Genomic DNA, 57,671 nt, shown 5'->3' with positions numbered 1-57,671 from the left:
GAACACCAGAGTTGGCCACAGAAAACCTTTGATAGACGACATATCATTCACTAAAAGCCACCAACCATAGAGAAAGAAAATGAAGGGAATGTGACAACAGAACAGCTGAAACCATAAAAATACAAATTGATTCACTTGTCACCTCACATGAAGAGCACCAAGTGTGGCAAATAGCTTTGAAGGTTAGGATTTCGTTTCATTTGGCTGGTTGAATGTTTGATGGATTGAAGCGAGTAATACCTTCATTGTGACTTATCACCTCTTCGACTTAATTAGGTCGTTTCTGAAATAGCGAGTGTGGAAAGACTATTTTCAAGGAAAGGCATTAGAGCTTTGGGATCGTCAGATTCAAATAGAGTGATACTGTCTTCGTCATGTCCTATTTCGATATCCCATTCAGAAGCGCTGAAACGAGTAGCTGTGGCGGAAAATACAGTGTATCTATATAGCCTCTTCATAAGAGGTTAATTACCCATACTCTCAAGATATTCAACGAAAGGGGCGAAGTCGCCCTTATCAGCTTCTTTAAGACAAGAGATATAAGCACTGCGCTCATTGCTTATATTAGCAAGATCTCCTTTGGCCCATATTAGAGGTGACTCTATCCAATAGAAAAATACGAACGACGTCAGTAAAAATACGAGAATGCCTGCCATTGCCATTTGGAAACGGATGAATCCATACAAGCCTGTGCTGTATACGAGCGCAAAGCTCTAGATTTGAGTAGTGTTCATACTCTATCCAAAGCTTCGCATCTTCAAGAAAGTTGCCAAGATTTACTCGAACCTGGAGCGGATCACATCCAATGCTAAGCTCGCGAGTTCTTATGTTCCCAGCCCACTTCCAAACATCACCAAATAGATTTTGATGTAGATCCAGAACAAAGTCTGTAGAGAAGATGGAATCAAGGGTTAGATCTGTCCTATAGCTAGCCCACATCTGCCCTGCAAGAATGTTGGCTTGCTCAAGTTCATTAAGCTGGTCTCTTGTTGTGACGTGCGCGTGTTTCAACCCTTCCATATCATCAGGATCGAGCGGTGTAGCGCCATCTGGCTCATCAATAATCAAGCTTTCTCGTCCTTACTCTGCAACCATAACTTGCGGCCGCCTTCACGCATGATCTCTTCAGCCAGCTCGTCAATCAAATACTGCTCCTTGTCCTTGCTAATGGATTGAGCTTCCAAAAACATATTCTTAGAAGCCTTTCTAACTTCCGTTGAGGCAATTTTAAGGGCTCGATCGCTAATAGTCTCAGCCACTGCCTTCTTAGGCTTTAGTGTGTATGAGAACTCACAATCCAAAGCATCTGCTAATGCTTTTAGCTGGTTGAGTGTTATATCCCCTCCAGCTTCTCGCCTCTCAAGAACAGAGACTCTATTCCTGGTCATCCCTGCACGAACAGCGAGTTGGGCGCCTGACATATCAAGCGCTTTTCTAATCGTTCGAACCCACCCCTCTTTTGGTACTGTGGGGGTAAATATATTAATCACGCCATCGACAATTTCTCGATATTGTCTAAGAACGGTCTTCTTAACTGTGCCTTTTTGCTTTAATGACTTGGCTTGAAAAGAGTGCATAGCAACCTCACTTCCCATGGTTCATACAAAATTACGTAACCAAATTTAGCTACTAAATATGATGTTTGTATCAATTTAAGGAAGAACAACCAAGACACCCAGGATTGTCAGATGAAGATCCCTTGACTACGTTTAAGTAAGAGTTGTTGAGGAGGGGGTGTTATGCCAACACCAAGAAAAGCGTTAGTCAGTTTAGAGGACACACTCTATTATCACTGCGTATCTCGTTGTGTTAGAAAAGCATTTTTGTGCGGAGTCGATCATCATACTGGTCAATCTTATGAGCATAGACGGGGTTGGGTTGAAAGTCGGCTACTGGAGCTGGCATCTGTGTTTGCTATTGATATCTGTGCTTACGTAGTGATGAGTAATCATTTACATCTAGTGTTACGTATTGATGTCGAATTAGCTAAGCATTGGTCAGATGTAGAAGTGGTTACTCAATGGCAAAAGCTGTTTAAAGGCGATAGCCTTAACCATGATTTTGTTAAAGGTGAACCACTTGAGTCTTATCAACAAAACATTATCAATAAACGAGTAAAAGAGTACCGCTTAAGGCTGATGGATATCTCTTGGTTTATGCGGGCACTCAACGAACCTATCGCTCGTAGAGCCAATGCCGAGGACAAGTGTAAAGGCCGTTTCTGGGAGGGACGATTCAAGTCTCAGGCTTTACTTGATGAAGCTGCAGTACTTGCCTGTATGGCCTATGTCGATTTGAACCCTATCCGCGCTAAGATGGCTAAGACACCGGAAACCTCAGACTTCACTAGTATTCAAAAACGCATCCAAGCTGCCATGAAAGGTGAGCAGCCAACATCACTGCTGCCCTTTGTTGGTAATGAGAGTAAAGGCATGCATAAAGGGCTCATGTTCAGTGCTAAAGATTATCTGCAACTTGTTGATGATACTGGGCGAATAGTCAGAGCCGACAAGCGAGGCTCTATGAGTCAAGAGTCTGCTAATATTTTAAATAGACTTAATATCCCGCAAGAAAACTGGATAAAACTGACCACAGAGTTTACTAATATTTTCAAAGGGGCTGTGGGCAACACCCAAGAATTAACAGCGTATTGTGAACATCTTGAGCGCAAGCGCCGGCAAGGTGCAGCCAATTGCCATCGATGGCTAGATAGCGCTTAATCAAGAGTTAGAGATACCCATTTCAAATTATTGTATTTAAGCATTACCAAATGACTGTTTGGTTCTTCTGATGTCTTATTTTCAAGGAGGTAGTCGAAATTTCACTCATAACAGAATATTTGAGTATTGTCTGGACAAGCAAGTGGGTGGATTGATACCGCAATGAGTTTATCTGGAAATCAGGCTCTAGTCGGTACTGGCTATCTAACGGAGAATAATCTTGGGTGTCTTGGTTATATTTCTTTGCCAGTAATCAAGATGACCACAGTAAAAACTGGGCATTTTTGCAAGATGACTCGGGTCGCTGGAGTCCAGCACCGTTTTACGATACTACCTACAGCCCACATCCCTTTAATGAACACTCAACCTCATTTATTGGTCATGGGAAGCACCCCCCATTATCCACGGTTCAGAAGCTTGCCGAAACCGCAGGCTTTAACCGCTGGCAAGAGGCCAAGCAGCTTATAGAGGAGATCGTTGATATCACTTTTTGCTGAATTAGCAAAAGATATTGGCGTATCTAAACAGACAATTAAAGAGGTTGAAAGCACACTTTCACAGCGTAGAATCGAAAACAGCTCACTATTTTGAGTTAAAACTGGAGTTAACTTACTTGTCAGCTAACAAGTTTGGGTAATGGCTTTTTGGTTTCATTGGGCTTAATTATTATTTGGCGGATTGAAGGTAATCGGACCTTCATTGTTACTTATCACCTCCGGTGAGGTAGGTGCAGATGCTTCTGCGAGACGCTGTGAAGCCATCCCTGGCCGCTTTACGGTTTCATCCTTGAAACCGAAACTCGCAGCCGCATCTACACCTGTTGGTAAAGCAAAAACCTACCTCTCCGATTTAGCTTCTACAGCCCAAAGAGACACGCCACCTTCCAACTTTTACCCAGTCAGTTAAACGAATATCAACTGCCTCAAATCGGGATAAAACCGATTTGAGGCAATTAGAAAGGCTATTAGCCTCACCATGTGAGGCAATTAAGCTTGTTATTCGCCTCGCATAGTGAGTAGAATAACAGTGTTATTTGACTAATAGCTACTCATAGAGGTTCTATATGTGGATTTGGCAACAAGCTAACTGGCCTGACTTTCGCTGGGAAACTGATAATATAGCCTTATTATTACGTCAGGTTAGTTTCAACCAGGGCTTGCTGCTTGGTAAATTAGATAGTGAGCCATCAGCTCAAATGACACTTGATACCTTGCTGGCAAATATCATTCATTCCAGCGCAATTGAAGGCGAAAAACTCAATGCCTTCTCGGTACGCTCATCTTTGGCCAACAAGCTAGGTATCAGTGATGAGAAGCCCTATCCCACCACGGTTCAAACTGATGGCTTAGCTGAGATGACACTAGATGCACTACAAAACTGGCAAACAGAGTTAAGTTTACAGCGGATCATGGATTGGCATACATTACTCTTCCCCGAAGGTTATACCCTGTTTAATCCCGTTCAAGGTGGCGTGTTACGGGGTAGCGAGCCTATGCAAGTTATCTCGGGGCGTATAGATAAGCCAAAAGTCCATTTTGAAGCCCCACCTCGCTCTGGGCTCGAAGATGAACTCACAAGGTTTATAGATTGGTTCAACAGATCACAGCAAGATGTGGCAATGGATCCCTTGATCCGTGCAGCCATCACTCACCTGTGGTTTGTGACTCTACATCCACTCGATGATGGTAATGGCAGAATAACCCGCTTACTAACAGATTTAGCTCTCGCACAGGCAGAAAACCGCTCTATCCATTTTTATGCCATGTCAGTGAGTATCCTAGAGCGCAGACAAGCCTATTACGATATTTTGGAAAGCACTCAAAAAGGCGAGTTAGATATTACCTCCTGGTTAGTCTGGTTTTTAGATACGCTCAATAGCAGTTTGCAGAAATCACTCAATGATATCGCCCAAACAGTAGCGAAAACTAACTATTGGCAGCGTGTCGATCAGACGTTATTGAGCGGTGAACAAGTGAAAGTGCTTAATAGACTGCTGGATGGCGAATTTGAAATAGGTATAAGCAGTAGCCAATACCAGAAGGTCACTAAAGTAAGTCGTGCAACAGCGACTCGTCATCTGGCACAGCTTGTTGAGCAAAGCTTTTTAGTGAAAGCGGGAGCTGGTGGGCGAAGTACAAGATACTTGCTAGCTAGCAAGTAACGCAAATAGCTTTCTGGTTAGGTTTTCGTTTCATTTGGCGTTATTTTTATTTGGTGGGGTTTTAGTCGTTCATAACATTTATGATGCTAATCGCCTCCAACGGGGTATGTGCATACGCTTCTGCGAGGCGCCGTAGTCCCTACTTCCCTGTCATCGAAGCTCGCAGCCACATCAACTCCTATTGGTAAAGCAAAAGACTCCCTCTTAGATTTAAGTTGATTTAACACTTGTGACTTGCAAAAAATGACTTACCTGGCATAGTTCTTCTCAGTCAAATATTATTTGAGTTTTATAATGCAAACAGGTATTTATGAACAACTTATAACGAAAGTTATCAGTAATAAGTTGGATAAAGATAAATTCTTTATTTCAGAAAGAAATATGGATACAACTGAGCAAACTCTGTGGTTAACTCGTGCATTAGTTCGTGTTTTTCACCTTGCTATATCTGAATCAAAAAATATAAAAGACTCACCATTAGCCCAAATAGAGCTCGCTAATGAGCTTATTTATTGGCTTCAGGAAAGAATAGATAACCTCGATTTATCTGATTACACCATAGCCCAACCAGCAAAACTACTTACTGCTATTTTCGATAAACAAGATCCTGTTTCGGCTAAATTATCCGCACATATCGATAAAATAACGCCTCTTACAGGCCTCACACAAAGCGAGTTATTTTGCGGTAGTAATCAAGGTATTTCACTGGAGAGTGAAATTAAGCGTGAAATACTATCTTCCAATAAAATCTGTTGGATCATTTCATTTATTAAATGGACGGGTCTCAGAATTTTCATGGATGAACTTCGGACTTTCACGAGTAATAACAAGCATAAGCTTCAAATTATTACGACATCTTATATGGGGGCTACGGATCTTAAAGCCGTTCAATGGCTAGCCAAGCTACCTAACACCGAAGTTAAATTAAGCTATAACCATAACCAAGAACGTCTTCATGCCAAATCTTATCTATTCATGCGAGATTCAGGATTTCATACCGGCTATATAGGCTCATCAAACCTCTCTCGTTCAGCACTCACTAATGGATTAGAGTGGAACTTGAAGATAACCAATCAAGAAATCCCACACATCATAGACAAGACATTCAGTACATTCGAGACTTACTGGCAGCAACCTGAATTTGATTTTTTTGATGGTTCAGAGAAAGCGAGTAGTAAACTAAATCGTTCACTTAGCCTTGGTCGCGGTGATAAAAATCACACAAATACAGTGTTTTTTGATTTAGCACCACATCAGCATCAAATTGAGATATTAGAAAAATTAGATGCTGAACGTAATCTACATGGCCGCAACAGGAATCTAATCGTCGCCGCTACAGGGACAGGAAAAACTCTAATATCAGCTTTCGACTTCAAACGTTTCTATCAAGAAAACCCTACAGCAAAAATTCTATTTATAGCTCATAGAGAAGAGATATTAAAACAAGCAATCGAGAGTTTTAGAGCAGTACTAAAACAGCCAAACTTTGGCGAGTTATGGGTAGGCCAACATAAACCAGACTCATACGATCAACTTTTCGCATCAATTCAGAGCTTTAATAATCAGATAGATAACATAAACCTTAAGTCAGATTACTATGATTTTATTGTTATTGATGAAGTTCATCATGTATCAGCTGAAAGTTATAGAAAGTTCATCAGCCACTTTTCACCTAAAATATTACTAGGACTCACCGCTACACCCGAACGTCATGACGGTAAAAACATATTGGATGATTTTGGCGGTGTTATAGCTGCTGAACTTAGATTACCAGAGGCTATAAATCTAAGGTATTTATGCCCTTTTCAATATTTCGGCATAGATGATAATACCGATCTAAGACAGGTTAAATGGGAAAATGGCCGTTATAACCCGAGTGAGTTGACCCAAGTCTATACCCAAAATGATCAACGACTGCAGAAAATACTTCAAAATATAGAAGAGCTTGTAACTAATCCATTAGAAATGCGCGCATTAGCTTTTTGTGTCAACCAAGATCATGCTCAGTATATGGCTGAAAAGTTTTGCCTTAAAGGAATACCAAGTGCGGTACTTACCAGTAAAAACGCTTTTGAAAGACACTCTGTAAGGCAAGATTTGCAACTAGGAAATATTAATATTCTTTGTGTTGTCGATATATTCAATGAAGGTGTCGATATCCCAGAAATAGATACACTACTCTTCTTACGACCGACAGAGAGTTTAACCATATTTTTGCAGCAATTAGGGCGAGGTTTACGTCATAACGATGGCAAAGAGTGTGTCACTGTTTTGGATTTTGTCGGTAATGCTAGAACCGAATATGACTTCTCTCAAAAGTTCAGAGCATTGATAGGAAAAACTCATACAGCTATAAGTAAAGAAATTGAGCACGGTTTTCCGCACCTTCCTCTTGGCTGTCACATTGAACTGCAGAAAAAAACTAAAGAAATAATCTTAAACAACATTAAAAAAGCCATATTAAATCAGCAAAAGCTAAAATCACATATTCAAAATTTTCAACACCATACAGTTCAAAAGCTAACGTTGAGTAATTTTTTAAACTTCTACCCTAATATCCGACTAATTGATATTTATAAGAAAAAACCTAAAGAAGGTGGTGGATGGACTAGCTTATTAAGCGATCTACTGTTAATCCCTAGAGTAAACGAAACTACAATTGCCGAAAATTATCACAGAGCTATTTTTAATAGCTTAATTAAATGTGACGCTCGGACTTATCTAAAATTTATTCGCTCATTAGCAATAAATCACTTTAAGTGGGTGGATAATGGCGATGCAATAGAGCAAAGAATGGCTTTAATGTGTCACTATGACTTTTGGAATTGTTCAGGAGATAAGCTAGGTTTCAACTCTCTATCTGAAAGCTTAGCAGCACTTACTCATCCTGAATATCAAAATGAGTTAATACAAGTTATCAATTACTTACTGGATAATAACGATACTCAAGTTCAAAGACTTCAAACAGACTTTCCTTGCCCACTTCAACTCAATGCTCGCTATACACGAGAGCAAATTATCGCAGGATTAGGAGGGGCGAGTTTCGAAAAGCAAGCTATGAGCCGTGAAGGTTACTTCAACCTAAAAGAACTCAATGTAGAACTACTCTTTGTCACACTACAAAAATCAGATCAACACTTTTCACCTACGACGCTTTATCACGACTATGCAATGAGCCCTACTCACTTCCATTGGCAGACTCAGAATTCAGCAAGACCTGATAGCGGTAAGGGCTTAGCCTATATCCAGCATAAAGATATTGGTAAAAAACTTATGTTATGGGTGCGAGAATCCAATAAAGACGAAAATGGAAATACGATGGGATTTGTGAACTTAGGTTGGGTTAACTTGGCAGAAACTAGTGGCTCCCAACCTATGAATATAACTTGGGAATTACATGAGCCAATGCCCAGTTATCTCTGGAAAGATGCAGCAAAGCTAGCAAATAGTTAAATATACAAGTCTAGCTAATCGAAGAAACCATCTGCTTTTTAGAGACAAGGTGTAGGTAGGCAAGAGGGTCTCGAAAACAAGGATGTTTTCGCGAAGCGGCCAAGGCCAATTTTATTCCATACAAAATTTGGCATTTCCTCCGTCCGTGGAGGTCAGATTGCTTTATCGCGTCCCGAGAGCTTACCTACACATACCCCGCTGGAGGCGATTAACACAAGAAAGGCCATAGTTTCCCATAATCAATCAAACACCCACACCGCCCAATGAAACCAAAGCCTAACCAAAAAAGTTCCTTCAACCTTGTGAACCGACAAGAGTCCAAATTTGTTGCCCTACGCTATCACTACTCTTCCTAAAGTATACAAACTAGTTTAAACAGCACTTCTTGTATTTCTTGCCACTGCCACAAGGGCATGGGTCGTTGCGGCCGGCTTTAATCTCTGCGATGTGCGGCTCTTTTATTTCATAACTGTCCACATGAGCATCCAAATAAGAATCAAAGTCCATATCATCAAGCTTGTTGGGGGTATTCATCAAGTCATCGAAGATTTCCATTAATTCCGCATCGCTCATGTCACCTTCAGGACCGAATCCGGTCCACTGACTGAGGGCGTCTATAACATCATAATCCCCACTGATTAGGCCATTATCCCATTCCGAATAGCCAATACAGCTATTATTCCAATCGATGATGCTCTGGTTTTCGATTGGGCCTTCATCAATCACCTTATTTTTTACATACTCTAAAAACTGAGCATGATACTGATTAAACTCATGAGAAATTAATAGATTAACTAATTCAAATAGGGCTATTGATTGGTCATTAGCGACTAGGTTTTCGATAAAAGCAGGAATGCTTTGATTCAGTGTATCTCTATCGATTTGATCTGTGTGAAATTGAGCAAATAGGACCCCCAAGGCAGCCATTTTTACAATCTCACCGGCTTGGCCTGAGTTAACCAGGCGACAAAGTTGCTCAGGTTTTCCTTGAGCCAAAATATAATAAGCAGTCGAAAGGTCTGAACCAATAAAATCACCGAGTAGACGCTCTAATGGACTATCACAGTCTTCTTTATTGGTTAGGTTTATTAGAGAGTCAAAACAACTAAATTGCTTACGATCGATAATCAGACAGATGCCGAAGAAGAGGAGATTAGCTTCGGATTCGCTCAAGTCTTCTGTATCGATAAACTTTTGCATCAAATCATCTATCACAGGTAATAACTCCGACCACTGCTCTCTGGCACTCAGTAAAGCTGCAAGTGGAAGTTCTGTTAGGTCATCACTACTGAGAATGGAGATTATCTCTGCTAATTTCATTTTTAACTCAAACGGAAAGAGGTGAACTCGCATCATAGAATAGTAAAAGAGGAAGCTAAAGCCCCAAGTTATAATTGTGCACTTGTATATTGAACACAGCACAGATTAAGAGGGCGTAAAAAGAATATCTAGCTGGACTGATTAACTAGCAGATCACCGATATATTTATTATTAGACCGAACCAGTTTCCACTCTTGGCAGTGATTAAACCTGGCATATTCATTTATCGACAAGCCTAACGCTGCAACAAACTCTTCAAGCTCAGACTCATCGACTCTTGGTCTAGTACAGGATCTAGTGCTGGAGCTAATACAGAGCTTAGAGCTAGGAGAGAAAGCCTGCTCTTCAATCGTTAATTGCTGAAGTAACAGTAAACCCTGTTTACGCTCGGCTTTTACATCTAGCCTACCGACAAAGCGATCACGCCATAAGATAGGTAATGAGTAGTAACCATAGCGGCGCTTAACAGCGGGAACATATACCTCTATCTGATAATCAAACCCGAACCAATGCTTTAATCTCTGCCTTTGGATAACCAGATTGTCGAAGGGATTGAGTAACCAAACACGATCTGGCACTGGAATTAAGGGCTGCACCTCTGGAAAATAAAAGTACTCCTGTCCAGATTCAGAAAAGCGGGCTAGCTCTCCAGCGAGACACATCTCATTCAGAGTCTTAACTAAGATAGGTTTTATATTTTTACGCAGGTAGAAGATCTGTTGAATAGTGCCAAAACCATGAGCACTTAAATAGCGATGGATAAGGTAACGGGCGAACTCTGTTTCATCAGGCAGTTGATTGTCGACATGGGATGGCAACACACGTTCGGTTAAGTCATACACCTTTTGAAATTTATCCCTGTGAGCCACCATAAGCTCACCTTGCATAAATAATTGCTCCAGAGCCCTCTTAGCTGGCTTCCAATCCCACCACCCTGTGCTAGCGCCTGTCGAAGTAGAAGCAAAAGTAGAAGTATTGGCAAAATGGCTAGCCTTCAACGGCCCTTCGGCGGTGATCTTAGCTTTTACCTCCCGCATGACCTTATGCTCAGGTTCAAACCAATGCTTACCCCCCTGCTTTAGATGTGTTTTGTGGTACAGGCTGTAACGGTAGTCGGATATAGGCAAGTAAGCAGCTGCGTGAGACCAATACTCAAAGATCTCCTTGTTAGCCATCGCCAAATCCAGTTGAGATGCTTGATACTCAGGTATTCGATTATGAAGCACATGATGATGCGCCCGCTCCACCACGTTAATAGAATCTATCTGAATATAGCTCAGCTGCTGAATCGCTTCACTCACCGAGCTGACAGGTTTCAACAGTCCCTGCTGCTGCAGATTTAACTGCAACCACTCCTGAGCTGAATATGGACTCGTCATAACTGCCCACCACAGGCGGTGCTTTTCAAGATACTCTTCATCCCTTTTACTCATATGCCACTTTCAAATACACTGCCACCAATATGACCTACACAAGGCACAATTTCAAAATAGAATTAACCAAGGTTTATAAGAAGAAAAATAAAAAACGAAGAAGCACACTCGCAGTTTTAATATCAAGTGTAGATGCGGCTGCGAGCTTCCAAAACATGGAAGTTTTGGCAGAGCCTATAGGGACATATTCACGGCGACTCGCAGAAGTATCTGCACATTCAGCGAACCGCAGGTTATAAATTTAAATGAAGCTATGGTTTCCTATCAACAAACCAAATACCCAACCAGCCAAATGAAAAATGTTATTTCACTATTGTTAACTGACAATAGACTTACTCACTGCCACAATCTGAATTGCTATCACAGCTCAGCTCTTCGATTAAGTTGTAGCGCTTAACCTCATTCAACTGGCTGTCTAACTGATGCTCTTGGTTAGCCAGCAGAGATTCGCTTGGCACTGGCTCATCGAGATAAGAAGTAACATCTTGGTAAGTTAACCAAAATGCGTAGACGATTATGATTGATAAAATAAAACGTAACATAAGGACTCTTTATTCACTGATTTAGTGAAGTAGTTCGTGAACTTATTCATGAAACTATTCATAAAAGAATTCGTGAAATTTCTATACTAGTGTCATGGCTAAAAACAGACAGTAAACCTGATGCTTTAATAGCGGTGACGAGATAATACAAACTATTTTAGAGTGAATTTCATACACTAGATACTGTCAAGATGTTGTCTGTTTTAGCAGCATTTTTTGAAATTTGACTGGTCATTAGTTGCGTCAAACATCCTACTCTGTGTCATTTTATTGAACGCTTAATAAGTGATGGCTAAATGTGGATTTTTTGAAGGGATGAACCAATAGATGCCAGCTTGTGACTAGGCCAATAACCAGCGAGTATAAATTTTATTGCGGAACTCATAACAAGCAAAAAAAACAGAAAGACCAATATTTGATCAATTCAATTAGTCAGTTAGCTGTTACCCATAAATTTAGTCTAAAAAATATTATGCCATCGCGCTTGTTCGTTTGTTCACTTGTATCTAATCCAATCTGCTAGTAAACAAAGCGGTAAAAATCAAATTTACTAACCAGTAAAGCCTAGTTGTGAATTGAGCAACTTTTCTATTGGCACCAGGAAAACTGCAATATTTATAACTAAAAAATATAGTTAGTGAGTAAAACATTATAAAAAAACATCAGTCCTAACCTCATACAAGCCAGTGTTTAAGCCACTTTGACAATAATATGACGCTATTGCACTTAGGGTTTTACAAAAAACACCACTCTGTCTGAAACTTTACCCTAGTACAAATATCTCAGTATCCTAGTTTTTTTATAGCTAAGAGTTCTCAAAAACAATCGAGAAACTACTGCCGATAGACCGTGATAGAGGTAGAATGCCGCCGTCTGTTCCAACCTATGCATTTATGATGATCGATCTCGCTGTACTCCCACTGTATTTAACGACTGTTATCGCCCTTTTACTGATCCCTGGCCCGGACATGCTATTGATAGCAAGTTCTAGCTTAAGCTATGGCAAAAAAGTCGGTGTGTTTGCCAGCCTAGGCAATGCCACCTCAGGGCTAATACTGACACTATTGGCCGCCATGGGCGTGTCGGCATTAATCGCCATGAACCCTATGGCTTTGCAGGTGCTACGCATCTTAGGCGGAGCTTATCTCATGAAGATGGGTTGGGATTGTATGCGCAGTGGCGCTGCTGATGCCCCGGAAATTGAACAGCAATCGGGTCTGGCTAAAATGCTATATCGCCGCGCGGTATTCAGTAACCTGTTAAACCCTAAGGCCCTACTCTTCTTCGTGCTGTTCCTGCCTCAGTTTGTTTCGCCGCAATTAACGGCAACGTCAGGCGAGCAAATGCTGGCGCTTGGCCTGCTACTCAATGTGATGGGGTTACTGTTTAACTTATTGCTGGTGTTAATGGTGGGAACTTTGGGCAAGTCACTACTAAAAAATGACAAGTTCAGGGCTAATCAGAACAAGTTTATGGGGATGATATTCTTCGCCTTAGCTATCTGGTTACTGGGCTCTCAAGTTCAAGCCATGGGCTAGTAATACCATTCCATATAAGTATCTGGTCAGTTCAGAGACTCTCAGTTTTTTCAATTCAAGGCACATTGATGAGGAAATGGTTATTCCCTTTTAAGTCAATGAAACGCAGAAGTGGAAACACTGAGAGCCTCACGCAGTGCGGGTTTCAAAACCCTTTATGCTACGTTGAATGTTTTCGATATAGAATAACTATTAGCTTCAAACATTCGCCTTGCCTACAGTGCTTTGAATTCCCGCTGAATGGTCAGATACTTACTCGGAATGGTATAATACCTGACTTGCTAAAACCCAACAGATACCTGAGCGGGATGATAAGTTCTTTAATTAAAAAGAGTACGCCAATCCCGCCCAGCCGATTCTACTTATCGTTTTTGACCGTAATCTATGATGGTCTGACGGTAAAGAGACAACAGACGCTCATCTTCTACCGAAATCCCCACTCTTTGTGACTCATGACTTTGCCATTCATCGTGCATATAGTTACGTTTATCAAACTTTTGTATTGTCATGCCTTCTGCCGGACCATCGGTGACAACGCGCACGGGTCCTTCACGCAGAGTAAACAATGATGGGTCAATCACATAAGCGATAGCCGATGGATCATGCACATGACAACCTTCCAGCCCCACTTTCTCGGAATAGAACTTTAAATAGTAACGGCTAATGTCCCAGATAAACTGGCCAACCTCACCGGCATCATCCCTGAGTCGATCCAGATAATCCTTGGTGAAGAAGCTCTGTTCGGTCACATCCAGACCTATGATAACCACGGGCCAGGATGCACCAAACACTATATCGGCGGCGTGGGGATCGTCATGAATATTGGCCTCGGCATAGGGAGTCACATTGCCCCTGTGATCGTTGACGCCAAATGCACCCCCCATCACCACGACTTCTTTCACCAGAGTCACGATTTCGGGAGCCGCCTCTAATGCCAGAGCCAGATTGGTCAGCGGACCCACGGCCACCAGAGTAATTTCACCCGGATCGGCCCTGAGGGCATCGATAATGTATTGATAGGCTGGACGCGGATCGGCTTTAACGGATAATTCGGCTGGCGCCTGCACATCACCTAAACCTGACTCGCCATGTACCACAACCGTAGCCCCAACTGGCGGGCGAACGATAGGTTTAGCAGCCCCCTTAGCTACATCGGCCTGCAATCCGTATTTTTGCTTAAGAAAAAGTGCGTTATGAGTGCCATTTTCTATGGTGGCATTACCATAAACACAAGTAATGGCCTTAAGTTCTATCTCAGGGTGCGCCTCGGCAAAGATGATAGCCATGGCATCGTCGATGCCGGGATCTGTATCTAAAATTATTTTACTTGTCATAAATACTGCCACTTAAATTGAATAAATGCCTAATATACCCGCCTCTGGCAGGCATAAATGTGATGAAAATCTAACAGCATCTTATTTGTTTTGCCTGTTTTTTACCAAGCAGATTTCATAAAGCGGAGGCATTCTTACGAATTAACACATAGTCATGATAGAGAGTATCTTTATTGAAATGACGATTGCCGAAGGGATCGACACTCGGCTCAAACACGGCGTGCAGCCGGCCTTGTGGATCTAGCAGATAGATGGCAACCCCATGGCCCACCTGATAACTGTCTTCGCTCCCTATCTGAGTGCTTATTTTGACTTTTATTCCCAACTCTTGTTCGAACCGCTTGGACATGCCATCGAACACCCCAACCTCAACAGGCTTCAAGCCAATGATATCTTTACCGAAAAATGCCACGTATTCGGCCAATCTTTCAATCGAGTCCCTGCCTGGGTCTATGGTATAGAAGAGCAATTGAACATCTGTAAATTGATTATCTTTTTGCATACTATGCATCAGACTATTCAACAGCAGCAGAGTTGCCGGGCACACATCCGGGCAATTAAGGTATCCATAGGCCAACAAGTGCCACTGGCCGAGCAAGTCAGCTTGAGTAAAATCTTGGTTATGGTGATTAACTAAGGTGAAATTTGAGAGTGTGATCGGCTCTTGTAGCAGACTCGCACTTTGCAGCGGTAAATTAACCGAAGGGCTGGCCTTGACCAGAATAAATGAGATACTAATCAGCACTAAGGTGACTATGATAAGTATGCTGGCATCCAGCAAGAGTTTCGTCTTCACCTCGCGCAGCATGTTAGCGAGGCTCTTTCGCTAGCGGCTCATAAATCTCTGACTTATCTCTTTGCTTCCTTCTCACAGGCCTTAGCGCGTGGCGAAGGCTTTGCCTTAACCTAAGCCGAAGCATAACTTCATACCGAGATGAAGGATAATAAGCGATTAACAAAAGTGTAGTCTCCCTCTATGGCCATCAAGCTAATAAACACGACTATTGCCAAAGGCGGTAAGAACAACACCAGTTTTAATGCCATCCGTTCCCACCTGACATGCATAAAGATAGTGATGATAAGCCCGGCCTTCAATGACATAAATAACAAGATCAACGTCCATCTCAATATGCCCTGCACTTCGAAGAAATCCACCATATAGGACATGGTGCTGAGCACAAACAGTAGCCCCCATATTTTCAGGTAGAGACTGATGGGATGCACCTTAGGCTGCGCTTGTTCTTCCTCCGCTGGCACCGCATCTTTATTTGTAATCTGACTCATACACCACCTCAATACACTTATCACTTTTAACCTATTTTCTATATCGCTTACCAGAGATAACTCTTTACCAAAGATAGAAGATCACGAAGATAAACACCCAGACCAAGTCGACCATAATTGCGCCCAATAAAGCTCTTATTAATCACCACAAATAAAACAAAGCGAAAATAAACACCCAGACTAAGTCTACGAAGTGCCAATAAAGGCCTGTTATCTCGACTATGTGATAGCCTTTGCCTTCGTAGTGGCCTCTAGCGACCCGCCTTGCAATAACCAATAGAAAAATAACACCAGCGGTGACATGCAAACCGTGAAAGCCGGTGATCATGAAAAAGGTGGCACCAAATTGTGCCGAGCCCATGGGATTCCCCCAGGGACGCACCCCCTCCTCTACGATCAACTTAGTCCACTCGAACGCCTGCATACCGACGAAAGATGCTCCCAATAAAGCAGTTGCAGTCATAAACAGGACTGTCTTGCGTCTATCACCACGATAAGCAAAATTCACCGCCATCGCCATGGTGCCGCTACTGGTGATTAAGATGAAGGTCATGATGGCGATAAGCACTAACGGGATATGGTGCCCGGCTATGGTCAGCGCGAACACTTCACTGGTGAGAGGCCAACTGTCCATACTGGACATACGCACGTTCATGTAGCCGATCAAAAACACGCTGAAAACAAAGGTGTCGCTGAGCAGAAATAGCCACATCATCAACTTGCCCCAAGGCATATTGAAAACCTGCTTGTCGGCTCCCCAATCACTCACGGCACCCTGCCAATTGTCGGAGGCTATGGGCGCTGCTACTTTTTCTTGTTTATCATCTATGCTCATGTGTCTACTCCACTCCTAACACCAGCCTTAACACGAGTCCTACAAGCCACATCAGGCACTTTTTCCTGTTTATCATCTATGCTCATGTGTTGATTACTACAAACCTTACAATGACAAATCCTACAAACCACACCAGGCTGCGATGGTGTTATAGGTACTGGGTGAAGCCGTCAACAAGGCGAAGATAAACAACCAGAGCAACCAGAGGTAATGCCAATACCAGGCGCATAAGACTAAACTTCGCTGCAATATATCCAGCTTCACTTTGCGGCTAAAAATAACCAGCACCCGAGCCAAAGCAAATAAGCCCCCCAGCAAGTGCAGACCATGAATGGCGGTCAGCATGTAAAAGTAACTGTTGGCCGGATTAGAGTTGATAACAAAACCTTGCAGACTCAGCTGTTGCCATACACTCCACTGACCGAATATGAAGAATAGGGAGAAGATCACACTCAGTGTCAGCAGACCCAGTAACCTGTTGATCTTATCTTCGCTCACCTGGCCGACAGCAAAATGCAGACTCAGGCTAGCCATCAATAACCAGCCCGAATTCACCCATAACCAGATAGGTTGATACAGAGGTGACCAGGGCTCACCACCCAGAGCCTGAAAGTCGGCATATTGAGAACGCGACAGATAAGTCACGCTAAACAGGAAGAAGATGACGGTGACCACGGCGATGAAAAATTTCAGCCCCGTCTTGCCGGGAGAGCTAGGTTGATATTCGATTAAGCCTTGATCCAATGCTCCTGCAGGCTGGGCCAACCAAGGCTTCTCTGTAAGCTTGCTGAAAATGCTCATCAAGCGCCTCCCTTATCATCGTCCGGCTGTGCTTGTTTAATATGGGGAAAAATATCTAGCACAACCTCTTGCTTAACATCTGCTTTAATCTTGCTAGTGCCAGATGTCGGCTCATCCATCATCTCGACCTCTTCCGGAGAAACATTCTGCGGAATAAAATCGGCCTTCACACCAGGTACGCTGTAATCGTAGGCCCAACGATAAACCACAGGGATCTTTTCCCCCCAGTTACCGTGTCTTGGCGGCGTATATTCGGTTTGCCATTCCAAGGTGGTGGCATTCCAGGGATTAGGCCCAGATTTCTTGCCTTTAAAAGTGCTCCAGATGATATTGAACAGGAATATCAGCTGCACTACGCCGACAATCAGTGCAGATATGGTGATACTGGCATTGAGGGATTGAGCCGACTCGGGAATAAACTCGGTTGGCCCCATGGCGAAGTATCGCCGCGGTACCCCGAGAAAACCCAGATAATGCATAGGAAGATAGATAGAATATGTGCCGATGAAGGTCATCCAGAAATGAAACTTACCCAGACCCGTATGGAGGAAACGTCCAGTGACCTTAGGGAACCAATGATAGATGGCGGCGAACAGCACCATGATAGGTGAAACCCCCATCACCATATGAAAATGAGCCACCACAAAGTAGGTATCAGACAGAGGTAAGTCGACCACCACATTACCGAGAAATAGTCCGGTTAATCCGCCGTGAGTAAAGGTGAAGATGAAACCTATGGCGAACATCATCGGCACAGTCATATGTATGTTGCCCCGCCACAGAGTCAAGGACCAGTTATAGACCTTTAGCGCCGTGGGTATGGCGATAATCAAGGTAGTGGTGGCAAAGAAGAAACCAAAATAGGGATTCATGCCGCTGACATACATGTGGTGTGCCCAGACGACAAAACTTAGCCCGCCAATAGCGACGATGGCCCACACCATCATGCGATAACCGAAGATATTTTTTCTGGCATGGGTCGCTATCACATCGGACACCATGCCGAAGGCCGGCAGCGCCACAATATAGACTTCAGGATGACCGAAAAACCAAAATAGATGCTGAAACAAGACCGGACTACCGCCGGTGTAATTGAGAGGCTCACCCAATGACAAGATGGCGGGCATAAAAAAGCTGGTTCCCACTAGCTTATCTAACATCATCATGATGGCACTCACCAATAATGCCGGAAATGCCAACAAGCCTAAAATGGTGGCGGTGAAGATCCCCCAGATAGTTAGCGGCATACGCATCAGGGTCATGCCTCTGGCGCGAGCCTGCAATATGGTAGTGACGTAGTTGAGTCCGCCCATGGTGAAGGCAACAATAAATATCGCCAGAGACACCAACATCAAGATGATACCGCCATCATTTCCCGGTGTGCCGGGTAAGATAGTTTGCGGTGGATACAGGGTCCAGCCAGCGCCAGTCGGGCCTCCGGGAACGAAGAAGCTTGCTAACAGAACGATGACCGCCAGTAAATAGGTCCAGTAACTGAGCATATTAAGGTAGGGAAAAACCATGTCCCTGGCGCCCACCATCAAGGGGATCAAATAATTACCGAAGCCACCGAGAAGTAAGGCGGTGAGCAGATAGATCACCATGATCATGCCATGCATGGTGACAAACTGTAGGTAACTGCTGGGGTCAATAAAGGAGAAACTATCGGGAAAGCCTAGCTGCAAACGCATCATAGCCGACAATGCCAAGGCAACTAAGCCAACGAAGAGAGCCGTGATGGAATACTGAATGGCGATAACCTTATGATCTTGGCTCCAGATATACTTAGTCATAAAGCTGGTGGGATGATGGGACTTGTCGGCTTGATCGACAATGGCGGTATAATTCATCGGCTCACCTCCTGTGTGTTATGGCTCTGGTCTTTGATGATCCGGAATTCAATGCCTCTAACCGCCCTACTCGCCGATTGATGATAACCAGCATCAGAAGCTGGCTTTAATCTGGTGATATAGGCAATAACATCATCTATGGCTTGTTCGTTCTGCAGTAATCGCGACATCATAATCATCTGAGTGCCGTAGAGATCTTCTCGATGAGCACCGCGGATGCTGGCTCGATAATTTTGTAGCTGACGCTTGAGATACCAGGCATGTTGCCCCGCTAATCTGGGAGCATTAAGGGCAAACTTACCTTCAGCCTTGTCACCATGGCAGTATGCACAGTTAGTAAATAGCCGTTGACCGCTCTCTATGGATCGAGCCAGAGGACCGTTATTCACCGCGGCAGGAAAGATAGCCAGAGCAGGCAAGGATGCAATATAAGCCGTGACATCTTTTACCGCTTTAGCATCGACTAAGGTATTGGCCATAGCGGCCATCTGCTGACCATAAATATCCTGCTGGTGGCTGCCACGAACCTGACTCTTGTAATAGTTAAGCTGGCGCGTTAAATACCAGGCTGGCTGGCCCGCCAACATAGGTGCATTGAGCGTTTCATTACCCTGAGCCTTATTGCCATGACAGACGGCGCAGCTAGCATATAAATTTTGACCTAACTGCAGATCCCCCGCTGGGGCGTCGAGTGACTCTCTGAAGGTTAACTGTTTATCCAGCCAAGCTTGATAGTCTTGGGCCGTGTCCACCACAATCTGGCCTCGCATGGTGTAGTGAGCCATGCCGCATAACTCCTCACACAACATCTCGAAACGACCAAGCCGTGTAGGCGTAAACCAAAGGTAGGTCTCGATCCCGGGCACCAGATCCATCTTGACCCTAAATTGCGGCACAGCGAAGTTATGTAATACATCTTTAGATCGCATCAACACCTTGACCGGCTGATCCAGCAAGATATGCATCACATTGCTGGGGATCAAAATGTCATCTTGAGCATTAATATCATCGGGATTAAGACCGAAAGGGTTTTTCTCATCCATCAAGTCGACGGCGCTTTGGCCTAAGACACCATCTTTACCAGGTAATCGATAACTCCAATGCCACTGCTGACCCACGACCTCGAATGTCTCTGCATTGTCGGGAACCGTGACAAAATCCCCCCAGACGATCAATCCGGGAGCAAGCATGGCCGCCACTCCGATAGTCGTAAACACAGTGAGCCAAACTTCGAGTTTCTTATTCTCTGGTTCATAATCGGCACGTTTGTTTTTATCAAAACGAAAGCGGAAAACACAATAAGCGAGAAAGCCATTTACCGCGATAAAGACGATACCTGTGATCCAGAAGGTGATAGTGATGGTATCGTCGATGGCGGTCCAATTGGACGCGATCGGTGTAAACCACCAAGGGCTTGCGAAGTGAAATACCACAGATACGAGTACTAATAACAGGATAACAACCGCTATAGCCATGCCACCCATCCCTATAAAATCTAGCCTCACACGCCTACTAAGAGAAGATGTGTAGCGACCAGACTGAAAAACAACCAGATAATTCAGTTTTTCTGACTAAATATACTTATTAAGATAGACCATATTTTGCATTCTCTCCTGATCTCGGGCTAAACATCAGCAATAAAAAAAGCGCCTCAATGGCGCTTAATCGTGACAAACACAGTCATGCTTCGGCATGAAATATGGGCAAGCTTTAAGACTTAGATTTAGGGCATGGTCTTCATGAAACTGTGGAACTTATCTTGCCAGCGAACCACCCAATGTGGGGTCGCCGCTCCCAACCCCGCAGGCTCTAACTTTGGATGAGCATTAATAATCTTGGCAAAGACGGGCTCCTGATTAGGGTCGACATCGACAAATAGCACATGTTTGCCCTTATGAAGTAGCTCCTGAAATCGTTCGAAATGTACATTTGGTTTCTGTATACCGATAAAACCGCCTTCCCAGGTACAGAAACCCAGTATCACTATGGCTAGAAAGATAAACGGTAGCCAACCCGCCGCACTCTCGGTCCAGCCCATCTCATAAGCAAGCATCAAGGTCGCGGATGAGATAACAAAGCCTATCACGGCACCTATTTCAGTCGAATGAACCACATCCTGCTTTAACACAGGCTCAACTTCATGCAGATGATGATTTTCGACATCGGCATCTTGTTCACTCAATATATGTATCTGTGGTTCTGTTATCCCTTCGGCCTCGAGCTCCTGTTCTACCTTTTCTAGATCGTCGAGATCACTGGTAATAAAGTAATGTCTTAACATGCCCTTACCCTCACAATAGATCTTTTCATTCTTTAGGTGATACCTTGAACGGGTATCTCAAGTAATGAAATTGATACCTCAAGTATAGCAGTGATTCATTATTCGCTAATATGTGCAACAGAGCGGATAAGCAGCTGTGATAAGGAATAAATAGAATGAGGAAGACTTGGTATAATCATATTAATGACTAATTTTGAGCAAAATATATTGTGTTAGACAGAAGCAAATTAACTTGTAGTCACAGTACGGGCCTTGATACGGCTAAAGAAATCGCTAAGTTTGATCGCTTAGCCGAAGAGTGGCGCGATCCCAAGGGAAAATTCAAACAGGTATTGGCATTTAACCAGACACGGTTAATCGCCATCGAGAAGATGATAGCTCAGCACTTAGCCCGCGATCTTAATAATCCAGATCCTCTGGCAGGTCTAAGTTTACTGGATATAGGCTGTGGTGCAGGACTCCTATGTGAGCCTTTAGCCGAACTTGGCGCAGACGTCACAGGGATAGATGCCAGCGAAAACAACATATTAGTCGCTAGCCAACATGCTAAAAAAAATTATATATCTGTGAATTACATTCATTGTTTAGCCAGTGACCTTGAAGATAAAGCCGAAACTAATCGATACGACATAGTGCTTAATACCGAAGTCATAGAGCATGTCGCCGATCAACAAGGATTAATAGATACCTGCTGTAAGCTACTAAAACCCGGTGGTTTATTGGTAATGGCGACCCTAAATCGAACCATAACATCATATATAGTTGGTATCATTGGCGCCGAATATGTCATGAGGTACCTCCCCATAGGCACACATGAATGGCGCTATTTCGTAAAACCACAGGAGATATCGGCCATGCTCTCGAAACAAGGTCTCGAGACAATAAATGTAACAGGTATGACGTTTAACCCTTTCACTAAACACTGGTCTGTAAACCAGAATACTCGGGTTAACTACTTACTTTTCGCAGCAAAACCATCTGATATCTCATCCGTTTAGTTCAGGCTGCGAGTCATAATCAGCTAGATTCCAGATGTAAATCCCACTAACTAGCAAGATCCAAGCAGGCTTTTCACTTACTATTAAAGCCAATTGGGAAGCATCTCTGGTCACTTATAGAGTCAAACTTGGCCTGTTCAGCACTATATACCAACCCTATTAAACAGACATAGCAGTAAGAATAAGGAAACAAGATGGCAAAAATAGACATATTAGTAGGCACAACTCTGGGTAATGCTGAGTACGTTGCCGACGAATTCTCGGCAGTTTTAAGCGGATTAGGCCATGAAAATGTCATACATATGACCCCTAAATTCACCGATCTTAACCTAAAATCATTGTGGCTGATCGTCTCTTCTACACACGGTGCAGGGGATCTTCCGGACAATATAATGCCATTTTTAGAGGAGATCTTGTCTCAAAAACCCGATCTTAGCGGTACTAAATATGCGATTTGTGCGATCGGAGATTCGAGTTACGACACTTTCTGTCAGGGACCGGAAAAATTAGCTCAAGCATTGGAGAGTTGCGGTGCACAAGTCTATGTGGATAAGATCCAGATCGATGTGCAATACGATCATGTACCAGAAGATCCCGCACTGGCTTGGTTAGAGCAATGGCAAGATCGTCTTTAAGATCTTTTTAGAGGATAAGTTAAGGATCGGCTCACAGATTAGATCTAACTTATCCACATATTATGATCTAAAATGATAAATATGTGGATAACCTATTATTTTCTTCTGATTAAGCTCTGTATTATTCAAGGTCCGATCCGGTCAAGGATCCACCCTGTGGATAAGTGGTCGATCTACCCACAGGCTTATATTAGTTTGATCATAATAAGATCACAGGATCTGATCCTTGCTAACTCATGAATTATAAAGGAAAAAAGCGGTTACCCACAGAAGATCGCTCCCTTAATAGTAACAATAATAAAGGATCTATATAAAGATCTTAAGATCTATTAAGCAGATCCACTTGCGATCAAACGATCGAAAATGATCTTTCACCTTGGGTCCATCAGGTGCTAAAATATGCACCTCAAATTCACATTAGTTCTTTATCGACGTCAGTTTTAATTTAAGGTTTTGTAATGCATTTTCATGAACGGTTCGATGTAATTGTTGTTGGTGGTGGTCATGCCGGTACGGAAGCAGCCCTGGCCGCAGCAAGAATGGGATCAAACACCCTGTTGCTGACACATAACATCGATACCTTAGGACAGATGTCCTGTAATCCTGCGATTGGCGGGATCGGCAAAGGACACTTGGTAAAAGAGATTGATGCATTGGGCGGAGCTATGGCTGTAGCCACTGATTTTGCAGGCATTCAATTTCGAACCCTCAACTCAAGCAAGGGACCGGCGGTAAGAGCCACTCGAGCACAGGCTGATAGAACACTCTACCGAGCTAAGATCCAACAGATACTGCAAAACCAACCGAATTTAAGATTGTTTCAGCAAGGCGTCGATGACCTGATTGTTGAAAACGGCCGTGTCACCGGAGTAGTCACTCAGATAGGACTCGCCTTCGAAGCTCCTACCGTTGTCTTGACTGCAGGTACCTTCCTCAGTGGTAAGATCCACATAGGAATGCAAAACTACAGCGGCGGACGAGCCGGTGATCCACCATCGATCGCCCTCGCCGATCGTTTACGTGAACTACCGATCCGTATTGGTCGATTAAAGACGGGTACCCCACCAAGAATCGATGCCAATACCATAAATTTCGATCTTATGGCCGAGCAGAAAGGCGATACACCCTTGCCGGTTATGTCGTTTATCGGTGATGTAAAAGATCATCCTCGCCAAATCTCTTGTTATGTGACTCATACCAATGAGCGTACTCATGACATTATTCGCGGTGGTCTGGATCGTAGCCCTATGTATTCAGGGGTTATCGAAGGTATAGGTCCACGTTATTGCCCTTCTATTGAAGATAAGATTAATCGTTTCGCCGATAAGACATCTCATCAAATCTTTATCGAACCCGAAGGGCTCAATACCAATGAGATCTATCCAAATGGTATTTCAACCAGTCTGCCCTTCGATGTACAACTGGATCTGGTTAGATCAATCAAGGGAATGGAGAATGCACAGATCATTCGTCCTGGTTACGCTATCGAATATGATTATTTTGATCCCAGAGATCTGAAGAACTCTTTAGAGACTAAATCGATCGGCGGACTCTTCTTTGCAGGACAGATTAACGGTACAACAGGTTACGAAGAAGCTGCTGCTCAAGGGTTATTGGCTGGCATGAATGCATCTTTACAGGTTCAGGGTAAAGAATCTTGGGCTCCTCGTCGCGATCAGGCTTATTTAGGCGTTTTGGTTGACGATCTTTCGACTCTTGGCACCAAAGAGCCTTACCGTATGTTCACCAGCCGCGCCGAGTATCGCTTATTGCTTCGTGAAGACAATGCAGATCTGCGTCTGACCGAGAAAGGGCGGGAGTTTGGCTTGGTCGATGATAACCGCTGGAGTCAGTTTAGTGAGAAGCGTGAGTCTATCGAGTTGGAGTTGCAACGTTTAAGGGGCCTGTGGGTTCACCCTAATTCACCTCTGTTAGATGTGCTAAATCCTGAATTGAATACGCCAATTTCACGCGAAGCGTCTTTCGAAGATCTACTTCGTCGTCCTGAGATGGATTACCCTAAATTAATGAGTCTTGAAGGCTTTGGTCCTGGACTCGAAGATCAACGCGCCGCTGAGCAAGTACAAATCCAGATTAAATATTCTGGTTATATTCAGCGCCAGCAAGATGAAATAGACAAGGCACTTAAACATGAGACTACCGGACTGCCGTTAGATCTGGATTATCAAGAAGTGCCGGGATTGTCGAATGAAGTGATCGCTAAGATGAATGAACATAAGCCTGAAACCATAGGTCAGGCGTCGAGAATTTCGGGGATGACCCCGGCTGCTATCTCGATTTTATTAGTTCATCTGAAGAGACGTGGTTTACTTCGCAGAAAAGCTTCGTAAATTTTTACTCTTTTTCATGAATTGTTAGTAAGGGAAGCGCTAAAGGCTTCCCTTACTGTTTTGACGGCTTCATAATAGTCTGTTCATGCCGATTTAAGTTTGTTATTAAGGATTAATCCCGTGTTATCAGCCCTATTAGATGAATATCTAGCTGAAATGAATTTGACTGCCACCGAGCAGCAGAAAAAACAGCTGGTTGGATTTGTTGAGATGCTCAACAAATGGAATAAGGCGTATAACCTGACATCGGTTAGAGATCCTGAGCAGATGTTGATCAGGCATATCATGGATAGTCTGGCTGTGTCGGCACATCTGGTGGGTGAACGCTTCATCGATGTTGGCACCGGACCGGGTTTACCCGGGATCCCGTTGGCGATAATGAATCCAGATAAACATTTCGTTTTATTGGATAGCTTAGGCAAGCGAATTCGCTTCCAAAAACAGGTTCAGTTTGATCTGGGTATCGATAATATTAGCTCTGTAGAGAGTCGTGTCGAAGCCTATGAGCCTGAAGAAAAATTTGATGGCGTGCTCAGTCGAGCCTTCGCCTCTATCGAAGACATGTTGCACTGGTGTCATCATCTGCCGGCGGATAACGGCTGTTATTACGCACTTAAGGGTCAATTGGCCGAAGATGAAATGACAAAAATTCCTGAGGGTTACGAGCTCACTGATGTCATTGAGCTGAGTGTCCCCCGTCTGGATGAACAGAGACACTTGCTAAGAGTCGTTAAAAAGTAGTGTTTCAGTTGCTTTCTTATAGTGATTCAAGCAACTTGGTATTGGATTCAATTACGCGACATACAGGATGGTATTGTGGGTAAAGTGATTGCCGTGGCTAACCAGAAAGGTGGTGTCGGAAAAACAACAACTTGTGTCAACTTAGCAGCATCTTTGGCCGCCACAAAGCGCAAAGTGCTGTTAATTGATCTCGATCCCCAGGGGAATGCGACCATGGGAAGTGGTATCGACAAGTACAGTGTCGAGAATACCGCTTATGAGTTGTTAGTCGATGAAAAATCTTTCGATGAAGTTGTCTATAGAGATACGAGCGGAAAATATGATCTGATCGCGGGTAACGGTGATGTTACTGCGGCAGAGATCAAGTTAATGGAGTTCTTCGCCCGTGAAATTAGATTAAGAAATGCATTAGCACCGATTAAAGACGATTACGACTACATCTTTATTGATTGTCCTCCCTCACTGAACATGCTGACGGTGAATGCCATGTCGGCTGCAGATTCGGTTCTGGTTCCTATGCAGTGTGAATATTATGCACTCGAGGGCTTAACAGCTTTAATGGATACCATCAGTAAGATTGGCGCCATGGTTAATCCTGGTCTGCATATCGAAGGGATACTGCGTACCATGTACGACCCCAGAAACCGTCTGGCTAATGATGTATCCGATCAGCTTAAGCAGCATTTCGGCGAAAAAGTTTATCGTACCGTCATTCCAAGGAATGTCAGGCTGGCTGAGGCGCCGAGCTTTGGTGCTCCGGCCATGTATTACGACAAATCGAGTGCCGGCGCTAAGGCTTATTTAGCCCTGGCAGGCGAAATCATTCGCAGAGCGGAACAGCATCAAGAGCTAGAACAAGCTTAAATAAAGGCAGTGGAAATGACATTGAAAAAACGTGGACTGGGTAAAGGCCTGGATGCATTACTCAGTACTAGCCATGCGGCAAGTAAGAAACTTTATTCAGCTGAAGAAGCCGCTGAAGTGACGGCTAAAACAGATGACCTGTTAATGCTGGCCATAGATTTGATGCAGCCTGGTAAGTACCAACCGCGTAAAGATATGTCGACCGAGGCGCTCGAAGAGCTTGCCGAGTCGATAAAGGCTCAAGGCATCATTCAGCCGATTGTCGTGCGTAAAGTTTCTGCGACCATGTTTGAGATCATTGCCGGCGAACGTCGCTGGCGTGCGGCTCAAATAGCTAAGCTGGATAAGGTGCCTTGTATCGTCAAGCAGGTGCCTGATGAAGCCGCTGTCGCCATCTCACTAATCGAAAATATTCAGCGTGAAGACCTCAATGCAATGGAGGAAGCGATTGCATTAGATCGATTAATGCGCGAATTTGAGCTGACTCATCAACAAATTGCTACTGCTGTGGGAAAATCTCGCGCGACAGTGTCTAATTTACTGCGTCTCAATGGCCTCAATGAGCCTGTAAAACGCATGTTAGAATATGGTGACATCGACATGGGGCACGCCAGAGCATTACTCGCCATCGAGGGTGATGAGCAAACAAATATTGCCAGATTAGTCGCAGCTAAAGAATTAACCGTTCGAGAAACTGAACGTTTAGTCACCAAAACACTAAACCCACCAAAAATCACCGATAAACCCGTAAAAGATCACGATGTCACCCGCCTGGAAGGCCTGTTAGTCGAAAGATTAGGTGCTAAGGTCTCAATTACCCATAATAAAAAAGGTAAAGGCAAACTGGTAATTAATTATCAGGATCTAGCTGAATTAGACGGTATTATCAATAAAATCCACTAAAAATCCCAAGTTAACGTCATATTATGTAATTTTGTGACATGTGTTAAATTTACGGTTTTGCATATTTGGCGTTAGATCACGTTAAAAGAGTCGATTTTCCTCAGCTTAAACTTGCTTTGAAGGCCCGAAAAGGTATACTTTCGCAAGCTTTTTGTCCATCGTCATGTCTGGATTTATGTAGTCCGGTCATAGAAACAAAAAGTATTAATGCGGAGAAGATGAATTGAGTAAGATTTTAGCACGTCGTGGCCGGTGGTCTGCCTATAAATTGGTTTTGATGCAGGCGGCGGTGGCTGGGGGTGCTTCGGTTTTCTTTTTCGCTCTGTGGGGAGTTCAGTATGGCTTATCTGCTTTGGCAGGTGCTGCTATCGCTGTACTTCCTAATTTTGTATTCGCAACCCTAGCTTTCTCTCATACGGGAGCAAGTTCATCGGCAAAAGTTGTTAAAACTTTTTACTGGGGGGAAGCGGTAAAGTTGCTGTTAACCATAGCTATGTTTTCGTTCGTGTTTATCAATTGGAAAGTTGGGTTTATGCCACTTTTTGTTTGTTATACATTAGCGTTAATAGTGCATTGGACGGCTCCTTTATTTTTCAAGCAAAGTTAAGTGGGATGAATCATGGCTGCAACTGGTGAAGCGTTAACACCGCAGGGCTATATCCAGCACCACCTTACCAACTTAAGTGTTGGTGAAGGCTTCTGGACATGGCACATTGATTCGTTGTTCTTTTCGGTTGGGCTTGGTGTTCTGTTCTTATGGCTATTCCGTAGCGTTGGTAAGAAGGCAACTACTGGTGTTCCCGGCAAACTTCAATGTTTTGTCGAAATGATCATCGAGTTTGTCGACTCTAGCGTGAAAGAAACCTTCCATGGCCGCAATCCTGTTATTGCTCCGTTGGCACTGACTATTTTTGTTTGGGTATTCATGATGAACTTCATGGATATGGTTCCAGTTGACTGGATCCCATCACTGGCTGCTGCAGCTGGTATCCCTTACATGAAAGTCGTACCAACGACCGACTTAAACATTACCTTTAGCATGGCTATCGGCGTGTTTTTGCTGATTATTTACTACAGCATTAAAGTCAAAGGCGTATCAGGTTTTGTTAAAGAGCTGACTATGCAGCCTTTTAACCATTGGACAATGATACCCGTCAACTTCTTGTTAGAATCAGTTACTTTGATCGCTAAGCCAATCTCATTGGCACTGCGTCTGTTTGGTAACTTATATGCAGGTGAGTTGATATTCATCCTTATTGCGTTGATGTACGGTGGAAATATGGCGCTTTCAGCTCTAGGTGTAACTTTACAGCTAGGTTGGTTGATCTTCCATATTTTGGTTATTACCTTACAGGCGTTTATCTTCATGATGTTGACCATTGTTTACTTAAGCATGGCACATGAAGATCATTAGGGATTGCTGTAAAACTTTTTTTACTAAATCATAAACTAACTAGATTTAGAATATTTGGAGATAGAGATGGAAACTGTATTAGGCATGACAGCTATCGCTGTTGCTCTACTAATTGGTATGGGTGCTCTTGGTACCGCTATCGGTTTTGGCCTACTAGGTGGCAAGTTCTTGGAAGGCGCTGCGCGTCAACCAGAAATGGCTCCTATGCTGCAAGTTAAAATGTTCATTGTTGCGGGTCTTTTAGATGCGGTAACTATGATCGGTGTTGGTATCGCATTATTCATGCTTTTCACTAACCCTCTTGGTGCAATGCTGTAATAAACGCTTCTGTCTTTAAACTAAATAGGAGGCTGTTGTGAATATCAACGCTACCCTAATCGGTCAGACGGTTGCCTTTATTCTCTTCGTGTGGTTCTGCATGAAGTTTGTTTGGCCACCTTTGATGAATGCCATCGAAGAGCGCCAAAAAAGGATTGCCGACGGTTTAGCTGATGCTGACCGCGCCGTAAAAGACCTTGAGTTGGCACAGGCGAAAGCCACTGACCAGCTAAAAGAAGCTAAAGCTACTGCTAACGAGATCATTGAGCAAGCGAACAAACGCAAAGCTCAGATCGTCGATGAAGCAAAAGCCGAAGCAGATACTGAGCGTGCGAAAATCATCGCTCAGGGTCAAGCAGAAATTGAAGCTGAACGTAATCGCGTTAAAGAAGACTTGCGTAAGCAAGTTGCTGCTCTTGCCATTGCTGGCGCAGAGAAGATTCTTGAACGTTCGATTGATGAAGCCGCCCACAGTGACATAGTTAATAAACTAGTTGCTGAACTTTAAATAAGGAGTTTGAGTTATGGCTGAAATAACTACCATCGCTCGTCCTTACGCAAAGGCAGCTTTTGACTTTGCCATTGAACAAAATGCAGTAGACAGTTGGGCAGAAATGCTGAACTTCGCGGCTATGGTGAGTGAAAACGACACCATAAAGCCTCTGCTATCTGGCGCACTTTCCAGTGATAAACTGGGCGAACTCTTTATCGGAGTTTGTGGTGAGCAGATCAATGTGCAAGTTCAAAATCTGTTAAAGGTAATGGCTGAAAACGGTCGTTTAGTAACGCTACCTGCTGTATTTCAACTATTTGTTGAGATGAAACATGAATGGGCAAAAGAGATTGAAGCTAATGTAGTTTCAGCGATTGAGCTTACTTCAGTTCAGCAACAGGATATTAGTGTTTCTTTAGAGAAACGTCTAGCACGCAAAGTTAAGCTTAATTGCAGCATAGATGCCAGCCTTATAGCTGGTGTAATTATCACGGCAGGAGACCTAGTCATAGATGGCTCGGTTCGCGGAAAAATTTCGCGTCTGTCTGATTCGCTGCAATCGTAATTGGGAGTTTGAGCATGCAACTGAATTCCACTGAAATCAGCGATCTGATTAAACAGCGGATCGAGCAGTTCGAAGTCGTTAGTGAAGCTCGCAACGAAGGTACAATCGTTGCAGTAAGTGACGGCATCATTCGCATCCACGGCCTAGCCGACGTGATGCAGGGTGAGATGATCGAGCTGCCTGGTAACCGTTATGCAATCGCGTTGAACTTAGAACGTGATTCTGTCGGTGCCGTAGTAATGGGTCCTTATGCCACTTTGGCAGAAGGCGACAAAGTAAAAACAACTGGTCGTATTTTGGAAGTCCCAGTTGGCCGTGGTCTATTAGGCCGCGTAGTCAACACATTGGGTGAGCCAATCGACGGAAAAGGACCTGTCGATCACGATGGTTTCTCTCCTGTTGAAGTAATCGCACCAGGTGTTATTGAACGTAAGTCAGTATCTCAGCCAGTTCAAACTGGTTATAAAGCCGTTGACTCTATGATCCCAATCGGTCGTGGACAACGTGAATTGATCATTGGTGATCGCCAAATCGGTAAAACCGCTTTAGCAATCGATGCCATCATCAATCAAAAAGATACTGGTATCAAGTGTGTATACGTAGCTGTAGGGCAGAAAGCTTCTACTGTCGCTAACGTTGTACGTAAGCTTGAAGAGCACGGCGCATTAGCGAACACCATTGTTGTTGTTGCTACAGCTTCTGAAGCTGCTGCACTACAATACTTGGCTCCATACTCTGGCTGTTCAATGGGTGAGTACTTCCGCGACCGCGGTGAAGATTCACTGATTGTCTATGATGATCTTTCTAAGCAAGCAGTTGCTTACCGTCAGATCTCATTGTTGCTTAAGCGTCCACCAGGACGTGAAGCATACCCAGGTGATGTATTCTATCTTCACTCTCGTCTGTTAGAACGTGCTTCACGTGTTAACGTTGAGTATGTTGAGAAGTTCACTAAAGGTGAAGTTAAAGGCCAGACTGGTTCTTTAACTGCTCTACCAATTATTGAAACTCAAGCGGGTGATGTATCTGCATTCGTACCGACTAACGTAATTTCGATTACCGATGGTCAGATCTTCCTTGAAACTGATCTGTTTAACTCTGGACTACGTCCTGCTGTTAACCCAGGTATCTCGGTTTCTCGTGTTGGTGGTGCGGCTCAGACTAAGATCATCAAGAAACTGTCTGGCGGTATTCGTAGCGCACTAGCACAGTATCGTGAGCTTGCAGCGTTCTCACAATTTGCATCTGACTTAGATGATGCAACTCGTGCTCAACTTGAGCATGGTGAGCGTGTTACCGAACTTATGAAGCAAAAGCAATACGCACCTATGAGCGTTGCCGATCAAGCTGTGTCTATTTTCTCAGCTGAAAAAGGTTACCTCCAGAGCGTTGAGCTGAATAAAATCGGTGATTTCGAAGCATCTCTGCTCTCATATATGAACAGCGAGCATGCTGACCTGATGAAGACCATCAACGAGACTGGCGATTACAATGCCGACATCGAAGGTGAGTTGAAGGCTGGCCTCGATAAGTTCGTCGAAACCCAAACCTGGTAAATCGAAGAGGTGTCGTAAGGCACCTCAGGTCCAGATTGGAGAGTAAAGATGGCTAACGCTAAAGAGATTAAAACCAAGATCGCGAGTGTTCAAAACACTCAGAAGATCACGTCTGCAATGGAAATGGTTGCCGCGAGCAAAATGCGTAAAGCACAAGAGCGCATGGCAGCGAGTCGTCCATATGCAGAAAATATGCGTAAGGTGATCGGTCACGTGGCGCAAGGTTCTCTCGAATATAAGCATCCATATTTGGAAGTGAGAGAGGCTAAGCGTGTTGGTTACATAGTTGTGTCAACCGACCGTGGTCTTTGTGGTGGTCTGAACGTCAACCTTTTCAAGAAGGTTGTCGCAGACGTGAAGAAGCAACGTGCAGCCGGAGCAGAAGTTGAATTCTGCGCCATTGGTGCACGTAGCATACAATTCTTCAATAGCTTTGGCGGCCCAGTATCTGCTTCTGCATCGGCTTTAGGCGACGCTCCGTCGTTGAAAGATCTGATTGGAACAGTACGTGTCATGCTAGAAGCATACAACGAAGGCAAGCTGGATCGTCTGTACGTGGTATTTAACAAGTTCGTTAATACCATGAGCCAGACGCCTGTGATCGAGCAGCTGCTACCTTTGCCTAAGTCAGAAAGTGATGTGAAAACACATCGCTGGGATTACCTGTACGAGCCAGATCCAAAAGAACTTTTGGATACCTTACTGGTACGTTATGTGGAGTCTCAAGTTTACCAAGGTGTTGTCGAGAATATTGCATCTGAACAGGCGGCTCGTATGGTCGCCATGAAAGCTGCAACAGACAATGCTGGTGATCTTATCACTGACTTGGAGTTGGTCTATAACAAGGCTCGTCAGGCTGCGATTACGCAGGAACTGTCGGAAATTGTTTCAGGTGCCGCTGCCGTTTAGGCTAGGTAACGAATACAAGTTTTAGAGGATTAATCATGAGCACAGGTACTGTTGTCCAAGTTATTGGCGCGGTTGTGGACGTTGAGTTTCCACAAGATGCTGTACCTCAGATATATGACGCTCTAGAGATCAAAAGTGAAGGCTTGGTGCTGGAAGTTCAGCAGCAAATCGGTGGCGGTGTAGTTCGTACTATCGCCATGGGTTCTTCAGATGGTCTGCGTCGTGGTCTTGAGGTGACAAACACAGGTTCTCCAATTACTGTTCCGGTTGGGTCTGTGACCCTAGGCCGTATCATGAACGTATTGGGCGAGCCTATTGATGAAGCGGGTCCAATTGGTGGAACAGATCGCTATGTGATCCACCGTGAAGCTCCTACATTTGAAGACCAATCAAGCTCGACTGAACTTTTAGAGACTGGCATCAAGGTTATTGACCTTATCTGTCCGTTTGCTAAGGGTGGTAAAGTTGGACTGTTTGGTGGTGCTGGTGTTGGTAAGACCGTCAACATGATGGAACTTATTAACAACATCGCTAAAGCACACTCTGGTTTATCAGTATTTGCCGGTGTAGGTGAGCGTACTCGTGAGGGTAACGATTTCTACTACGAGATGGAAGATTCTGGTGTTCTCGATAAAGTGGCCATGGTTTATGGTCAAATGAACGAGCCTCCAGGAAACCGTCTACGTGTGGCACTTACCGGTCTGACTATGGCTGAGAAGTTCCGTGACGAAGGTAAAGATGTTCTTTTCTTCGTTGATAACATCTATCGTTACACCTTAGCGGGTACTGAAGTATCTGCACTGCTGGGCCGTATGCCTTCAGCGGTAGGTTACCAGCCAACTTTGGCTGAAGAGATGGGTGTACTTCAGGAACGTATTACATCGACTAAATCAGGGTCTATTACCTCTGTGCAAGCCGTATACGTACCTGCGGATGATTTAACGGATCCGTCACCAGCAACAACTTTCGCTCACTTAGATGCGACTATTGTATTGTCACGTAACATCGCTTCTATGGGTATTTACCCAGCGGTTGACCCATTGGATTCGACTTCACGTCAATTGGATCCTCTGGTTGTTGGTCAAGAGCACTATGATGTTGCTAACGGTGTACAAACCGTACTTCAGCGCTATAAAGAGCTGAAAGATATTATTGCGATTCTAGGTATGGATGAATTATCTGATGAAGATAAGACTACCGTAGCTCGTGCTCGTAAGATTGAAAAATATCTTTCACAGCCTTTCTTCGTAGCTGAAGTATTCACCGGTTCTCCAGGTAAGTACGTTTCTCTTAAAGACACAATCCGTGGCTTTAAGGGCATTCTAGAGGGTGAGTTCGATCATCTTCCTGAGCAAGCGTTCTACATGGTTGGTTCAATCGACGAAGCCGTTGAGAAAGCTAACAAAAAATAACTAGGTGCTCTGCAAATGCAGGGTACTAGTTTAAGGAGAACCGATGGCAGCCATGACAGTACAGCTTGATATTGTAAGTGCAGAAAGCAGCATCTACTCTGGTCTTGTAGCACACTTACAAGTTACCGGTGGAGAAGGCGACCTGGGTATTATGCCTGGTCATGCACCTCTGCTTACTCATATCAAACCTGGCATGGCGCGCATCGTCAAGCAAGACGGAAAAGAAGAGGTGTTCTACCTTTCGGGTGGTATCCTGGAAGTACAACCTTCTTCTGTTTCAGTATTGGCTGACGTCGTTATGCGTGCCGATGAAATTGACGAGCAAGCAGCTGTAGAAGCTAAACGCCACGCCGAAGCCTCTATGGCCGAAGCTGGTGCAGACTTCAACTATGCAGCTGCAGCAGTTGAGTTAGCCCAGGCTATCGCTCAGTTGCGCGTTGTCGATACCATCAAGAAGAACATTGCCAGATAAGGTTATTGTTTGATAAAAAAGGCGCCTAAGGGCGCCTTTTTTGTTACTTGCTGCGCAAGCTGAAATTATTTTATAAGAGATGCTTCATTTATCGTCTTTCCGGCGCAGGCCGGAATCCATGCTTTTAGCCAACTCGTTGGTATCTGCTAGCTTACTTGTAAGTATCGAGCAGGCGTAGCCGTCGTCTTAGCCTTTTTCCCCTATAACTTCTTATTTCTTGTTTTATTAGCGTGATCTATGCTGAAACCTAACAAAGGTTTGGGTGTTACCATTTAGTCACTAATTTATGGCAAGAGTATTCCTTCCTATGCAACAGGTTTTAATTATCGTCAACGACGCACCTTACGGCTCAGAGCGGTTATTTAATGCTTTGCGTTTAGCTATTCAGCTTAATGAGCAAGAGGGGTCACCCGCTAAGGTGAGTTTGTTTCTGCTGTCTGATGCGATTACTGCTGTTCTGCCAAAACAGCTACCGGCAGAGGGCTATAATATTCAGCAAATGCTGGAGATTCTTATTGCACAAAAAAGTGAAGTTAAGTTCTGTGGATCCTGTATGCATGCCCGTGGTTTGACTGACTTGAGTGTGATTGAAGGCTGTGAAGTGGCTACTATGGATGACTTGGCACTTTGGGTACTGGCAGCGGATAAAACGTTAACCTTTTAATTTAAAAAAGGACGCTGCGCTATAAGACGTTCGCTGTGAGCTCTGTAAGTAACAGAGTGGCTAAATTATGAGAGACTTTGTCATACTTCTCTTTCTCATCTTTCTGTCTTTCCGGTGTAGGCCGGAATCCATCTGTTGGCGTCTAACAGGCTTAACTGTCGTCTTAGCCCTTGTTATGACCTTCTTCTTAGCTTTTCCCCTGCTTTTCCGTTAAAATCAGCCCACAAAAATTTCTCTCTCATTTTCTTTATTATTTTTATAAGCATTAGCTCAAGGATTACTCCATGGCATTGAACGTAGTGATTTTGGCCGCAGGCAAGGGAACCCGCATGCGCTCAGATCTTCCTAAAGTCTTACACCCTATTGCACATAAGAGCATGGTGCAGCATGTGATCGATACCGCCCATAACGTGGGCAGCGATGCGATCCAGTTAGTGTATGGCTATGGTGCGGATAAGCTACAGAGTGTCTTAGGTGAGCAGCAACTTAACTGGGTGCTTCAAGCCGAGCAGTTGGGTACAGGTCATGCAGTGGCTCAGGCAAATGCAAATATCAAGGATGACGATACCGTGCTGATCCTCTATGGTGATGTGCCGCTTATTCAGGCTAAGACACTGGAAGCTCTGCTGGCTGCAAAATCTGATAATGGTTTGGCTGTGTTGACTGTGAACCTGCCTAACCCTACAGGCTATGGCCGCATCGTTCGTACTCCTTGTGAAGGTCAAGAACTGGGCAAGGTCGTGGGTATCGTCGAGCAGAAAGATGCTAATGCGGAGCAGTTACTGATCCAAGAGGTCAATACCGGCATCATGGCGGCTCCAGGTAAGCAACTTAAAGATTGGCTTGGGCAGTTATCATCAGATAATGCCCAAGGAGAGTACTACCTGACAGATATCGTTGCTATGGCTAATAGAGACGGCGTTGCTATCACAACGGCCCAGCCAGAGTCGGCAGTCGAAGTGGAAGGCGCCAACAACCGAGTACAGCTCGCTCAGCTGGAGCGTGCCTATCAGGCTCGTGAGGCGGAGACGTTGATGTTGGCCGGTGCTAACTTGCGCGATCCTGCCCGCATCGATATTCGTGGTGAGGTGACTGTTGGCATGGATGTGATGATAGATATTAATGTCATCATTCAGGGCAAAGTCACCATAGGCAATAACGTGACTATCGGTGCCGGCGCCATTCTGATCGATTGTGAGATTGGCGATAATGCCGAGATTAAGCCTTACTCTATCGTCGAGTGTGCCAAGGTAGGCATTAAAGCCAGTGTCGGACCATTCGCACGCCTGCGCCCCGGCACAGAACTAAAAACAGATGCTCATGTTGGTAACTTCGTTGAGATTAAGAAGGCTGTGTTAGGTGAGGGCTCCAAGGCGGGTCATTTGGCCTATATCGGCGATGCCCAGATAGGTGCCGGCGTGAATATAGGCGCAGGTACTATCACTTGTAACTATGATGGTGCTAACAAGCATCTCACTATTATCGAAGATAATGTATTTGTCGGTAGCGACACTCAGCTAATTGCTCCCGTGACTATTGGTAAAGGCGCGACCTTAGGTGCAGGCTCTACTATCACAAGTGACGTTGCCGAGAATGAGTTGGTGATCACTCGGGTTAAGCAACGTCATCTGAGTGGCTGGGTTAGACCGGTAAAGAAACCTAAATAAAGAACCTAAAACACGAGTATTAACAAGCGACCTAATACCATTCCATATAAGTATCTGGTCAGTTCAGAGACTCTCAGTTTTTTCAATTCAAGGCACATTGATGAGGAAATGGTTATTCCCTTTTAAGTCAATGTAACGCAGAAGTGGAAACACTGAGAGCACTCACGCAGTGCGGGTTTCAAAGCCCTTTATGCTACGTTGAATGTTTTCGATATAGAATAACTATTAGCTAGCTTCAAATATTCGCCTTGCCTACAGTGCTTTGAACTCCCGCTGAATTATCAGATACTTATACGGAATGGTATTTGGGTCGCTTTTTTGTTTTACGGCTATTTAATTTTAGTTAAATGACTTAGCTCATCGTGATACAAAGCGATGCTTTTGTTGTGTTTTTAATTTTTATATCTTTTGTTTCTCAATTGTTTGAGCTGCATCAAGTTGTAATGTAAATACGTGTAAAGAAACTTAAATAAAAACAATTCTCATTTATATTGCTGCCAACTTTGTTTGATATCCATTTTGAGGTTGGCCATGTCACTACTTTCTCGTTCTTTTAAAGTCTCACCTATTTGTGTAGCAGTTGTCTCTGCTCTAGCTCTTGCCCCAGCTGTTGCCGATGAGACCAAGACTGAAGCAGTCTCTAGCACAAATATAGAGCGTATCTCGGTGACGGGTCGTAGCTTCAATGACTACAAAGTTGGCAGCGCTTCCGGCGCCATGCGTGGCGACATAAGCCTTATGGACACCCCACAGTCTGTAGCGGTTATTCCTGATTTTATTACCGACGAACAGCTAGCTACAAACTTATCTGAAGTATTGGTAAACGATTCTAGTGTCACAGGCGGTTCTGAGAAGTGGAACCGTCAGGTGTTCAGTATTCGTGGTTTCGAACTTTCTTCAGGTTCAGGTTACTTGATTAATGGTCAGCAGCAGTGGTCTCACTATGTACAGCCTATCGAGACCCTGCAGCAGGTCGAAGTACTAAAAGGTCCATCTAGCATGCTTTATGGTCAGTCGGGTCCTGGTGGCTTGATTAATATGGTCACTAAGAAGCCTACCTATGACACTGTTTTCGACCTTGGTTTCGATACCGATGAGCATGGCTCAACCCGTTTTCAGCTAGATGCCGGTGGCGCAATTAATGAAGCTGAGACCATTCGTTATCGTACAGTATTGGTCAAGCAGGACTCTACCTATTGGAGAGAGTACCAAGATGGCACTAACCAGGAGCGTGATCGCTGGTTAGGATATCTGAACCTTGAATTTGATATTACCGACGATCTTTTGTTATCACTTAAATACGATCACACCCAAGATAAGACAGGTATCGACCGCGGTGGTTGGTTAGATAGCAGCGGTGATTTGATCGGCGGCGAAGATATCATTTGGGATCAGCCTTGGGCCTTTACCGATAACACCATCACTAATATGGGCGCGGATATCACTTACTTCATCAGTGATGATTGGAAAATTAAAGCGGGTTATAACGAGCAGCAGTTTAATCGCCAGCGTCTGGATTCCTCTCCATCATTAATGAGTGGTTCAGAAGATCCATTTACCGATGGTTATTATGTGAGCCCATTCGATCGTTACGATGATTGGCAGCACAAGACAGGTTACGTCGACTTTGTCGGTAATTTCTCTACTGGTGGGCTAGATCACCAATTCCTGATTGGCGCTAACATGTTGGATTACTATTATGGTCAGCTAAAAGATTCTGGTGCGAAGAAACAACTTGTTATGCCAGGGCAACCATTGCCTAAGCCGGATCTTGATTACAATAATGATGAGACTCTTTACGAGAGCGAATACAAGCATTATGGTTTCTATATTCAGGATTTGATCACCATTAATGATGAGTGGCAGGTATTGGCAGGTGTTCGCTATGACGAGCAGAAGAAAGAGGGGGCTGGTAACAATAGCTACGCCGTATCACCTAAGTTTGGTGTTATCTATTCGCCGGCGGCAAACGGCAGCATCTATGTCAATTACTCTAAGAGTTTCACCCCGCAGGGTATCGTTAACAACGATGAAGATGCTAGCAATGGTATGAATCTTGACCCTGAATACGGTGAACAGTATGAGATCGGTACTAAGTGGGAGTTGTTTGACGGTAGCCTATTACTAACTGGTGCTATATTTGATATCACGGTATCAAATGTTACGGTTCAGCAGGAACTTGAAACCCCTGATCCTGAAGGTAATATCTACATGACTACTCAGGAAGGTGAGCAACGTCATAAAGGTTTTGAGATGGGCGCTCAAGGTCAGGTCAGTGATAACTGGTTTATGACAGGTTCTATGATGTATCTAGATGCTGAGTACGTCACAAGCACCAGCGATAAGAAAAACTTAGATGGCATGACTCCGGTCGATGCCCCTGAATGGTCGGCTAACATCTGGACCCGTTATGAGATGACAGATAACCTGGCACTTAACTTCGGTGCCATCTATGTGGGTGAGCGTTTCGCTAATACAAGCAATACAGTGACTAAAGATGGTTACGTACGTTTCGACATGGGCGCAGCATACACCATGGATGTGATGGGCAGCGATGTCAGTGTTCGCTTAAATGTTAAGAATCTATTCGATGAAGAATATCTGGCCGGCGGTACAACTACCGATGTAACTGTTGGCGAGGGACGTCACTTCGGTCTGGCGTTAGAAGCTAAGTTCTAATTCTAACGTAAACGCTAAGCTTACATTTAATAGGAAGGCAGCCAAGTGGCTGCCTTTTTCATTTATGGGGCTTTCGAGCATCAGTTATGAATAAAATACAATCGAATTAGTTGACTATAATTTGTCTAATTAATTGCAAATATGTTTCGTTTGTCTATAATCCTGCTTTCGAAACGAAACTTAAGTGAAACTTTAATGACTAAACGTAATACTCAGCAGCGACGTCATACCATAATCACCCTCTTAAATGAGAATGGTGAGGTGAGTGTCGATGAGCTGGCATTACGTTTCGAAACGTCTGAAGTCACTATTCGTAAAGATCTCAGCGTATTAGAAAAAACGGGCCTGTTACTACGTCGCTATGGTGGTGCCGTTTCGGTTCCTAGAGAGATGACTCAAGTTGCTACCGAATCGATATCCATGAACAAGCAGAGTATTGCTAAGGCTGCAGCCAGACTGATTAAAGATCACAATCGCATCATCATAGATAGCGGTAGTACTACCTCGGGTCTAGTTCAAGAGCTAGGCAGCAAACGAGGTTTGGTGGTGATGACTAATGCCCTGCAACTTGCCTGTGCTATCCACGAGTTAGAGCATGAGCCGACGCTCTTGATGACGGGCGGAACCTGGGATCCTCATTCTGAATCTTTTCAGGGCCAGGTTGCCGAACAGGTATTACGCTCCTATAACTTCGATCAACTCTTTATCGGTGCCGATGGTATAGATATCGAGCGTGGGACCACGACTTTCAATGAGTTAACTGGGCTTAGTAAGGTGATGGCCGAAGTTTCTCGTGAAGTCATCGTTATGCTTGAGTCCGATAAGATAGGCAGACGCATTCCAAATCTTGAGCTGCCCTGGGGTGATATCAGCGTCATAGTCACAGATGATAAACTTCCCGATGAGGCAGCTGAAAAAATTTCCGAGCAAGGCGTACGTGTGATCGTCGCGCCTTATTCAAACTAATCCAAATTTTCGATTTTAACTTTTCAATTTATATAACACTTTAGGTATTAATATGTGCGGAATTGTTGGCGCGGTAGCGCAAAGAGATGTGGCTGAAATACTAGTCGAAGGTTTACGTCGTTTAGAGTATCGCGGCTATGATTCGGCAGGTGTTGCGGTAATTAACAATGCAGAGTTAACGAGTACTCGCCGTGTGGGTAAGGTTCAGGAACTATCTAGCGCACTAGAGGCTGCGCCTTTAAGCGGTGGAACCGGTATCGCTCACACTCGTTGGGCTACTCATGGTGAGCCCAGTGAACGCAATGCACACCCTCATCAATCACAAGGTGATATTGCGGTTGTTCATAATGGCATCATAGAAAATCACCACAAGCTGCGCGAGATGCTAAAAGGCTTAGGTTATAGCTTCGCCTCAGATACTGATACCGAAGTTATCTGTCACCTGGTTCATCACGAGCTTAAGTCACATAAGACTCTACTGGCAGCGGTTCAGGTCACGGTTAAACAGTTGGAAGGCGCCTATGGCACTGTGGTTATCGATCGCCGTGACAGTGACCGCATGATTGTCGCTCGCTCGGGTAGCCCCTTGGTTATCGGTTATGGCTTAGGTGAGAACTTTGTCGCCTCGGATCAGCTGGCACTACTTCCTGTTACCCGCTCTTTCTCATTCCTCGAAGAGGGAGATGTTGCCGAAGTGACTCGTCGCAGTGTAGATATCTATGATATCGACGGTAATGCGGTTGAGCGCGAGGTTAAAGAGTCTGAAGTGACCCATGATGCTGGTGATAAGGGCGAATACCGTCACTATATGCTCAAGGAGATCTATGAGCAGCCACTGGCCTTGAGTCGCACCATAGAAGGACGTATCGCCAATAAGCAGGTATTAGATACTGCCTTCGGTGACAATGCCGCCGAGTTCCTTAAAGATATTAAGCATGTGCAGATCATCGCCTGTGGTACTAGTTATCATGCCGGTATGGCCGCACGTTACTGGTTAGAAGATTGGGCCGGTGTTTCATGTAATGTGGAAATTGCTTCCGAGTTCCGTTACCGCAAGTCGCACATGTTCCCTAACAGCTTGTTGGTGACCATCTCTCAGTCTGGTGAGACGGCTGATACCTTAGCCGCGCTACGTCTGGCGAAAGAGATGGGTTACAAGGCCACCATGACCATATGTAACTCCGCCGGATCGTCTCTGGTACGTGAGTCTGATATGGCTTATATGATGAAAGCGGGCGCCGAGATTGGTGTTGCCTCGACTAAGGCCTTCACGGTTCAGTTAGCCGGTTTGCTTATGCTAACGGCCGTTATCGGACGTCATAATGGTATGTCCGATGATATTCAGGCTAAGATAACTCAGAGCCTGCAGTCTATGCCTGCGAAAGTAGAACAAGCACTTGGGCTAGATACTGCAATTGCCGAGCTGGCCGAAGATTTTGCCGACAAGCACCATGCACTCTTCCTTGGCCGTGGCGATCAGTACCCCATAGCCATGGAAGGGGCGCTCAAGCTCAAAGAAATCTCCTATATTCACGCCGAAGCTTATGCATCGGGTGAGCTGAAACATGGCCCATTGGCGCTTATCGACGCCGATATGCCAGTGATAGTGGTTGCACCTAATAATGAACTACTAGAAAAGCTTAAGTCGAATGTCGAAGAGGTGCGTGCTCGTGGCGGTCTGATGTATGTGTTTGCCGATGTAGACGCTGAGTTCAAATCTGATGACACCATGAAGGTGATTCCTGTGCCTCACTGTGATGAGTTTATGGCTGCACTTATCTATACTATCCCAATGCAGTTACTCTCGTATCATGTTGCCCTAATCAAAGGAACCGACGTTGACCAACCGCGTAATTTGGCGAAGTCTGTGACGGTTGAATAACGAGTGATTTTTCTCTAGTAGCATCATAAAAAACCGCCTAAATGGCGGTTTTTTTGGTTTTATCACTGACTAGATTATTCGGCTAAAAAGCGTTGACTAAAGGCGGCTGTGGTCACCTTAAGTCAGTTTTAATATATGTGTATCGTCACAGTTTTACTTATTTTGCGGGTTCAATTTGTTTGTTTTTGGTTAAATTTGAGTTGGCTGTGTGCTCTTTGTGTTTTAATTAAGGTTTATTTAATATTAAGTCAGCTTTATCAGCGGGATTTGCTTTCATTCGATAGCCTCTTCTTGCTATTCTCCGCTTCACATCACGTTCTGAATATTTTTTATTCGATCTATTTAACGATTTTAAGCCCAGTCGGACGCGTTCATTGAAATTGACTCTTTGCCAATTCCTTGTTGAAAAGTTGAACTCAGCAGCAAGGTTTTCCAATATAGGTAAGCCAAACTTAACTCTATTTCTAGGGTCAGTGTTTTTGCTGTCTCTGTCTGACGGTTTATCTGTGTCTGTTGGTGGCTATGTCGATATCAGCGAATTGGTGGCTTTGAGTGATGGTTTGTTTGCCGAATGCTTGGGGGTGAGCTTATTTAGTCTCTTGATAAATCCCTTAGTCATTGAGATTTTGTGGCGATTAATCCACCTTATTTTCAAATACCTTAACAGCTTAGGTTTAAGTAACTCCTTCCCTGTATTATCTTCTCCAGAACTAAGCTCCATCGAGCACACGGCACACGGTTGCCGCGCCCCTCCAGCATAAACTTATCTTTCTCGTTCAAAATTTAGCTATTCGCTAATTAAAGCAGATCTTTGAATTACCGATTGAGCCGACTTAGGTTGGACTCTTATGGACTTCCTGTCTGTTTTATCTGCGTTAAGCCACTACTGTACGGCTACCCAATATCTATGGATTGAGTCGTAAACTATTAAGGTTAGAGGAATCTTCCTTTGTTAATTAGAAATTTAAGTAAAGCAGCACTGGCCGCATTGACATTTATGCTGGCTGGTTGTGAAGGCGGTGTGCTGGATCCCAAGGGGCAAATTGGCATAGATGAGAAACATCTCATCATTGTGGCCACTCTCTTGATGCTGATTGTCGTTATCCCAGTTATTTTCATGACGTTATATTTTGCATGGAAATATAGGGATGGTCGTGATCACGAAATTTATGCGCCGAAATGGGCGCACTCGAAAACGATTGAAATCGTTGTCTGGGTGGTACCTATTATTATTGTCATTATATTAGGAGTCATTACCTGGACCTCTACTCATGATCTGGATCCTTATAAGCCGTTAGATCATGAAGCTACACCTATCACGGTTGAAGTCGTTTCTCTCAATTGGAAATGGCTGTTTATCTATCCTGAGTTGGGTGTTGCCTCGGTTAATGAAGTGGCTTTTCCTGCCAATGTACCGATTAATTTTAAAATCACTTCAGATACGGCAATGAATTCATTCTTCATTCCTCAGTTAGGCAGCCAAATTTACTCTATGGCTGGCATGGCGACTCAGTTACATCTGATTGCCAATGAACCTGGTACCTTCGATGGCATTTCGGCTAATTATAGTGGTGCTGGATTTGCTGATATGAAATTTAAAGCTATTGCTACACCGACAGCTAAAGACTTCGATGTCTGGGTAGCCAAGCTTAAACAGCAGGGAAAGAGACTCGATCCCCAAAGTTATCAGCAACTCGCTGAGGAAAGTAAGAATAATCCTGTCGAATATTACGGCTCAGTGAGCAAGGGTATGTTTAATCATATCGTTATGCAGTATATGCATCACGATATGGATATGGACATGTCACATCATTCTGGACATTCATCCTCTAAAAATGAGGGGGCGGAGTAATCATGTCTTTTTTCGGAAAATTAACATTAGAATCAATCCCATATGATGAACCCATCATAATGGTGACCCTAGCGGCTGTCGCTGTGATAGGGATGATCATCGTGGCTTTGATCACTAAAAATAAAAAGTGGGGCGTGTTATGGAACGACTGGTTTACCTCAGTCGATCATAAACGCTTAGGTATCATGTATATAGTGTTAGCAATGGTGATGCTTATTCGTGGCTTCTCTGATGCCATCATGATGCGTACACAGCAAGCATTAGCCACTAATGGCGCAGCGGGTTATTTACCGCCTGAGCACTATGACCAGATCTTCACGGCTCACGGAGTCATCATGATTATCTTTATGGCTATGCCATTTATGATAGGCCTGATGAACATAGTGTTGCCGTTGCAGATTGGTGCTCGCGATGTTGCCTTCCCATTCCTGAACAACTTAAGCTTTTGGCTCACCGCATCGGGTGCCCTGTTGATCAATCTCTCATTGGGCTTAGGTGAATTCGCTAAGACTGGCTGGGTAGCTTATCCGCCATTGTCTGAGCTGTCGTTCAGTCCCGGAGTTGGAGTAGATTACTATATTTGGGCCTTGCAGATATCCGGGATAGGAACGACCTTAACCGGGGTTAACTTTATCGCCACAGTGCTCAAGATGCGTGCACCTGGGATGAAGTTGATGCAGATGCCTATCTTCACCTGGACTTGTACCTGGGCCAACATTCTGATTGTGGCATCTTTCCCAATCTTAACTGCTGTGCTGGGCATGTTGACCTTAGATCGTTATTTGGGTTTCCACTTCTTTACCAATGATGGTGGCGGTAACGCCATGATGTACATCAATCTGTTTTGGGCTTGGGGTCATCCGGAAGTTTACATTCTAGTTTTACCAGCTTTTGGTATTTTCTCCGAGATCATCTCGACGTTCACTTCTAAGCGTCTGTTTGGCTATACATCTATGGTTTGGGCTAGTGGTGCCATCTCCATCTTAGGCTTTATTGTCTGGTTGCATCACTTCTTCACCATGGGGTCGAGTGCTAACGTTAACGCCTTCTTTGGTGTGATGACCATGGTCATTGCTGTGCCAACCGGAGTTAAGTTATTCAACTGGCTATTTACTATCTATCGTGGTCGTTTACGACTAACTGCACCTGTGTTGTGGACTTTAGGCTTTATGACGACTTTCACCGTAGGTGGTATGACTGGCATCTTGTTAGCCTTGCCGGGAGCTGATTTTGTATTGCATAACAGTATGTTCTTAGTCGCTCACTTCCATAACACCATCATAGGCGGTGCGGTATTTGGTTACTTCGCTGGCTTCGTTTACTGGTTCCCGAAAGTCATGGGCTTCAAGCTTAATGAACGTTTAGGTAAGTCGGCATTCTGGTGTTGGTTGGTTGGTTTCTACTTTACATTTATGCCTCTGTATGTGCTTGGCTTCTTAGGTATGACTCGTCGTGTCAACCACACTGATAACCCGGCTTGGAATTTCTGGCTTTATGTTTCTGTGGTGGGAGTCTTTATCATCTTCTCTGGCGTGATATTGCAGTTTGTACAACTGTATGTGAGTTTCCGTGATCGTGAGCAAAACCTGGATACCACAGGTGATCCATGGAATGGCCATACATTAGAGTGGTCAACCTCATCACCACCTCAGTTCTATAACTTTGCTAAGTTCCCTAAAGTGTCAGATATAGACACCTTTACCGACATGAAGGAGAAGGGTGAGGCTTATCAGCGTCATGAAAGTTATCAGCCAATCCATATGCCTAAAAATACCTCTAGCGGTATCTTAATGGCCTTAGGTATTACGGCCGCTGGTTTTGCCGCTATTTGGCACATTCTTTGGTTGGCTATCGCTGGAATGCTGGGTGCCTTCGCGGTGTTCCTGTTCCGTGCCTATAGCAATGACCATGATTATTATGTTCAACCTGATGAAATTGCCAGAATTGAAAATGCGCACTTAGATAAGGTTGCAAGGGGGCTGACATGAGTATTGCTATCCGAGCAGATTTAGAAGTTGTACAGGCTGAAGAGCATCATGACGAACATCATGATGCCAGTGGTAATACGCTATTAGGTTTTTGGATCTATCTGATGACCGATTGCATCTTGTTTGCTTCGGTTTTCGCAACCTATGCCGTGCTCTTTATGAATACCGACGGCGGTGTTTCCGGTAAAGATATTTTCGAATTGAACTTCGTCGCAATCGAAACCGCTGCACTGCTGATCAGTAGTATTACCTTTGGCTTCGCATTAATTTGCGCTAAGCACCAGAAGAGAGCTGCAACCTTGATCTGGTTGTTGATCACTTTTGTCTTAGGTTGTGCGTTTATCTCCATGGAAATCTATGAGTTCCATCATCTGATCGAACATGGTAACGGACCTCAGCGTAGTGCCTTCCTGACTGCTTTCTTCACCTTAGTTGGCATGCATGGTTTGCATGTGACTGCCGGACTTATCTGGATGGCGATCATGATGTTGGAAGTCACTAAGTCGGGTTTAAATAACCGCAGCATCACACGTTTGGGCTGCTTAAGCTTGTTCTGGCACTTCCTAGATGTGGTTTGGATCTGTGTCTTCACCGTGGTTTATTTATTGGGGATGCTGTGATGAGTCAAGCACATACAAGTGAAAGTCTTACTTCAGATGATTTCATGGCTAGCGTTAAATCTTATCTCGTAGGCTTTGTGTTATCAGTTATCTTAACCGGCATTCCATTTTGGGCGGTCATGACACATCACTTCGAGAAGCCTATAACCTTAGGTTTAGTGTTGGTGATGGCTATAGTGCAGATAGTGGTGCATTTAAAGTACTTCCTGCACTTGGACTTCTCTAAAGAAGGCAAGATCAATACATTCTCATTCCTATTCACCGCCTTGATTATTGTCATGGTCGTGGGCTTATCGGTGTGGATTATCTACGAAGCTAACGCTTTGATGATGTAGGGAAACAATCATGAATAATCAAGGTTTGAGTATGTCTGCAAAATTGAAGTCACGTCTACAAGCTTATGTTCAGGTCACTAAACCTGGCATTATCATGGGGAATCTGATTTCTGTCGCTGGTGGCTTCTTGTTAGCCGCTAAAGGCAACGTGGATTTGACCTTGATGTTTACAACCATGATTGGCTTGTCCTTGGTGGTAGCTTCGGGGTGCTCGATCAATAACTGTATCGATCGCGATATAGATGCCAAGATGCAGCGCACTCGCAATCGAGTCACAGTGACCGGGAAGCTCTCTGTGCGTGCCGTGATGATTTATGGCATAAGCTTAGGTGTCATCGGTTTTGGCATGTTGGCGATATTTACCAATAGTCTGGCGGTTCTATTTGCCGCCATTGGCTACATAGTCTATGTGGGTGTTTATAGCCTGTATATGAAGCGTCATTCCGTATATGGCACCTTAGTCGGTAGCTTCTCGGGAGCGGTGCCGCCAGTTGTTGGCTATTGCGCCGTCAGAGGTGAGATGGATGCGGGAGCTGTTATCTTGCTGCTGATGTTTAGCTTATGGCAGATGCCACACTCCTACGCCATTGCTATTTTTCGTTTCAATGATTATGCCGCCGCCAATATACCTGTGTTACCGGTGGCAGAAGGGATCACTAAGGCTAAATTGCATATCGTGCTCTATATTGCGGTATTTGCTTTAGTGGCAGCTTTACTGCCGTTGGCGGGTTATACGGGAATCGCCTTTATGGCGGTTACTTTTGCTACCAGCTTGTGGTGGCTGGCCATGGCGTTGAGAGGTTATCGCCATGGTACTAATCTGCAGAGCTGGGCACGTCAGGTGTTTGGATTTTCCATCGTGACCATTACCGCTTTGAGTGTGACCATGGCACTGGATTTTCAACCCGTTGTGCAAACACCTCTTTTTAGCTTGGTAAATTAGAGAGATGTAGCGGAATATCGAATGAAAATACCGCCTGATAGGCGGTTTTTTTTACTCTGTCGGTGAGCCCGGAGGTATTGATTGCCATAGATGATGGTGTTTCGATGCTCCATACCTGTATGGGGCGCGTTAATACCATTCCATATAAGTATCTGGTCAGTTCAGAGGCTCTCAGTTTTTTTCAATTCAAGGCACATTGATGAGGAAATGGTTATTCCCTTTTAAGTCAATGTAACACAGAAGTGGAAACACTGAGAGCCTCACGCAGTGCGGGTTTCAAAACCCTTTATGCTACGTTGAATGTTCTCGATATAGAAATAACTATTAGCTTCAAACATTCGCCTTGCCTACAGTGCTTTGAACTCCCGCTGAATGTTCAGATACTTACTCGGAATGGTATCATTTAGCTAGGGGGCTTTTTGTTTAAGCTACCCCTTTCAGCTGCACCTTTATCTTTTGATATTTTAATATCAAAATTGTCCAGTAAAAGCAGAGTATCTGCAATTGCGGCTTTCAATTTTGATGATGGTGGTAAGCCCTGTGTTCTGGCTTGTCCTAAAGATTCGCGTCGGGTAACGCACTCGAGCAATACTTCAAGGCTTTCAGTGTTATCTACAGAGATCGGTGGTAATTTCTTAGATGTTGCTTTGTTATAGATTTCGAATTCGTTTTTAAGGTGTTCCTGAACTTCTTTCATTCTTTCCATATGAATTTTGACCTTATTTGCGATAAACCCATACTTCCTAAGCTATCTCATTAGCATGATTGAAACAAGTCACCTTTATGGCGTATGAGGATATTAAATACAAGCTAACCGAACTCGCCGCTGACATAGCCTTGGGTGCGTTTGTCGTTGGGCTGATTAAACACTTGAGATGTTTCGCCGTGCTCAACGAGCTCACCCATCCAGAAGAAGGCTGTCTTGTCAGAAATTCGCTTCGCCTGGTTCATGGAGTGAGTCACAATCACTATGGTGAATTTTTTACGCAGTTCATCCATCAACTCCTCAATCTTGTGAGTGGCAATAGGATCCAGTGCGCTGGTAGGTTCATCCATCAAGATCACCTCGGGCTGCATCGAGATTGCCCTGGCAATGCAGAGACGTTGCTGCTGTCCGCCCGAGAGGCCAAATGCGGCAGAGTCCAGGCGGTCTTTAACTTCGTCCCACAGTGCTGCGCTTCGCAGCGACTCTTCAACCACAGCGTCTAATTTCCTCTTATCTTTGACCCCCTGCGCTTTTAAGCCGAAGGCGACATTTTCATAGATACTCATGGGGAAAGGATTTGGCTTTTGAAATACCATGCCGACACGCATTCTAAGCTGCTTAACGTCGACATTCGCATAGATGTCTTCTCCATCAAATTTTACGTCGCCGGTGATCTTTACCCCTTCGACCAGATCATTCATGCGGTTTAGGGTTCTGAGTAGTGTCGACTTACCGCAACCAGAAGGTCCTATAAGTGCCGTTACCTGACGTGATGGGATCTTCAACGAGATATCTTTCAGTGCCTGATTATCACCATAGAAAAGGTTAAGGTTACTCACTTCAAATTTATTCATGTTACTGGCCTTCTTTAAGATTTAATTCGCGTGGCAATAAACTTGGTTGCCAGATTCAAAATCAGAACGAGTACAATCAAGACGGTTGCGGTTGCATAAGCTTGATCCCATTCATGTTGAGTAAAAAGTTCTTGTGTCAGCTTATACAGGTGCACGGTCAAGGTGCGGCCCGAATCTAACACCGACTCGGGGATTTGAGTCACCATGCCAGCGGTTAAGAAAACCGGCGCCGATTCACCTATGACTCGACCTATGCTTAATATCACTGAAGTGACGATTCCAGGCATGGCACTGGGTAATATGAGCCGCCATATGGTGTAGATTTTTGAGCTGCCTAAGGCGTAACCGCCTTCACGATAGCTCATAGGCACAGCAAGCAAGGCTTCCTCTGTGGTACGAATGAGTACAGGTAGTATCAACATGGCTAAGGTGAGTGAGCCTGCAAGTATTGAGAAGCCTAAGCCTAAGGTGGTAACGAAGAAAGTCATACCAAATAGGCCGTATACGATAGAGGGAATACCCGCCAAAGATTCGGTACAGAAACGGATAGTCTTAACTATTTTGCTGCCTGGCTTGGCATATTCAGTAAGGTAGATGGCTGTCATTATGCCGATGGGTGCCGCTATCGCCAGAGATAACCCTACCATGTAGACCGTCGAGACTATCATGGCCCAGATCCCGGATGCTTCACCTATGCGGGTATAGGCACTGGTGATAAATTCCCAACTCACATAAGCCAGTCCATTGCTAAGAATGTGCCACACGACCCAAAGCAAGAATAGAATGGTGATTGCCGCTGAGCCCCAAATAGCGGCCAGTAATAGTTTGTCTTGAGTGTCTCTGTTGAAAATACGTTTATCTTGAAGCATTAGTAGCTCCTCTTACGGTTCAGGTATAACAGACTTGCATTGAGTAACACGATAAACACCAAGAGCACTATCCCGGTCGAGTAGAGGGCACTTCCATGAATACCTGTGGCGTAAGACATCTCCATGGCTATGTTGGCGGTCAGGGTTCTGGCTGGTTCAAGTAAGGAACCCGGCATAGCGGGAGCATTACCCATGACCATTATTATGGCCATAGTTTCGCCGATAGCGCGGGCAATACCCAGAGCCACACCCGTGAAGATACCGCTACGCGCGGCAGGAATAAGAACTTTGAATATGCTGTAGATATGGGAAGCGCCTAGTGCCAGGGCTCCTTCTTTATATACACTAGGTAGCGCGCGTAAGGAGGTTTCTGAAATCGTGATAACCGTAGGCAAAATCATTATTGCCAGTACTATGATCCCGGCCAGAATTGTATTACCAGCCGGAATATTAAAAAGAGTCTCTATGGTAGGCACTATGATAACCAGGCCAAAAAAACCATAAACGACTGATGGAATACCCGCAAGCAGCTCTACTGCAGGCCTAACGATATTGGCCAGCCATCTTGGGGCGAGTTCTGCGAGAAAAACAGCCGTAAGAATCGCAATCGGAACACCTATAATCACAGCGCCAGCCGTAGAGATAAGCGTGGCGACGATCATAGGGAATATGCCATATAGGGCTGGTGGTAACCACTCTCTGCCGAGGACCATATCTAGCACACCAGCTTGGTTAAAGGCGGGTAATCCTTCTTGAAAGACAAACCAACCTATGGTCGCTACAGAGACTACGCCAACCATAGCGCTGGCAAGAAAGAGTAGATGAAAGAATAGTTCCTTCCAATCATATTTTTTTGCAGGAGCGAGCTCTAGTCCTGTGGTACGGACTTTACTTGCTGTATTCATCACTTTGCCTCGGGAGCTGATGTTTCGTCTATTTGAGAGATAAATTTATATAAAAGAATTCAAGCAGCAAAGAGGAGCTAGGCTCCTCTGTGTCTTTATCCGCTCATTACTGAACTCGGATATAGCCCTCTTCGGCAACTATGCTCTGTCCATCTTCAGATAGTATGTAGTTAACGAAATCCTGAGCATTGATATGCGCATTTTTATCTATTAACACAATGAATGGACGAGCAATTTGATAGTCACCAGCCGCAATACTGGTATCTGTTGCGGCAATACCGTTTACATCCAGGGCGCGAAGCGAGTCGTCTATACTGCCCAATGAGATGTAACCTATGGCGTATGGGTTATTGGCAACAATAGTCTTGATCATACCGTTACCATTACCAACTTGGGCCCTAGGTGAGATAGCCGTGACTTTATGGCCATTAACGGTTCGTTGAAGTTTCATTATCTCTTCGAAAGCACCACGAGTGCCGGACCCATTCTCTCGAGTGACAACGACAATGGGTTTAGCTTCGCCGCCAACTTCACTCCAGTTGCTAATTTCACCACGATAGATCTTCGAGATCTGTGCTTGAGTCAGGTTTTTTACTGGGTTGGCATTGTTGACTGCCGCAGCAATTCCGTCTCTAGCGATGACAATCTCTTTAGTATCAGAGTTCAATTCACTCTGTTTAACATTACGGGATGACATTCCTATCATGCTGGTGCCGTCTTTAGCTGCACGGATGCCGGCGGAAGAACCGGTACTCTGCACTTCAATATTCTTGTTCGCTACTTTTTGATAGTTTTCGGCGAGGACTTCCATCACATGTGCAACAGAGGTCGAACCCGATACCGTCACTGTGCTTGCCTGAGCAAGTGGTGCTGTCAATAAGCTAACAGCGGCTAATAAACCAATAACTTTTTTCATCACAAGTTCCACTCTTATTAAGTCGTCATACAAGTTCAAATTAGGACTTCCTCTCTTGGAAGCAAGCGCATTAAGACAGACTTATATGACAGCTAAGTTACAGTGTCTTCGGTGGGGCTTTAGTCATGGCAAGGTGAGGAATTCAGTTGATCGTTTTTTGTTGCGCACTTGTGGGTTTCACTCTTCTTGTATCGATTTTTATACGAAGAGTTCTTAAGGTTAGATGTGAAGCCTTGAGTCAATGACTATGGGAGGTTAGAGCTAGTTTTGAGACCATATATAGGTATGTTTCTCGTGGCCTTTATATCGGGTTAAGCTTATTTTAAGTTTGGCTGTGGAATTTGTTAACAAGTCTTTTTAGCTACTAATTGATAAAATTTTTGTGAAGCTTTTATGACAAGAGTTTGATTCACTATCTAATGATGGCGTTGGTTAAACTTGCCATCAGCATGACTACTCGTTAGCTGACAGAAACAAGTTAATAGTCGCCGATAGGCTTGCTCAAAGATTAGTAATCTAGTTTACGAGTAAGCTTTCTTGTTGCTGCTCTATTTTTTTCCATACTTTTTCATGGAAGTAAAAAACAACGGTATTAACAGCAGGCTCGATTAAGGCGATGGCTCCACCTAAGATTACGCTACCGGTTAGCAGGTAAGTAACAGTAAATGCGACTGTGAAGTGTAAAATGGCAAAGGTGAATGTTTTAGTCATGGTGAGAGCCTCTCGGTAATATTTAACTAAATGATAATCGTTATCATCTGTGTAATAAAGAGGATTCCCTAGATAAGCTTAATTATATTTACCGATTAGAATTTGGTTTTAACGTTTGTTCTGTCGATTTTGTGGATAGGCTAAATGATGGCCTTGGCTGGAAAATAAAAGAGCCATCGATAACTACGGCTCTATTTAGATAAAAAAATTGCTCGCTTACTCACATTAGAATAAAGAGGTGCTAGTAGTGCCAGGGGAACTTACTGAAGTCTTGATCGCGTTTCTCGAGGAAGGCATCTCTTCCTTCTTTCGCTTCTTCGCTTGCATAGGCTAAACGTGTGGCTTCTCCGGCAAAGAGTTGCTGTCCGACCAGACCGTCATCAGCCATGTTGAAGCCATATTTCAGCATGCGCATCGCCGTCGGCGATTTAGAGTTGATCTCTCTCGCCCAATTTAGCGCTTCAGTTTCAAGTTCGGCATGAGGGATAGAGCGGTTAACCATGCCCATATCGAAGGCTTCATCTGCGCTGTAGTTAAAGCCAAGGAAGAAAATTTCTCGAGCACGTTTCTGACCTATCATCTTCGCCAGATAGGCGCTGCCATAACCTGAGTCGAAACTTCCCACATCTGGATCTGTCTGTTTAAAGATGGCATGTTCTTTCGAAGCCAGAGTCAGGTCGCAAACGACATGCAGACTATGACCCCCGCCCACGGCCCATCCTGGAACGACTGCAATAACCACCTTAGGCATGAAGCGGATTAAACGCTGAACTTCGAGTATGTGTAAACGACCCATACGTGCAGGATCCGGTTTACCTTCTTCGACACCTTCATATTTATAGCCGTCTTTACCGCGAATACGCTGATCCCCACCGGCGCAAAAGGCCCAACCTCCATCTTTAGCCGAAGGACCATTGCCTGTAAGCAGAACACAGCCAACATCAGACCACTGCCTTGCGTGATCCAGCGCGATATAGAGTTCATCGACGGTTTTAGGCCTGAAAGAGTTCCGGCACTCAGGACGGTTAATTGCAACTCGTACCGTTCCTTGATCTTTGGCCCTATGGTAAGTAATATCTTCGAAATCGAATCCGGAAACCTGTTCCCACAGAGTGGGATCAAATATGTCTGAAACCTGCTGGGTCATTGCTATAGCCTTTTCAACGTTATACCTAATGGCATTTGTGTCCAAAGGCTAGGCGGAAAGCGAACCTAGGTCAATGATAGGCAGAGATAAATGCCGTTTGAACCTAGAATCATGAATAAAGCTATTGGGAATTATTTGATAGGGATTATCTGAGCTTGTCGCAGATATATTGCAGGTTATCCCGGCTTAAACTCTCGTGTCTTGGGGCTGAGCCACTACAATATTCATCTTTAAATGATTGAACGCTGTATTCGGATTCCAATATATCATCGAGCGCTCCGAGCTCCCCGGTAGACATGCGTTGGGATATCTCTTTCTTGAGTTGAGATGTCTTATTATCCACCCTGATTATCTTAGTGCCTCTCATGGCATCTAGCTTGCGTTCTATCTTCTGCAGAAGGGCATCTGTCTGTGCCATTGGTTCATCTAACTTATTGGTCTCTGTTGCCAGGTAATACAGCACACCAGCTCCTAACCCTAATATTATCCAGCCTCTCATTTTTAAATCCAACTTTGTTTATTAGATGTACTATAGGGGTATAATAAGCTAATTTTCGTGCAAGATTAAAGCGGTAAGGTTACAAAGATGAGCGCAGACTCTAATAATAAGGATTATTCTAAGGCTAAGCGGATTAAAATCCACCAACCGGATGCTAGTAAAGCAGATAGGTTTAACCCCCGCAATAGAATTTACGTTAGAGCTATCAACGGCCTGTGGACTAAGCTCAGGAGAAGACTAGGTTGGATTACCATGTCATTTTTTCTCATACTTCCCTGGATCCCTTGGGGGAACCGTCAGGCGGTGTGGTTTAATCTGGCTGAGCAGAAATTTCACATATTTGGACTCACCATCTGGCCGCAAGATCTGACACTCCTGGCTGCACTATTTACTATAGCCGCATTCGCACTCTTTTTCGTGACGACTTACCTCGGCCGGGTTTGGTGTGGGTTCACCTGCCCGCAGACTGTTTGGACCTTTATCTTTATCTGGTTCGAAGAGAAGTTGGAGGGAGCGAGAAATAAACGTATGAAGTTAGATCAGTTGCCCTGGAATTTTAATAAACTATGGCGCAAGGCTGCTAAGCATACGGCATGGATTGCGATATCCCTATTGACGGCAATGACCTTCGTCTCTTACTTCGTTCCGAGTAGAGAGGTATATATAGAAGTCTTTACCCTGAATGCAACTGGGGGCATCTATTTCTGGGTGGCACTCTTTACCTTAGCTACCTATGGTAATGCCGGCTGGATGCGAGAGATCATGTGTATTCATATGTGTCCCTATGCTCGTTTTCAGGCGGTGATGTTTGATAAGAACACCTTTATAGTCGGTTACGATACTAAGAGAGGCGAGACCCGTGGTCCTAGATCTCGTAAGGCTGATCCAAAAGAACTTGGTTTAGGTGACTGTATCGATTGTGATCTGTGCGTTCAGGTTTGTCCGACAGGAATCGACATTAGGAACGGTCTGCAGTATGAGTGTATTAACTGTGGTGCCTGTATCGATGCATGTGACAATACCATGGATAGAATGGGATATAAGAAAGGCTTAATCTCATATACCACAGAGAATAAGCTCGAGGGTATTAAAGAGAAGGTTCTTAGGCCTAAATTAGTCGGCTATGGTGTAGTGTTAGCGGCGATGATATTGGTCTTTGTCTATGCCAGTGCAACCATAGCGCCAATTAGAATTGATATCATCCGAGATCGTAACCAGTTATTCAGGGAGAATAACGATGGACTGATCGAGAATACCTTTACTATAAAGATCCTCAATAAAACCGAACAAGCCCATGAATATAAATTGTCGGTGCAAGGTCTACCTGAGTATCAATGGTTTGGTCCACAGCAAGTCAAAGTCGCTGCGGGGGAAGTGTTAACCTTGCCTATCAGTGTAGCTGTCGACCCTGTAGAGCTTTCACATCCCATGATCAAAATTGATTTCAAGGTTACGACGACAAATACCGCAGACAATGAGTTAATAGAAGCAACGCAGGAGTCTCGCTTCTTTAGCCAATAGTATTAGCTAATACTATAAGCACTACTCGCTAAATCAATAGCGAGTAAAGATCAAATAAAAGGAGCTAAGGCTCCTTTTTGGTTTATATAGTCCGTTACAAGCCCATATTTGTAGCTTAAGTAAGCTCATCGTCCGTAAAACACCCACTCGGAAGTTATTAGCTAATTTTCTTAAGTTTAGCCCTTGTGCTCACATCGAAACTCCCTATAATGCGCATCCACTGACACGGCAAACCAGTCTTCTTAAACGAAGCTGAAACGCAGTCAGGGCAATAAGTAAGCAGTTGAAATTAATTTTTTAAAAGCCCTTGACGCCAACCACGGAGAGTGTAGAATACGCCTCCCTAGCCAAGACGAATAGCCTTGGTCAGTAAGTAAAAGCCTTCGACCTAGCGTCAACGGCGGTGCTACTTAGCGCCAAGTTCTTTAACAATTCAAAACAAGAAATCTGTGTGGGCACTCACAGGTGTTGAGTTATTCGAAATTGCTTCACTCTTTCTAGTAAAGGATGAGCAATCAAAAATTTAACTCGATGAACCACTGAGTGACCATAGCAACTTTGGTTTCTACTTTCTTACTCTCACGAGCAAGCAAAGTAAATTCAAAGAAGCAAAATATGTAAGCTTCATTAACTTTCGGGTTAGTGAAAAACAGTATAATTCATTGAGCCGATGTCATCTTCGAAAGAGGATGCATCAAAAGAACTTTAATTGAAGAGTTTGATCATGGCTCAGATTGAACGCTGGCGGCAGGCCTAACACATGC

General features: G+C 44.2%; 54 protein-coding genes. 33 read left to right on the top strand and 21 right to left on the bottom strand.

Annotation, left to right across the window (positions count from 1 at the left end; translation table 11 throughout):
• Window positions 1-564: 564 nt before the first annotated feature.
• Together FS373_RS28225 and FS373_RS28220 are read right to left on the bottom strand one after the other, a co-directional pair.
• On the bottom strand, window positions 565-1,068 hold the full coding sequence (locus FS373_RS28225; RefSeq protein WP_227993357.1) for a mobile mystery protein B: 504 nt from the start codon (window positions 1,066-1,068) through the stop codon (window positions 565-567).
• Entirely contained in the window at window positions 1,065-1,577 is a 513-nt protein-coding gene (locus FS373_RS28220) for a mobile mystery protein A (protein ID WP_152831119.1), read from the bottom strand. The genes FS373_RS28225 and FS373_RS28220 overlap by 4 nt, the downstream gene beginning before the upstream one ends.
• 162 nt (window positions 1,578-1,739) lie before the next feature.
• On the opposite strand from FS373_RS28220, the gene FS373_RS28215 reads away from it, so the two are divergent.
• The 5 genes from FS373_RS28215 (at window position 1,740) to FS373_RS28195 (ending at window position 8,334) form a co-directional block, all read left to right on the top strand.
• Window positions 1,740-2,720, top strand: coding sequence for a transposase (locus tag FS373_RS28215; RefSeq protein ID WP_152831118.1), 981 nt, complete (start codon window positions 1,740-1,742; stop codon window positions 2,718-2,720).
• A 224-nt stretch (window positions 2,721-2,944) separates the two neighbouring features.
• Window positions 2,945-3,217, top strand: coding sequence for a HipA domain-containing protein (locus FS373_RS28210; RefSeq protein ID WP_322619580.1), 273 nt, complete (start codon window positions 2,945-2,947; stop codon window positions 3,215-3,217).
• Window positions 3,218-3,419: 202 nt separating this feature from the next.
• Window positions 3,420-3,626 carry a hypothetical protein gene (locus FS373_RS28205; RefSeq protein ID WP_144048741.1) on the top strand — a complete coding sequence of 69 codons (207 nt, stop codon included), beginning with the start codon at window positions 3,420-3,422 and terminating at the stop codon, window positions 3,624-3,626.
• Window positions 3,627-3,783: 157 nt separating this feature from the next.
• Entirely contained in the window at window positions 3,784-4,881 is a 1,098-nt protein-coding gene (locus tag FS373_RS28200; protein ID WP_144048740.1) for a Fic family protein, read from the top strand.
• A 291-nt stretch (window positions 4,882-5,172) separates the two neighbouring features.
• A complete protein-coding gene (locus FS373_RS28195) occupies window positions 5,173-8,334 on the top strand; it encodes a DUF3427 domain-containing protein (RefSeq protein WP_322619581.1) in 3,162 nt (1,053 codons plus the stop codon).
• Between the two features lie 366 nt (window positions 8,335-8,700).
• Here FS373_RS28195 and FS373_RS28190 read toward each other — a convergent pair whose 3' ends face one another.
• The 3 genes from FS373_RS28190 to FS373_RS28180 all read right to left on the bottom strand — a co-directional run bounded on the left by FS373_RS28190 (window position 8,701) and on the right by FS373_RS28180 (window position 11,629).
• Window positions 8,701-9,654 carry a YecA family protein gene (locus FS373_RS28190; protein WP_227993349.1) on the bottom strand — a complete coding sequence of 318 codons (954 nt, stop codon included), beginning with the start codon at window positions 9,652-9,654 and terminating at the stop codon, window positions 8,701-8,703.
• Window positions 9,655-9,782: 128 nt separating this feature from the next.
• Window positions 9,783-11,033: a winged helix-turn-helix domain-containing protein gene (locus FS373_RS28185; protein WP_152831114.1), complete on the bottom strand. Its 1,251-nt coding sequence runs from the start codon at window positions 11,031-11,033 to the stop codon at window positions 9,783-9,785.
• Between the two features lie 386 nt (window positions 11,034-11,419).
• Entirely contained in the window at window positions 11,420-11,629 is a 210-nt protein-coding gene (locus FS373_RS28180) for a hypothetical protein (protein ID WP_144048739.1), read from the bottom strand.
• Window positions 11,630-12,525: 896 nt separating this feature from the next.
• Between FS373_RS28180 and FS373_RS28175 the strand changes: the two genes are divergently transcribed.
• Window positions 12,526-13,167, top strand: coding sequence for a LysE family translocator (locus FS373_RS28175; protein WP_194165949.1), 642 nt, complete (start codon window positions 12,526-12,528; stop codon window positions 13,165-13,167).
• A 362-nt stretch (window positions 13,168-13,529) separates the two neighbouring features.
• Here the strand turns inward: FS373_RS28175 and FS373_RS28170 are convergent, their stop codons facing one another.
• The 8 genes from FS373_RS28170 to FS373_RS28135 all read right to left on the bottom strand — a co-directional run bounded on the left by FS373_RS28170 (window position 13,530) and on the right by FS373_RS28135 (window position 21,552).
• Entirely contained in the window at window positions 13,530-14,501 is a 972-nt protein-coding gene (locus FS373_RS28170; RefSeq protein ID WP_152831112.1) for a nucleoside hydrolase, read from the bottom strand.
• A 115-nt stretch (window positions 14,502-14,616) separates the two neighbouring features.
• Window positions 14,617-15,309, bottom strand: coding sequence for an SCO family protein (locus FS373_RS28165; RefSeq protein ID WP_152831110.1), 693 nt, complete (start codon window positions 15,307-15,309; stop codon window positions 14,617-14,619).
• Between the two features lie 116 nt (window positions 15,310-15,425).
• A complete protein-coding gene (locus FS373_RS28160) occupies window positions 15,426-15,785 on the bottom strand; it encodes a cytochrome C oxidase subunit IV family protein (protein WP_144048736.1) in 360 nt (119 codons plus the stop codon).
• Between the two features lie 142 nt (window positions 15,786-15,927).
• Window positions 15,928-16,620 (bottom strand): heme-copper oxidase subunit III family protein, encoded by a 693-nt coding sequence (locus FS373_RS28155; RefSeq protein WP_144048735.1) that lies wholly within the window; start codon window positions 16,618-16,620, stop codon window positions 15,928-15,930.
• A gap of 120 nt (window positions 16,621-16,740) precedes the next feature.
• Window positions 16,741-17,421: a cytochrome c oxidase subunit 3 gene (locus FS373_RS28150; RefSeq protein WP_152831109.1), complete on the bottom strand. Its 681-nt coding sequence runs from the start codon at window positions 17,419-17,421 to the stop codon at window positions 16,741-16,743.
• On the bottom strand, window positions 17,421-19,271 hold the full coding sequence (locus tag FS373_RS28145; RefSeq protein ID WP_227993347.1) for a cytochrome c oxidase subunit I: 1,851 nt from the start codon (window positions 19,269-19,271) through the stop codon (window positions 17,421-17,423). The genes FS373_RS28150 and FS373_RS28145 overlap by 1 nt, the downstream gene beginning before the upstream one ends.
• Window positions 19,268-20,746: a c-type cytochrome gene (locus FS373_RS32635; RefSeq protein WP_144048733.1), complete on the bottom strand. Its 1,479-nt coding sequence runs from the start codon at window positions 20,744-20,746 to the stop codon at window positions 19,268-19,270. The genes FS373_RS28145 and FS373_RS32635 overlap by 4 nt, the downstream gene beginning before the upstream one ends.
• Window positions 20,747-20,994: 248 nt before the next feature.
• Entirely contained in the window at window positions 20,995-21,552 is a 558-nt protein-coding gene (locus FS373_RS28135) for an NAD/FAD-utilizing enzyme (RefSeq protein WP_144048732.1), read from the bottom strand.
• Between the two features lie 209 nt (window positions 21,553-21,761).
• Here FS373_RS28135 and ubiG point away from each other — a divergent pair, with 209 nt between their 5' ends.
• The 26 genes from ubiG (at window position 21,762) to cyoE (ending at window position 48,779) form a co-directional block, all read left to right on the top strand.
• Window positions 21,762-22,550 carry a bifunctional 2-polyprenyl-6-hydroxyphenol methylase/3-demethylubiquinol 3-O-methyltransferase UbiG gene (ubiG, locus tag FS373_RS28130; protein WP_322619579.1) on the top strand — a complete coding sequence of 263 codons (789 nt, stop codon included), beginning with the start codon at window positions 21,762-21,764 and terminating at the stop codon, window positions 22,548-22,550.
• Window positions 22,551-22,744: 194 nt separating this feature from the next.
• Window positions 22,745-23,185 (top strand): FMN-binding protein MioC, encoded by a 441-nt coding sequence (mioC, locus tag FS373_RS28125; protein WP_144048730.1) that lies wholly within the window; start codon window positions 22,745-22,747, stop codon window positions 23,183-23,185.
• 458 nt (window positions 23,186-23,643) lie between these two features.
• Window positions 23,644-25,536: a tRNA uridine-5-carboxymethylaminomethyl(34) synthesis enzyme MnmG gene (gene mnmG / locus FS373_RS28120; protein ID WP_152831107.1), complete on the top strand. Its 1,893-nt coding sequence runs from the start codon at window positions 23,644-23,646 to the stop codon at window positions 25,534-25,536.
• 120 nt (window positions 25,537-25,656) lie between these two features.
• Window positions 25,657-26,277: a 16S rRNA (guanine(527)-N(7))-methyltransferase RsmG gene (gene rsmG, locus FS373_RS28115; RefSeq protein WP_144048728.1), complete on the top strand. Its 621-nt coding sequence runs from the start codon at window positions 25,657-25,659 to the stop codon at window positions 26,275-26,277.
• A gap of 75 nt (window positions 26,278-26,352) precedes the next feature.
• Entirely contained in the window at window positions 26,353-27,141 is a 789-nt protein-coding gene (locus FS373_RS28110; RefSeq protein WP_077755491.1) for a ParA family protein, read from the top strand.
• A 15-nt stretch (window positions 27,142-27,156) separates the two neighbouring features.
• The gene (locus tag FS373_RS28105; protein ID WP_144048727.1) at window positions 27,157-28,044 is read left to right on the top strand and encodes a ParB/RepB/Spo0J family partition protein; all 888 of its coding nucleotides are present in this window, start codon (window positions 27,157-27,159) and stop codon (window positions 28,042-28,044) included.
• A 223-nt stretch (window positions 28,045-28,267) separates the two neighbouring features.
• Window positions 28,268-28,651, top strand: a complete 384-nt coding sequence (locus FS373_RS28100) for an ATP synthase subunit I (protein ID WP_152831106.1) — start codon at window positions 28,268-28,270, stop codon at window positions 28,649-28,651.
• 12 nt (window positions 28,652-28,663) lie between these two features.
• A complete protein-coding gene (gene atpB / locus FS373_RS28095) occupies window positions 28,664-29,458 on the top strand; it encodes a F0F1 ATP synthase subunit A (protein ID WP_144048726.1) in 795 nt (264 codons plus the stop codon).
• A 66-nt stretch (window positions 29,459-29,524) separates the two neighbouring features.
• Window positions 29,525-29,776, top strand: coding sequence for a F0F1 ATP synthase subunit C (gene atpE / locus FS373_RS28090; RefSeq protein ID WP_011639455.1), 252 nt, complete (start codon window positions 29,525-29,527; stop codon window positions 29,774-29,776).
• A 37-nt stretch (window positions 29,777-29,813) separates the two neighbouring features.
• Entirely contained in the window at window positions 29,814-30,284 is a 471-nt protein-coding gene (atpF, locus tag FS373_RS28085) for a F0F1 ATP synthase subunit B (RefSeq protein WP_013053593.1), read from the top strand.
• Between the two features lie 16 nt (window positions 30,285-30,300).
• Window positions 30,301-30,834 (top strand): F0F1 ATP synthase subunit delta, encoded by a 534-nt coding sequence (gene atpH / locus FS373_RS28080; protein WP_144048725.1) that lies wholly within the window; start codon window positions 30,301-30,303, stop codon window positions 30,832-30,834.
• A 14-nt stretch (window positions 30,835-30,848) separates the two neighbouring features.
• Window positions 30,849-32,390 carry a F0F1 ATP synthase subunit alpha gene (gene atpA / locus FS373_RS28075; protein WP_144048724.1) on the top strand — a complete coding sequence of 514 codons (1,542 nt, stop codon included), beginning with the start codon at window positions 30,849-30,851 and terminating at the stop codon, window positions 32,388-32,390.
• Window positions 32,391-32,438: 48 nt separating this feature from the next.
• Window positions 32,439-33,299: a F0F1 ATP synthase subunit gamma gene (gene atpG, locus FS373_RS28070; RefSeq protein ID WP_144048723.1), complete on the top strand. Its 861-nt coding sequence runs from the start codon at window positions 32,439-32,441 to the stop codon at window positions 33,297-33,299.
• Between the two features lie 35 nt (window positions 33,300-33,334).
• Window positions 33,335-34,711, top strand: a complete 1,377-nt coding sequence (atpD, locus tag FS373_RS28065; RefSeq protein ID WP_144048722.1) for a F0F1 ATP synthase subunit beta — start codon at window positions 33,335-33,337, stop codon at window positions 34,709-34,711.
• A gap of 43 nt (window positions 34,712-34,754) precedes the next feature.
• Window positions 34,755-35,183 carry a F0F1 ATP synthase subunit epsilon gene (locus FS373_RS28060; RefSeq protein ID WP_144048721.1) on the top strand — a complete coding sequence of 143 codons (429 nt, stop codon included), beginning with the start codon at window positions 34,755-34,757 and terminating at the stop codon, window positions 35,181-35,183.
• A gap of 307 nt (window positions 35,184-35,490) precedes the next feature.
• Window positions 35,491-35,847: a DsrE/DsrF/TusD sulfur relay family protein gene (locus FS373_RS28055; RefSeq protein WP_144048720.1), complete on the top strand. Its 357-nt coding sequence runs from the start codon at window positions 35,491-35,493 to the stop codon at window positions 35,845-35,847.
• 284 nt (window positions 35,848-36,131) lie between these two features.
• Complete coding sequence (gene glmU, locus FS373_RS28050; RefSeq protein ID WP_144048719.1) at window positions 36,132-37,514, top strand: bifunctional UDP-N-acetylglucosamine diphosphorylase/glucosamine-1-phosphate N-acetyltransferase GlmU; 1,383 nt, start codon at window positions 36,132-36,134, stop codon at window positions 37,512-37,514.
• 531 nt (window positions 37,515-38,045) lie between these two features.
• On the top strand, window positions 38,046-40,193 hold the full coding sequence (locus FS373_RS28045; protein ID WP_144048718.1) for a TonB-dependent siderophore receptor: 2,148 nt from the start codon (window positions 38,046-38,048) through the stop codon (window positions 40,191-40,193).
• Window positions 40,194-40,388: 195 nt separating this feature from the next.
• Entirely contained in the window at window positions 40,389-41,159 is a 771-nt protein-coding gene (locus FS373_RS28040) for a DeoR/GlpR family DNA-binding transcription regulator (RefSeq protein ID WP_144048717.1), read from the top strand.
• A 52-nt stretch (window positions 41,160-41,211) separates the two neighbouring features.
• The gene (gene glmS, locus FS373_RS28035) at window positions 41,212-43,041 is read left to right on the top strand and encodes a glutamine--fructose-6-phosphate transaminase (isomerizing) (protein WP_144048716.1); all 1,830 of its coding nucleotides are present in this window, start codon (window positions 41,212-41,214) and stop codon (window positions 43,039-43,041) included.
• Between the two features lie 374 nt (window positions 43,042-43,415).
• The gene (locus tag FS373_RS28030; protein WP_144048715.1) at window positions 43,416-43,802 is read left to right on the top strand and encodes a hypothetical protein; all 387 of its coding nucleotides are present in this window, start codon (window positions 43,416-43,418) and stop codon (window positions 43,800-43,802) included.
• Window positions 43,803-43,990: 188 nt separating this feature from the next.
• A complete protein-coding gene (gene cyoA, locus FS373_RS28025; protein ID WP_144048714.1) occupies window positions 43,991-44,893 on the top strand; it encodes a ubiquinol oxidase subunit II in 903 nt (300 codons plus the stop codon).
• A gap of 2 nt (window positions 44,894-44,895) precedes the next feature.
• Window positions 44,896-46,881: a cytochrome o ubiquinol oxidase subunit I gene (cyoB, locus tag FS373_RS28020; protein WP_144048713.1), complete on the top strand. Its 1,986-nt coding sequence runs from the start codon at window positions 44,896-44,898 to the stop codon at window positions 46,879-46,881.
• Entirely contained in the window at window positions 46,878-47,501 is a 624-nt protein-coding gene (gene cyoC / locus FS373_RS28015; protein ID WP_144048712.1) for a cytochrome o ubiquinol oxidase subunit III, read from the top strand. Before cyoB ends, cyoC begins: the two co-directional genes overlap by 4 nt.
• Window positions 47,501-47,836 (top strand): cytochrome o ubiquinol oxidase subunit IV, encoded by a 336-nt coding sequence (cyoD, locus tag FS373_RS28010; protein WP_144048711.1) that lies wholly within the window; start codon window positions 47,501-47,503, stop codon window positions 47,834-47,836. The genes cyoC and cyoD overlap by 1 nt, the downstream gene beginning before the upstream one ends.
• A 10-nt stretch (window positions 47,837-47,846) precedes the next feature.
• A complete protein-coding gene (gene cyoE, locus FS373_RS28005; RefSeq protein ID WP_144048710.1) occupies window positions 47,847-48,779 on the top strand; it encodes a heme o synthase in 933 nt (310 codons plus the stop codon).
• A 403-nt stretch (window positions 48,780-49,182) separates the two neighbouring features.
• Here the strand turns inward: cyoE and FS373_RS28000 are convergent, their stop codons facing one another.
• The 8 genes from FS373_RS28000 to FS373_RS27965 all read right to left on the bottom strand — a co-directional run bounded on the left by FS373_RS28000 (window position 49,183) and on the right by FS373_RS27965 (window position 55,386).
• Window positions 49,183-49,485 carry a hypothetical protein gene (locus FS373_RS28000; protein ID WP_144048709.1) on the bottom strand — a complete coding sequence of 101 codons (303 nt, stop codon included), beginning with the start codon at window positions 49,483-49,485 and terminating at the stop codon, window positions 49,183-49,185.
• Window positions 49,486-49,589: 104 nt separating this feature from the next.
• Window positions 49,590-50,339: a phosphate ABC transporter ATP-binding protein PstB gene (pstB, locus tag FS373_RS27995; protein WP_144048708.1), complete on the bottom strand. Its 750-nt coding sequence runs from the start codon at window positions 50,337-50,339 to the stop codon at window positions 49,590-49,592.
• A gap of 14 nt (window positions 50,340-50,353) precedes the next feature.
• A complete protein-coding gene (pstA, locus tag FS373_RS27990; RefSeq protein WP_144048707.1) occupies window positions 50,354-51,208 on the bottom strand; it encodes a phosphate ABC transporter permease PstA in 855 nt (284 codons plus the stop codon).
• Window positions 51,208-52,113, bottom strand: a complete 906-nt coding sequence (pstC, locus tag FS373_RS27985; RefSeq protein ID WP_144048706.1) for a phosphate ABC transporter permease subunit PstC — start codon at window positions 52,111-52,113, stop codon at window positions 51,208-51,210. The genes pstA and pstC overlap by 1 nt, the downstream gene beginning before the upstream one ends.
• A gap of 106 nt (window positions 52,114-52,219) precedes the next feature.
• Window positions 52,220-53,029, bottom strand: coding sequence for a phosphate ABC transporter substrate-binding protein (locus FS373_RS27980; protein ID WP_144048705.1), 810 nt, complete (start codon window positions 53,027-53,029; stop codon window positions 52,220-52,222).
• 516 nt (window positions 53,030-53,545) lie between these two features.
• Window positions 53,546-53,740 carry a DUF2061 domain-containing protein gene (locus tag FS373_RS27975; RefSeq protein ID WP_144048704.1) on the bottom strand — a complete coding sequence of 65 codons (195 nt, stop codon included), beginning with the start codon at window positions 53,738-53,740 and terminating at the stop codon, window positions 53,546-53,548.
• 241 nt (window positions 53,741-53,981) lie between these two features.
• Window positions 53,982-54,887, bottom strand: coding sequence for a 1,4-dihydroxy-2-naphthoyl-CoA synthase (locus tag FS373_RS27970; RefSeq protein ID WP_144048703.1), 906 nt, complete (start codon window positions 54,885-54,887; stop codon window positions 53,982-53,984).
• A 145-nt stretch (window positions 54,888-55,032) separates the two neighbouring features.
• Window positions 55,033-55,386: a hypothetical protein gene (locus FS373_RS27965; RefSeq protein WP_144048702.1), complete on the bottom strand. Its 354-nt coding sequence runs from the start codon at window positions 55,384-55,386 to the stop codon at window positions 55,033-55,035.
• Window positions 55,387-55,473: 87 nt separating this feature from the next.
• Here FS373_RS27965 and ccoG point away from each other — a divergent pair, with 87 nt between their 5' ends.
• Window positions 55,474-56,907, top strand: a complete 1,434-nt coding sequence (ccoG, locus tag FS373_RS27960) for a cytochrome c oxidase accessory protein CcoG (RefSeq protein ID WP_144048701.1) — start codon at window positions 55,474-55,476, stop codon at window positions 56,905-56,907.
• The last annotated feature ends 764 nt before the right edge of the window (window positions 56,908-57,671 follow it).

Source organism: Shewanella sp. YLB-07, from assembly GCF_009377275.1.
Note: the sequence above shows the minus strand (reverse complement) of the source record. Positions and strands in the feature narration are given on the sequence as shown.

Coding starts and splice junctions, on each gene's coding strand:
- FS373_RS28145 (WP_227993347.1), bottom strand. CDS start 19,271: ATGAATTATACCGCCATTGTCGATCAAGCCGACAAGTCCCATCATCCC.
- cyoE (WP_144048710.1), top strand. CDS start 47,847: ATGAATAATCAAGGTTTGAGTATGTCTGCAAAATTGAAGTCACGTCTA.
- FS373_RS28215 (WP_152831118.1), top strand. CDS start 1,740: ATGCCAACACCAAGAAAAGCGTTAGTCAGTTTAGAGGACACACTCTAT.
- FS373_RS28055 (WP_144048720.1), top strand. CDS start 35,491: ATGCAACAGGTTTTAATTATCGTCAACGACGCACCTTACGGCTCAGAG.
- cyoC (WP_144048712.1), top strand. CDS start 46,878: ATGAGTATTGCTATCCGAGCAGATTTAGAAGTTGTACAGGCTGAAGAG.
- FS373_RS28045 (WP_144048718.1), top strand. CDS start 38,046: ATGTCACTACTTTCTCGTTCTTTTAAAGTCTCACCTATTTGTGTAGCA.
- FS373_RS28200 (WP_144048740.1), top strand. CDS start 3,784: ATGTGGATTTGGCAACAAGCTAACTGGCCTGACTTTCGCTGGGAAACT.
- FS373_RS28040 (WP_144048717.1), top strand. CDS start 40,389: ATGACTAAACGTAATACTCAGCAGCGACGTCATACCATAATCACCCTC.
- FS373_RS28060 (WP_144048721.1), top strand. CDS start 34,755: ATGGCAGCCATGACAGTACAGCTTGATATTGTAAGTGCAGAAAGCAGC.
- atpB (WP_144048726.1), top strand. CDS start 28,664: ATGGCTGCAACTGGTGAAGCGTTAACACCGCAGGGCTATATCCAGCAC.
- pstA (WP_144048707.1), bottom strand. CDS start 51,208: ATGCTTCAAGATAAACGTATTTTCAACAGAGACACTCAAGACAAACTA.
- FS373_RS27980 (WP_144048705.1), bottom strand. CDS start 53,029: ATGAAAAAAGTTATTGGTTTATTAGCCGCTGTTAGCTTATTGACAGCA.
- FS373_RS28175 (WP_194165949.1), top strand. CDS start 12,526: ATGATCGATCTCGCTGTACTCCCACTGTATTTAACGACTGTTATCGCC.
- FS373_RS32635 (WP_144048733.1), bottom strand. CDS start 20,746: ATGGCTATAGCGGTTGTTATCCTGTTATTAGTACTCGTATCTGTGGTA.
- FS373_RS27970 (WP_144048703.1), bottom strand. CDS start 54,887: ATGACCCAGCAGGTTTCAGACATATTTGATCCCACTCTGTGGGAACAG.
- mnmG (WP_152831107.1), top strand. CDS start 23,644: ATGCATTTTCATGAACGGTTCGATGTAATTGTTGTTGGTGGTGGTCAT.
- FS373_RS28170 (WP_152831112.1), bottom strand. CDS start 14,501: ATGACAAGTAAAATAATTTTAGATACAGATCCCGGCATCGACGATGCC.
- FS373_RS28135 (WP_144048732.1), bottom strand. CDS start 21,552: ATGTTAAGACATTACTTTATTACCAGTGATCTCGACGATCTAGAAAAG.
- pstB (WP_144048708.1), bottom strand. CDS start 50,339: ATGAATAAATTTGAAGTGAGTAACCTTAACCTTTTCTATGGTGATAAT.
- FS373_RS27975 (WP_144048704.1), bottom strand. CDS start 53,740: ATGACTAAAACATTCACCTTTGCCATTTTACACTTCACAGTCGCATTT.
- glmS (WP_144048716.1), top strand. CDS start 41,212: ATGTGCGGAATTGTTGGCGCGGTAGCGCAAAGAGATGTGGCTGAAATA.
- atpA (WP_144048724.1), top strand. CDS start 30,849: ATGCAACTGAATTCCACTGAAATCAGCGATCTGATTAAACAGCGGATC.
- mioC (WP_144048730.1), top strand. CDS start 22,745: ATGGCAAAAATAGACATATTAGTAGGCACAACTCTGGGTAATGCTGAG.
- FS373_RS28220 (WP_152831119.1), bottom strand. CDS start 1,577: ATGCACTCTTTTCAAGCCAAGTCATTAAAGCAAAAAGGCACAGTTAAG.
- FS373_RS28160 (WP_144048736.1), bottom strand. CDS start 15,785: ATGAGTCAGATTACAAATAAAGATGCGGTGCCAGCGGAGGAAGAACAA.
- glmU (WP_144048719.1), top strand. CDS start 36,132: ATGGCATTGAACGTAGTGATTTTGGCCGCAGGCAAGGGAACCCGCATG.
- cyoD (WP_144048711.1), top strand. CDS start 47,501: ATGAGTCAAGCACATACAAGTGAAAGTCTTACTTCAGATGATTTCATG.
- atpG (WP_144048723.1), top strand. CDS start 32,439: ATGGCTAACGCTAAAGAGATTAAAACCAAGATCGCGAGTGTTCAAAAC.
- atpD (WP_144048722.1), top strand. CDS start 33,335: ATGAGCACAGGTACTGTTGTCCAAGTTATTGGCGCGGTTGTGGACGTT.
- FS373_RS27965 (WP_144048702.1), bottom strand. CDS start 55,386: ATGAGAGGCTGGATAATATTAGGGTTAGGAGCTGGTGTGCTGTATTAC.
- ccoG (WP_144048701.1), top strand. CDS start 55,474: ATGAGCGCAGACTCTAATAATAAGGATTATTCTAAGGCTAAGCGGATT.
- FS373_RS28150 (WP_152831109.1), bottom strand. CDS start 17,421: ATGAGCATTTTCAGCAAGCTTACAGAGAAGCCTTGGTTGGCCCAGCCT.
- FS373_RS28180 (WP_144048739.1), bottom strand. CDS start 11,629: ATGTTACGTTTTATTTTATCAATCATAATCGTCTACGCATTTTGGTTA.
- FS373_RS28165 (WP_152831110.1), bottom strand. CDS start 15,309: ATGCTGCGCGAGGTGAAGACGAAACTCTTGCTGGATGCCAGCATACTT.
- atpE (WP_011639455.1), top strand. CDS start 29,525: ATGGAAACTGTATTAGGCATGACAGCTATCGCTGTTGCTCTACTAATT.
- pstC (WP_144048706.1), bottom strand. CDS start 52,113: ATGAATACAGCAAGTAAAGTCCGTACCACAGGACTAGAGCTCGCTCCT.
- FS373_RS28105 (WP_144048727.1), top strand. CDS start 27,157: ATGACATTGAAAAAACGTGGACTGGGTAAAGGCCTGGATGCATTACTC.
- atpH (WP_144048725.1), top strand. CDS start 30,301: ATGGCTGAAATAACTACCATCGCTCGTCCTTACGCAAAGGCAGCTTTT.
- FS373_RS28155 (WP_144048735.1), bottom strand. CDS start 16,620: ATGAGCATAGATGATAAACAAGAAAAAGTAGCAGCGCCCATAGCCTCC.
- FS373_RS28000 (WP_144048709.1), bottom strand. CDS start 49,485: ATGGAAAGAATGAAAGAAGTTCAGGAACACCTTAAAAACGAATTCGAA.
- cyoB (WP_144048713.1), top strand. CDS start 44,896: ATGTCTTTTTTCGGAAAATTAACATTAGAATCAATCCCATATGATGAA.
- FS373_RS28190 (WP_227993349.1), bottom strand. CDS start 9,654: ATGAAATTAGCAGAGATAATCTCCATTCTCAGTAGTGATGACCTAACA.
- FS373_RS28185 (WP_152831114.1), bottom strand. CDS start 11,033: ATGACGAGTCCATATTCAGCTCAGGAGTGGTTGCAGTTAAATCTGCAG.